Origin of the sequence: Streptomyces sp. NPDC048584, from assembly GCF_043199595.1 — a bacterium.
Lineage (GTDB): Bacteria > Actinomycetota > Actinomycetes > Streptomycetales > Streptomycetaceae > Streptomyces > Streptomyces edwardsiae.
In genome coordinates this window covers 55,355-109,349 of sequence record NZ_JBICWF010000002.1, presented here as the reverse complement: position 1 = coordinate 109,349, position 53,995 = coordinate 55,355, and the positions used below count along the sequence as shown (strand labels likewise).

Annotated in this window: 67 protein-coding genes (2 of these 67 cut by a window edge); 11 read left to right on the top strand and 56 right to left on the bottom strand. The window is 69.9% G+C overall.

The genetic code is table 11. The annotated features are described in order from the left end of the window. Positions 1-573: the final stretch of a methyltransferase domain-containing protein gene (locus ACGFR9_RS04775; RefSeq protein WP_393202943.1), read on the top strand. 615 nt of this gene lie to the left of the window's left edge; the window shows 573 of its 1,188 coding nt (coding positions 616-1,188); the start codon falls outside the window, past its left edge; its stop codon occupies positions 571-573. Between the two features lie 15 nt (positions 574-588). On the opposite strand, the gene ACGFR9_RS04770 is transcribed toward ACGFR9_RS04775, so the two are convergent. From ACGFR9_RS04770 to tsaB, 7 genes are all read right to left on the bottom strand, one after another. Beyond that, complete coding sequence (locus ACGFR9_RS04770) at positions 589-1,221, bottom strand: Uma2 family endonuclease (RefSeq protein WP_393202941.1); 633 nt, start codon at positions 1,219-1,221, stop codon at positions 589-591. 127 nt (positions 1,222-1,348) lie between these two features. Next, a complete protein-coding gene (locus tag ACGFR9_RS04765) occupies positions 1,349-2,437 on the bottom strand; it encodes an LCP family protein (RefSeq protein ID WP_393202939.1) in 1,089 nt (362 codons plus the stop codon). A gap of 98 nt (positions 2,438-2,535) precedes the next feature. Next, on the bottom strand, positions 2,536-3,588 hold the full coding sequence (locus ACGFR9_RS04760; protein ID WP_030221113.1) for a LacI family DNA-binding transcriptional regulator: 1,053 nt from the start codon (positions 3,586-3,588) through the stop codon (positions 2,536-2,538). Positions 3,589-3,836: 248 nt separating this feature from the next. Then, positions 3,837-4,100, bottom strand: coding sequence for a hypothetical protein (locus ACGFR9_RS04755; protein ID WP_393202937.1), 264 nt, complete (start codon positions 4,098-4,100; stop codon positions 3,837-3,839). Continuing rightward, positions 4,097-5,182, bottom strand: a complete 1,086-nt coding sequence (gene tsaD / locus ACGFR9_RS04750; protein ID WP_393202935.1) for a tRNA (adenosine(37)-N6)-threonylcarbamoyltransferase complex transferase subunit TsaD — start codon at positions 5,180-5,182, stop codon at positions 4,097-4,099. The genes ACGFR9_RS04755 and tsaD overlap by 4 nt, the downstream gene beginning before the upstream one ends. Continuing rightward, entirely contained in the window at positions 5,175-5,747 is a 573-nt protein-coding gene (gene rimI / locus ACGFR9_RS04745; RefSeq protein ID WP_393202933.1) for a ribosomal protein S18-alanine N-acetyltransferase, read from the bottom strand. The genes tsaD and rimI overlap by 8 nt, the downstream gene beginning before the upstream one ends. Then, positions 5,744-6,397: a tRNA (adenosine(37)-N6)-threonylcarbamoyltransferase complex dimerization subunit type 1 TsaB gene (tsaB, locus tag ACGFR9_RS04740; protein WP_393202931.1), complete on the bottom strand. Its 654-nt coding sequence runs from the start codon at positions 6,395-6,397 to the stop codon at positions 5,744-5,746. The genes rimI and tsaB overlap by 4 nt, the downstream gene beginning before the upstream one ends. A gap of 119 nt (positions 6,398-6,516) precedes the next feature. Here tsaB and ACGFR9_RS04735 point away from each other — a divergent pair, with 119 nt between their 5' ends. Continuing rightward, complete coding sequence (locus ACGFR9_RS04735; protein ID WP_393202929.1) at positions 6,517-7,059, top strand: hypothetical protein; 543 nt, start codon at positions 6,517-6,519, stop codon at positions 7,057-7,059. Between the two features lie 186 nt (positions 7,060-7,245). Further along, positions 7,246-7,428: a hypothetical protein gene (locus ACGFR9_RS04730; protein WP_030221094.1), complete on the top strand. Its 183-nt coding sequence runs from the start codon at positions 7,246-7,248 to the stop codon at positions 7,426-7,428. 16 nt (positions 7,429-7,444) lie between these two features. Here ACGFR9_RS04730 and tsaE read toward each other — a convergent pair whose 3' ends face one another. From tsaE to ACGFR9_RS04710, 4 genes are all read right to left on the bottom strand, one after another. Beyond that, positions 7,445-7,969, bottom strand: a complete 525-nt coding sequence (gene tsaE, locus ACGFR9_RS04725) for a tRNA (adenosine(37)-N6)-threonylcarbamoyltransferase complex ATPase subunit type 1 TsaE (RefSeq protein ID WP_393202927.1) — start codon at positions 7,967-7,969, stop codon at positions 7,445-7,447. Next, positions 7,938-9,125, bottom strand: coding sequence for an alpha/beta fold hydrolase (locus ACGFR9_RS04720; RefSeq protein WP_393202925.1), 1,188 nt, complete (start codon positions 9,123-9,125; stop codon positions 7,938-7,940). The genes tsaE and ACGFR9_RS04720 overlap by 32 nt, the downstream gene beginning before the upstream one ends. After that, a complete protein-coding gene (gene alr / locus ACGFR9_RS04715; RefSeq protein WP_393202923.1) occupies positions 9,122-10,303 on the bottom strand; it encodes an alanine racemase in 1,182 nt (393 codons plus the stop codon). The genes ACGFR9_RS04720 and alr overlap by 4 nt, the downstream gene beginning before the upstream one ends. Positions 10,304-10,521: 218 nt before the next feature. After that, positions 10,522-11,955: an NAD(P)H-hydrate dehydratase gene (locus ACGFR9_RS04710; protein WP_393202921.1), complete on the bottom strand. Its 1,434-nt coding sequence runs from the start codon at positions 11,953-11,955 to the stop codon at positions 10,522-10,524. 145 nt (positions 11,956-12,100) lie between these two features. On the opposite strand from ACGFR9_RS04710, the gene ACGFR9_RS04705 reads away from it, so the two are divergent. Further along, positions 12,101-13,264, top strand: coding sequence for a hypothetical protein (locus ACGFR9_RS04705; protein WP_393202919.1), 1,164 nt, complete (start codon positions 12,101-12,103; stop codon positions 13,262-13,264). A 66-nt stretch (positions 13,265-13,330) separates the two neighbouring features. Here ACGFR9_RS04705 and ACGFR9_RS04700 read toward each other — a convergent pair whose 3' ends face one another. The 4 genes from ACGFR9_RS04700 to ACGFR9_RS04685 all read right to left on the bottom strand — a co-directional run bounded on the left by ACGFR9_RS04700 (position 13,331) and on the right by ACGFR9_RS04685 (position 15,308). Next, entirely contained in the window at positions 13,331-14,167 is an 837-nt protein-coding gene (locus tag ACGFR9_RS04700) for an RNA polymerase sigma factor SigF (protein ID WP_393203978.1), read from the bottom strand. Positions 14,168-14,265: 98 nt separating this feature from the next. Then, complete coding sequence (locus ACGFR9_RS04695) at positions 14,266-14,397, bottom strand: hypothetical protein (protein WP_393202917.1); 132 nt, start codon at positions 14,395-14,397, stop codon at positions 14,266-14,268. Then, the gene (locus ACGFR9_RS04690; RefSeq protein ID WP_393202915.1) at positions 14,394-14,765 is read right to left on the bottom strand and encodes a holo-ACP synthase; all 372 of its coding nucleotides are present in this window, start codon (positions 14,763-14,765) and stop codon (positions 14,394-14,396) included. Before ACGFR9_RS04690 ends, ACGFR9_RS04695 begins: the two co-directional genes overlap by 4 nt. Positions 14,766-14,906: 141 nt before the next feature. Then, complete coding sequence (locus ACGFR9_RS04685) at positions 14,907-15,308, bottom strand: RidA family protein (RefSeq protein ID WP_393203976.1); 402 nt, start codon at positions 15,306-15,308, stop codon at positions 14,907-14,909. A gap of 106 nt (positions 15,309-15,414) precedes the next feature. Between ACGFR9_RS04685 and ACGFR9_RS04680 the strand changes: the two genes are divergently transcribed. Continuing rightward, entirely contained in the window at positions 15,415-15,798 is a 384-nt protein-coding gene (locus tag ACGFR9_RS04680; RefSeq protein WP_393202913.1) for a winged helix-turn-helix transcriptional regulator, read from the top strand. Between the two features lie 4 nt (positions 15,799-15,802). Here the strand turns inward: ACGFR9_RS04680 and glmS are convergent, their stop codons facing one another. Together glmS and ACGFR9_RS04670 are read right to left on the bottom strand one after the other, a co-directional pair. Continuing rightward, positions 15,803-17,650 (bottom strand): glutamine--fructose-6-phosphate transaminase (isomerizing), encoded by a 1,848-nt coding sequence (glmS, locus tag ACGFR9_RS04675; RefSeq protein WP_393202911.1) that lies wholly within the window; start codon positions 17,648-17,650, stop codon positions 15,803-15,805. 127 nt (positions 17,651-17,777) lie between these two features. After that, positions 17,778-18,566, bottom strand: a complete 789-nt coding sequence (locus ACGFR9_RS04670; protein ID WP_393202909.1) for a hypothetical protein — start codon at positions 18,564-18,566, stop codon at positions 17,778-17,780. 220 nt (positions 18,567-18,786) lie between these two features. On the opposite strand from ACGFR9_RS04670, the gene coaA reads away from it, so the two are divergent. The 4 genes from coaA to ACGFR9_RS04650 all read left to right on the top strand — a co-directional run bounded on the left by coaA (position 18,787) and on the right by ACGFR9_RS04650 (position 27,428). Next, positions 18,787-19,776 carry a type I pantothenate kinase gene (coaA, locus tag ACGFR9_RS04665; RefSeq protein ID WP_393202907.1) on the top strand — a complete coding sequence of 330 codons (990 nt, stop codon included), beginning with the start codon at positions 18,787-18,789 and terminating at the stop codon, positions 19,774-19,776. 15 nt (positions 19,777-19,791) lie between these two features. Next, entirely contained in the window at positions 19,792-20,739 is a 948-nt protein-coding gene (locus ACGFR9_RS04660; RefSeq protein WP_393202905.1) for a DUF389 domain-containing protein, read from the top strand. Positions 20,740-21,199: 460 nt separating this feature from the next. Further along, positions 21,200-26,101, top strand: a complete 4,902-nt coding sequence (locus ACGFR9_RS04655; protein WP_393202903.1) for a ricin-type beta-trefoil lectin domain protein — start codon at positions 21,200-21,202, stop codon at positions 26,099-26,101. A 22-nt stretch (positions 26,102-26,123) separates the two neighbouring features. After that, positions 26,124-27,428: a hypothetical protein gene (locus ACGFR9_RS04650; protein WP_393202901.1), complete on the top strand. Its 1,305-nt coding sequence runs from the start codon at positions 26,124-26,126 to the stop codon at positions 27,426-27,428. Between the two features lie 127 nt (positions 27,429-27,555). Here the strand turns inward: ACGFR9_RS04650 and glmM are convergent, their stop codons facing one another. The 4 genes from glmM to ACGFR9_RS04630 form a co-directional block, all read right to left on the bottom strand. After that, positions 27,556-28,914 (bottom strand): phosphoglucosamine mutase, encoded by a 1,359-nt coding sequence (gene glmM, locus ACGFR9_RS04645; protein ID WP_393202899.1) that lies wholly within the window; start codon positions 28,912-28,914, stop codon positions 27,556-27,558. Between the two features lie 278 nt (positions 28,915-29,192). Continuing rightward, positions 29,193-29,705: a 30S ribosomal protein S9 gene (gene rpsI, locus ACGFR9_RS04640; protein WP_393202897.1), complete on the bottom strand. Its 513-nt coding sequence runs from the start codon at positions 29,703-29,705 to the stop codon at positions 29,193-29,195. 42 nt (positions 29,706-29,747) lie between these two features. Next, positions 29,748-30,191 (bottom strand): 50S ribosomal protein L13, encoded by a 444-nt coding sequence (rplM, locus tag ACGFR9_RS04635; protein WP_393202895.1) that lies wholly within the window; start codon positions 30,189-30,191, stop codon positions 29,748-29,750. Positions 30,192-30,424: 233 nt separating this feature from the next. Then, on the bottom strand, positions 30,425-31,621 hold the full coding sequence (locus ACGFR9_RS04630) for a glycosyltransferase family 87 protein (RefSeq protein ID WP_393202893.1): 1,197 nt from the start codon (positions 31,619-31,621) through the stop codon (positions 30,425-30,427). 74 nt (positions 31,622-31,695) lie between these two features. Here ACGFR9_RS04630 and ACGFR9_RS04625 point away from each other — a divergent pair, with 74 nt between their 5' ends. Beyond that, complete coding sequence (locus ACGFR9_RS04625) at positions 31,696-32,577, top strand: hypothetical protein (RefSeq protein ID WP_393202891.1); 882 nt, start codon at positions 31,696-31,698, stop codon at positions 32,575-32,577. Between the two features lie 10 nt (positions 32,578-32,587). On the opposite strand, the gene truA is transcribed toward ACGFR9_RS04625, so the two are convergent. The 34 genes from truA to ACGFR9_RS04455 form a co-directional block, all read right to left on the bottom strand. After that, the gene (truA, locus tag ACGFR9_RS04620) at positions 32,588-33,445 is read right to left on the bottom strand and encodes a tRNA pseudouridine(38-40) synthase TruA (RefSeq protein WP_393202889.1); all 858 of its coding nucleotides are present in this window, start codon (positions 33,443-33,445) and stop codon (positions 32,588-32,590) included. Between the two features lie 171 nt (positions 33,446-33,616). Next, positions 33,617-34,120 carry a 50S ribosomal protein L17 gene (gene rplQ, locus ACGFR9_RS04615; RefSeq protein ID WP_393202887.1) on the bottom strand — a complete coding sequence of 168 codons (504 nt, stop codon included), beginning with the start codon at positions 34,118-34,120 and terminating at the stop codon, positions 33,617-33,619. Between the two features lie 198 nt (positions 34,121-34,318). After that, complete coding sequence (locus tag ACGFR9_RS04610; protein ID WP_003966937.1) at positions 34,319-35,341, bottom strand: DNA-directed RNA polymerase subunit alpha; 1,023 nt, start codon at positions 35,339-35,341, stop codon at positions 34,319-34,321. 145 nt (positions 35,342-35,486) lie between these two features. Next, positions 35,487-35,891, bottom strand: coding sequence for a 30S ribosomal protein S11 (gene rpsK, locus ACGFR9_RS04605; protein ID WP_003956432.1), 405 nt, complete (start codon positions 35,889-35,891; stop codon positions 35,487-35,489). Between the two features lie 67 nt (positions 35,892-35,958). Further along, positions 35,959-36,339, bottom strand: a complete 381-nt coding sequence (rpsM, locus tag ACGFR9_RS04600) for a 30S ribosomal protein S13 (protein WP_030221030.1) — start codon at positions 36,337-36,339, stop codon at positions 35,959-35,961. Positions 36,340-36,550: 211 nt separating this feature from the next. Further along, positions 36,551-36,664, bottom strand: a complete 114-nt coding sequence (gene rpmJ, locus ACGFR9_RS04595) for a 50S ribosomal protein L36 (protein WP_003998809.1) — start codon at positions 36,662-36,664, stop codon at positions 36,551-36,553. 59 nt (positions 36,665-36,723) lie between these two features. Then, entirely contained in the window at positions 36,724-36,945 is a 222-nt protein-coding gene (infA, locus tag ACGFR9_RS04590; RefSeq protein ID WP_003948620.1) for a translation initiation factor IF-1, read from the bottom strand. Positions 36,946-37,305: 360 nt separating this feature from the next. Beyond that, entirely contained in the window at positions 37,306-38,142 is an 837-nt protein-coding gene (gene map / locus ACGFR9_RS04585) for a type I methionyl aminopeptidase (RefSeq protein WP_393202884.1), read from the bottom strand. 465 nt (positions 38,143-38,607) lie between these two features. Continuing rightward, the gene (locus ACGFR9_RS04580) at positions 38,608-39,258 is read right to left on the bottom strand and encodes an adenylate kinase (RefSeq protein WP_030221025.1); all 651 of its coding nucleotides are present in this window, start codon (positions 39,256-39,258) and stop codon (positions 38,608-38,610) included. Further along, complete coding sequence (gene secY / locus ACGFR9_RS04575) at positions 39,258-40,571, bottom strand: preprotein translocase subunit SecY (RefSeq protein WP_393202882.1); 1,314 nt, start codon at positions 40,569-40,571, stop codon at positions 39,258-39,260. Before secY ends, ACGFR9_RS04580 begins: the two co-directional genes overlap by 1 nt. Before the next feature lie 243 nt (positions 40,572-40,814). After that, positions 40,815-41,270 (bottom strand): 50S ribosomal protein L15, encoded by a 456-nt coding sequence (gene rplO, locus ACGFR9_RS04570; protein WP_393202880.1) that lies wholly within the window; start codon positions 41,268-41,270, stop codon positions 40,815-40,817. A 2-nt stretch (positions 41,271-41,272) separates the two neighbouring features. Then, entirely contained in the window at positions 41,273-41,455 is a 183-nt protein-coding gene (gene rpmD, locus ACGFR9_RS04565) for a 50S ribosomal protein L30 (protein ID WP_003974250.1), read from the bottom strand. A gap of 2 nt (positions 41,456-41,457) precedes the next feature. After that, complete coding sequence (rpsE, locus tag ACGFR9_RS04560) at positions 41,458-42,063, bottom strand: 30S ribosomal protein S5 (RefSeq protein ID WP_189558415.1); 606 nt, start codon at positions 42,061-42,063, stop codon at positions 41,458-41,460. A 41-nt stretch (positions 42,064-42,104) separates the two neighbouring features. Continuing rightward, the gene (gene rplR / locus ACGFR9_RS04555) at positions 42,105-42,488 is read right to left on the bottom strand and encodes a 50S ribosomal protein L18 (RefSeq protein ID WP_311642544.1); all 384 of its coding nucleotides are present in this window, start codon (positions 42,486-42,488) and stop codon (positions 42,105-42,107) included. A 3-nt stretch (positions 42,489-42,491) separates the two neighbouring features. After that, positions 42,492-43,031: a 50S ribosomal protein L6 gene (gene rplF / locus ACGFR9_RS04550; protein WP_030221012.1), complete on the bottom strand. Its 540-nt coding sequence runs from the start codon at positions 43,029-43,031 to the stop codon at positions 42,492-42,494. A 24-nt stretch (positions 43,032-43,055) separates the two neighbouring features. Continuing rightward, positions 43,056-43,454 (bottom strand): 30S ribosomal protein S8, encoded by a 399-nt coding sequence (gene rpsH / locus ACGFR9_RS04545; protein WP_030221010.1) that lies wholly within the window; start codon positions 43,452-43,454, stop codon positions 43,056-43,058. Positions 43,455-43,665: 211 nt separating this feature from the next. Then, complete coding sequence (locus tag ACGFR9_RS04540; RefSeq protein WP_003948630.1) at positions 43,666-43,851, bottom strand: type Z 30S ribosomal protein S14; 186 nt, start codon at positions 43,849-43,851, stop codon at positions 43,666-43,668. 5 nt (positions 43,852-43,856) lie between these two features. Then, entirely contained in the window at positions 43,857-44,414 is a 558-nt protein-coding gene (gene rplE / locus ACGFR9_RS04535) for a 50S ribosomal protein L5 (RefSeq protein ID WP_006130773.1), read from the bottom strand. Next, positions 44,414-44,737 carry a 50S ribosomal protein L24 gene (gene rplX, locus ACGFR9_RS04530; protein WP_030221007.1) on the bottom strand — a complete coding sequence of 108 codons (324 nt, stop codon included), beginning with the start codon at positions 44,735-44,737 and terminating at the stop codon, positions 44,414-44,416. Before rplX ends, rplE begins: the two co-directional genes overlap by 1 nt. A gap of 2 nt (positions 44,738-44,739) precedes the next feature. Beyond that, complete coding sequence (gene rplN, locus ACGFR9_RS04525; RefSeq protein WP_003992364.1) at positions 44,740-45,108, bottom strand: 50S ribosomal protein L14; 369 nt, start codon at positions 45,106-45,108, stop codon at positions 44,740-44,742. A 128-nt stretch (positions 45,109-45,236) separates the two neighbouring features. Next, positions 45,237-45,524 carry a 30S ribosomal protein S17 gene (gene rpsQ / locus ACGFR9_RS04520; RefSeq protein ID WP_030221003.1) on the bottom strand — a complete coding sequence of 96 codons (288 nt, stop codon included), beginning with the start codon at positions 45,522-45,524 and terminating at the stop codon, positions 45,237-45,239. Further along, on the bottom strand, positions 45,524-45,748 hold the full coding sequence (gene rpmC / locus ACGFR9_RS04515; protein ID WP_030221001.1) for a 50S ribosomal protein L29: 225 nt from the start codon (positions 45,746-45,748) through the stop codon (positions 45,524-45,526). Before rpmC ends, rpsQ begins: the two co-directional genes overlap by 1 nt. After that, positions 45,748-46,167 carry a 50S ribosomal protein L16 gene (gene rplP / locus ACGFR9_RS04510; protein ID WP_004927269.1) on the bottom strand — a complete coding sequence of 140 codons (420 nt, stop codon included), beginning with the start codon at positions 46,165-46,167 and terminating at the stop codon, positions 45,748-45,750. The genes rpmC and rplP overlap by 1 nt, the downstream gene beginning before the upstream one ends. Before the next feature lie 5 nt (positions 46,168-46,172). Then, positions 46,173-47,000: a 30S ribosomal protein S3 gene (gene rpsC / locus ACGFR9_RS04505; RefSeq protein WP_393202875.1), complete on the bottom strand. Its 828-nt coding sequence runs from the start codon at positions 46,998-47,000 to the stop codon at positions 46,173-46,175. After that, positions 47,000-47,347, bottom strand: a complete 348-nt coding sequence (rplV, locus tag ACGFR9_RS04500) for a 50S ribosomal protein L22 (RefSeq protein ID WP_003974262.1) — start codon at positions 47,345-47,347, stop codon at positions 47,000-47,002. Before rplV ends, rpsC begins: the two co-directional genes overlap by 1 nt. 44 nt (positions 47,348-47,391) lie before the next feature. Then, a complete protein-coding gene (rpsS, locus tag ACGFR9_RS04495; RefSeq protein WP_030220994.1) occupies positions 47,392-47,673 on the bottom strand; it encodes a 30S ribosomal protein S19 in 282 nt (93 codons plus the stop codon). Positions 47,674-47,685: 12 nt separating this feature from the next. Continuing rightward, positions 47,686-48,522, bottom strand: a complete 837-nt coding sequence (rplB, locus tag ACGFR9_RS04490; protein WP_030220992.1) for a 50S ribosomal protein L2 — start codon at positions 48,520-48,522, stop codon at positions 47,686-47,688. Positions 48,523-48,560: 38 nt separating this feature from the next. Beyond that, positions 48,561-48,980 (bottom strand): 50S ribosomal protein L23, encoded by a 420-nt coding sequence (gene rplW, locus ACGFR9_RS04485; RefSeq protein ID WP_311642538.1) that lies wholly within the window; start codon positions 48,978-48,980, stop codon positions 48,561-48,563. Further along, positions 48,980-49,639: a 50S ribosomal protein L4 gene (gene rplD, locus ACGFR9_RS04480; RefSeq protein WP_393202872.1), complete on the bottom strand. Its 660-nt coding sequence runs from the start codon at positions 49,637-49,639 to the stop codon at positions 48,980-48,982. The genes rplW and rplD overlap by 1 nt, the downstream gene beginning before the upstream one ends. An 8-nt stretch (positions 49,640-49,647) precedes the next feature. Beyond that, complete coding sequence (gene rplC, locus ACGFR9_RS04475; RefSeq protein ID WP_030220985.1) at positions 49,648-50,292, bottom strand: 50S ribosomal protein L3; 645 nt, start codon at positions 50,290-50,292, stop codon at positions 49,648-49,650. A gap of 17 nt (positions 50,293-50,309) precedes the next feature. Beyond that, positions 50,310-50,618: a 30S ribosomal protein S10 gene (gene rpsJ, locus ACGFR9_RS04470; RefSeq protein ID WP_003948644.1), complete on the bottom strand. Its 309-nt coding sequence runs from the start codon at positions 50,616-50,618 to the stop codon at positions 50,310-50,312. Positions 50,619-51,046: 428 nt separating this feature from the next. Further along, entirely contained in the window at positions 51,047-51,379 is a 333-nt protein-coding gene (locus tag ACGFR9_RS04465; RefSeq protein ID WP_393202870.1) for a cupin domain-containing protein, read from the bottom strand. Between the two features lie 170 nt (positions 51,380-51,549). Beyond that, positions 51,550-51,759 carry a 4-oxalocrotonate tautomerase family protein gene (locus ACGFR9_RS04460; protein WP_393202868.1) on the bottom strand — a complete coding sequence of 70 codons (210 nt, stop codon included), beginning with the start codon at positions 51,757-51,759 and terminating at the stop codon, positions 51,550-51,552. A 42-nt stretch (positions 51,760-51,801) separates the two neighbouring features. After that, positions 51,802-52,554 carry an SDR family oxidoreductase gene (locus ACGFR9_RS04455; protein WP_393202866.1) on the bottom strand — a complete coding sequence of 251 codons (753 nt, stop codon included), beginning with the start codon at positions 52,552-52,554 and terminating at the stop codon, positions 51,802-51,804. 86 nt (positions 52,555-52,640) lie between these two features. Between ACGFR9_RS04455 and ACGFR9_RS04450 the strand changes: the two genes are divergently transcribed. Further along, a complete protein-coding gene (locus tag ACGFR9_RS04450; protein WP_393202864.1) occupies positions 52,641-53,495 on the top strand; it encodes a helix-turn-helix transcriptional regulator in 855 nt (284 codons plus the stop codon). Positions 53,496-53,522: 27 nt separating this feature from the next. On the opposite strand, the gene gdhA is transcribed toward ACGFR9_RS04450, so the two are convergent. Continuing rightward, positions 53,523-53,995, bottom strand: the end of a protein-coding gene (gene gdhA / locus ACGFR9_RS04445; protein WP_393202862.1) for an NADP-specific glutamate dehydrogenase. Its footprint extends 886 nt past the window's final position; only the last 473 of its 1,359 coding nucleotides appear in the window; the start codon falls outside the window, past its right edge; it ends in the stop codon at positions 53,523-53,525.

Genomic DNA, 53,995 nt, shown 5'->3' with positions numbered 1-53,995 from the left:
GCGCCCGGCATTCCGCACGAGACGATCCCCGAGGCCGCGACCGCCGAGTGGGTCTCGGACGGCGGGGACGTGAAGGAGGCCATGCTGTGGTTCGGCCGGGACGTGACACCGGGGGCACGGCGGGCGACGCTGCTGCCCGCCCGAGCCGGCATTGCCGTGACCCCCGACTCCGCGCTCCCCGATCCCGAAGTACGCCCGGTCGGACGGTATGTGTACGAGCCCGACGGCGCCGTCATCCGCGCCCACCTGGTCGCCGAGGTGGCCGCGGAACTGGAGGGCGGCCTGATCGACCCGACCATCGCCTACATCACCGCCGACGAGGCCCGCACCACCCCGTACGCCACCGCCTACGAGATCACCGACCGGCTCCCCTTCAACGTCAAGAAGCTGAAGGCCCTCCTGCGCGAGCGCGAGGTGGGCGTGCTGACCGTCAAGAAACGCGGCTCGGCGGTGGAACCGGAGGAACTGCGCCGCAAAACCCTCCCCAAACCCCACGGCACCGCATCGCTCACGGTCTTCCTGACCCGGGTCGCGGGCGCCCCGACGATGCTGCTGGGCCATCCGGTGCGCTGAGGCACCGGGGCCGACTCAGGACGCGACGATCTCCTTGCCGATCGCGAAACCCTTGGCCGGCCCCTCGGGGATCACCGCATCGGTGCCGTAGGGGACCCGGTGCTCGTCCGCGTACTTGGCCTTCCCCGGGTCGGGCGACGTCAGGACGAACACGGCCCCGTCGTCGTCGAAGTCGTCGACGATCACGTACACCGGGATCCCGGCCCGCGCGTACTCGCGGCGTTTGCGGACGCGGTCGCGCTGGAGGTTGCGATGGCCGGGCGAGGCGACCTCGACGACCATCTTGACTCCGGCGGCGTCGACGCCGAGACCGTCCTCGTCCGGGATCTCGTCGAGGTCGAGTGTGGCCACGAAAAGATCGGGGATCCAGGCCTTCTGACGGTGAATGACATTGACGTCCTGGTGAGCCACGTAACCGCTGCGCCCCAGATGGGAATCCAGAGCGCGACGAAGACGGTTGACAAGCACACCATGACGACGGCGACCGGTAGGCGACACCTCGATGGCCCCTTCGATGATCTCGGCCCGGTAGCCCTCGGGGAGATCCATGGCCTTCCACGCCTGCCACAGGACCTCGTCCAGGTCGGAACCCTGCTCGGAAACGGGCTTGTCCACCACCGGGGCCACCTCTTCTGCGAGAGCGGTCATCGAGAAGCACCTCCTCCTTCAAGTGTGGGCGCGGGCACCACTGCGGCACAAGCGACACGGTGACGTTACGAGTTCGGGGTACGCAGTGCCCCAGGATCGACACCGATCAGCCGAACGAGTGATCACCTCACCTCAGCGACGCCCACAGCTCCCCCGCCTCCGGCTCGTCCGCCACCACTCGGTTGGGGTCCCCCGGGGCCGGGACGACCGGCAGGGTGAGGGTGGTGACCTGCTGTGAGGGAAGGTCACGCAGGCTCTGGGCGAGGCGGGTCAGTTCGGGAAGGGAGTCCAGGCCGGTGTCGGTGGTGAGGCTTCCGGTGACGGTGTCGGCGACCTCGTACAGGCGGGTGGGGCTGGTCAACAGGTTCTGCCGCGCGACCTGTTCCAGCAGGGCCTTCACCAGCAGGTGCTGGAGCGGGATGCGGCCGAGGTCGCTGCCGTCGCCGATGCCGTACCGGGTGCGGGCCAGGGCGAGGGCGTTCTCGCCGTCGAGGTGGTGGGTGCCGGCGTCGAGGGTGAGGTGGCTGCGGTCGTCGTCGATGTCCTCCCCGGTGGTGACGGTGACCCCGCCGAGCGCGTCGACGAGGCGGGCGAAACCGGCGAAGTCGATCTCGATGTAGTGGTCCATGCGGACGTCCGTGAGCGTCTCCACGGTCTTCACGGCGCACACCGGCCCGCCCACCTCGTACGCGGTGTTGAACATGACCCCGGAGGCCGCACGCGTCGACTCCCCGCCCTCCAGCGGGCAGGAGGGCCGGTCGACGAGCGTGTCGCGGGGGATGCTGACCACCGTCGCACCCCTGCGGCCGGCGTCGAGGTGCACGACCATCGCGGTGTCGGAGCGGGCGCCGCCGCTGTCGCCGCCGCCGAGCGCCTGGTTCTCCTCGCCGCTGCGCGAGTCCGAGCCGAGGACGAGGATGTTCAGGGGTTCCGTCGGCAGGGGCGCGGCCGTGGCGGACGGGGAAGGGGCGGGTACGGCCTTCGCCGGGCGGTCGTCGCCCAGCGCGCTGTTGATGTCGACGCTCTTGATGTTGTCGTTGAGCTGCCAGTAGACCCAGCCCGCCGCTCCCGCGCCCAGGACCAGCAGCCCCGCCAGCGCCAGCCCCGTGATCCTCAGTACCCGCGCCCGCCGACGGGGCCGTATGCCCCCGTCCTCCCCGTCGTCCCCGGTCCCGTCACTCTTCTCATGTCCCTGTCCCCTCACGGGCAGGAACATAAGTCCGAATTATGGCGAGCAGCGCCCCGCGGGCAGTTTTCTTGGGAAATTCTCAGACTTCCGGTACGACATCCACCGCTCCGAAACTTTCGACCGGCTCACGCCCCCGAGGGCGCCGCCGTACTGCTCCGCACCACCAGACTCGTCGCCAGCTCCACCCGGGTCGCCGCCGCCGGGTCCTCGTCCTTGCCCAGGCTGAGGACCAGCTTGGCCGCCGCCTCCGCCATCTCCGTCAGCGGCTGCCGTACGGTCGTCAGCGGCGGGCCCACCCAGCGGGCCACCGGCAGATCGTCGAACCCGACCACGCTCAGGTCCTCCGGGATCCGCAGCCCCAGCTCGCGCGCGGCCTCGTACAGGCCGAGGGCCTGGAGGTCGTTGCCGGCGAACACCGCGGTGGGCCGGTCCTCGCGGCGCAGCAGGGCGAGACCCTGCCGGTAGCCGGCCTCGTGGTGGAAGTCGCCGGTCATGATCAGCTGGGGGTCGACCGGCAGCCCGGCGGTCTCCAGGGCGGCCCGGTAGCCGTCGACGCGGGCGCGGCTGCACATCATCCGCGTGGGTCCGCTGATCGCGCCGATCCGGGTGTGGCCCAGTTCGACGAGGTGCCGGGTGGCGGCGAGCCCGCCCTGCCAGTTGGTCGCGCCGATGGACGGCACGTCGGTGCCCGGGTCGCCGGCCGGGTCCATCACCACGAACGGGATGGAACGGCTGGTCAGCAGGGCACGCCCCGACTCGTCGAGGCCGGACAGTACGAGGATCACCCCGTGCGGGCGGCGCGCGGCGACCTGGTCGGCCCAGGTGCGGCCGGGTGTGAGGCGGCCCGCGCTCTCGGAGAGGACGACGCTCAGACCCGCATCCCGGGCCACGTTCTCCACGCCCCGGATGACCTCCATCGCCCAGGCGCTCTCCAGTTCGTGGAAGACGAGGTCGATCAGGGGCGAGCGGGTGGCCTCGGCGCGCCGGCGCCGGTAGCCGTGGGCGCGCAGCAGTCCCTCGACCCGGCTCCGGGTGGCGGGGGCGACATCGGCACGACCGTTGAGGACCTTCGAAACAGTCGGCGCGGAGACACCCGCCTCACGGGCGATCTCGGCGAGGGTCGCCGTTTGGGTACGGCGCCCTTGCGTCCGGGTTTCTGCGGGCTGCGGGGAAGTCATGGCGGCGATCGTAACCCCGCGGGCCCCCTAGCCGAAGACCTCCGGAGGTCGCGGACTTCCGGAACATTCGCCTATGCCATCGCAACATTCGTCGACCCGGCTGTGCCAGTCGGCGAGCGGTCACCCGCCCGCCACACTCCCGACGGCGCGTCGACGGTGCGATGCGCCCAAGCCCCCGGGGACTCCGAGGTGCGTGCGCGTGCGCTGGGAGTCGCTGGGGAGTGGGGGAGGCCGGCCGCCCCGTGCGGTCAGACGCCCCCCAGCGACTCGAACCGCCACCGGTGCACCGGACGGGCGATCAGGTCGCTGCCCGGTTCCGGGAGTTCGGGGAGGTCGGCGTCGTACGGGGCGTCCCACCACGTGATGACCAGGACGCGGTCCTCGGGGGCGCGGAAGGATTCGCGGCGCAGGGGGCGCCTCGGGAGTTCGCGGGCACGCTCCTCCGTCCAGGCGACGAGGTCCGGGGAGCGGCCGGGGAGGGCGCGGGCCTCCCACATCAGGGCGACGGTCACGAGTACAGGTTCTCCTTGCTGACCTCGTGGACGTGGTCGTGTCCGGGCACGTGCGGGTCCGTCACGGGGAGGGAGGAGTCGGCCGAGAGGTCCCAGTCGGAGGGGGCCCGGTCACGGGCGACCATCTCCGCGCCCAGCGCCGCGACCATCGCGCCGTTGTCCGTGCACAGCTTGGGGCGTGGCACGCGCAGCCGGATGCCGGCCGCCTCGCAGCGTTCCTGGGCGAGCGCCCGCAGGCGGGAGTTGGCGGCCACCCCGCCGCCGATCATCAGATGGTCGACGCCCTCGTCCTTGCAGGCCCGTACGGCCTTACGGGTGAGGACGTCGACGACCGCCTCCTGGAAGGACGCCGACACGTCACGCACCGGGACCTCCTCCCCCGCCGCCCGCTTCGCCTCGATCCACCGGGCCACGGCCGTCTTCAGCCCGGAGAAGGAGAAGTCGTACGCCGGGTCGCGCGGGCCGGTGAGCCCGCGCGGGAACGCGATCGCGTTCGGGTCGCCCTCGCGGGCGTAGCGGTCGATGACCGGTCCGCCGGGGAAGCCGAGGTTCAGCACGCGGGCGATCTTGTCGAAGGCCTCGCCGGCCGCGTCGTCGATGGTCGCGCCGAGCGGGCGGACGTCGGAGGTGATGTCCGTGGAGAGCAGGAGGGAGGAGTGGCCGCCGGAGACCAGCAGCGCCATCGTCGGCTCGGGCAGCGTGCCGTGCTCCAGCTGGTCGACGCAGATGTGCGAGGCCAGGTGGTTGACGCCGTACAGCGGCTTGCCCAGCGCGTACGCGTACGCCTTCGCCGCCGAGACGCCGACCAGCAGCGCGCCCGCGAGTCCGGGGCCCGCGGTGACGGCGATGCCGTCGAGGTCGCGGGCGCTGACGCCCGCCTCCTTCAGCGCCCGCCCGATGGTGGGGACCATCGCCTCCAGGTGGGCGCGGCTCGCCACCTCCGGGACGACGCCGCCGAAGCGGGCGTGCTCGTCGACGCTGGAGGCGACGGCGTCCGCCAGCAGGGTGGTCCCGCGGACGATGCCGACGCCGGTCTCGTCGCAGGAGGTCTCGATCCCCAGGACCAGGGGTTCGTCAGCCATGGGTCTCAGTTCCTTGTACGCCGTTCCCGTCGGCGGAGGCCGCCGGGTTCACAGAGGTGGAGGGGTCGGTCAGCCGCATCACCAGGGCGTCCACGTTCCCCGGCTGGTAATAGCCGCGCCGTACGCCGATGGTCTCGAAGCCGAAGCGCTCGTAGAGCTTCTGGGCGCGGACGTTGTCGACCCGGCACTCCAGCAGCACCTCGGCGCATTCGAAGGCCGTCGCCGCCCGCAGCAGCTCGGTCAGCAGCCGCGAGCCGAGGCCGGTGCCCCAGTGGTCGCGGCTGACGGCGATGGTCTGCACATCGGCCGCCGCGACACTGCCGCCGTCCTCGCCCTCGCCCTCCGCACCGGAGGTGGTGAGGCCGGCGTAGCCGACGAGCCGCCCGTCCTCCTCGGCGACGACATAGCGCCGGGTGGCGCCGGGCCCGCGCGCATGGGCCAGCTCGGACCAGAACATCCCGCGCGACCAGGCGTCCTCGGGGAACAGGTCCCGCTCGAGGTCCAGTACGGCGTCGATGTCCCACCAGCGCATCTCGCGCAGCACGGCAGTCTCGGTTCCCGTCACTTGGGGGTGACCACCTTGTAGTTCTTGGGGACCTGGGCATCGGGGCGGCGCAGATACATCGGCCGGGGCTCGGGCAGTTCCTCGCCGGCCGCGAGCCGCTCGGCGGCGAGCCGAGCCAGGGCGGCGGCGGACACATGCTCCGGCTCGTGGGCCCTGGGGAAGGTGTCCGGGTAGAGCAGCGCGCCGGCCCCGACCGCGGGCAGGCCCGCGACCCGCTCCGCGATGTCGGCGGGCCGGTCCACCGCGGGCTCGGTGAGCCGGGTGCGGGAGTCGGCGTAGCGCGCCCAGTAGACCTCCTTGCGGCGGGCGTCGGTCGCCACGACGAAGGGGCCCTCCAGGTCGGCCGCGTAGGCGAGGCCGTCCAGTGTGCACACGCCGTGCACGGGGACGCCCAGCGCGAGCCCGAAGGTGTCCGCGGTCATCAGGCCGACGCGCAGCCCGGTGTACGGGCCGGGGCCGACGCCGACGACGATCCCGGTGACGGCGTCGAGCCGCAGCCCCGCCCCGGTGAGCACCCGGTCGACCGCCGGGAGCAGCAGCTCACCGTGGCGGCGGGCGTCCACCTGACTGGACGAGGCGATGACGTCGCGGCCGTCGTGCAGCGCGACGGTGACGGCTGGGGTGGCGGTATCCAGAGCGAGCAAGAGCACGCAAACAGCCTACGGCTCCCACGCCCCGCCCACGGCCGCACAGGTCGGCCGGTCACCTCCTGCTACGGTCGCGACAGCGTACGTACATAACAGGGCAGAGCCGGACAGGGGTGACGACGGTGGCAGCGAGCAGTGCGGCGATCGTGGCGGGGCTGACCGCGGCGGCCCTCCTGACGGTCGGCTACCTCGGCCGCCAGGCGGCGGTGAGCGTCCCGGCCGATCTGCGCCACCCGTCCGCCGGCACCCCGGCGGTCGTCCGCAAGGACCTCCGCGACGGCCCGGCCGCCCTCCCCGCGCGGTCGGGGACGGGCGAACGGATCGTGTACGCACTGGACAAGGACCGGGTGTGGCTCGTCGGGGAGGACGGCAGGGTGCGGCGCACCTTCGGGGTCAGCCCCAGCACGGTGGACCCGGAACCGGGCGCCTACCGCGTCACGTCCCGGTCCGGGGCGGTCACCGGATCGGACGGGGTCCCGATCGAGCACGTCGTGCGTTTCGCCTCCTTCGAGGGCACGGCGATCGGGTTCAGCGCGGCGGTCGACGGCTCGGCGCCGCAGCTCGACCCCGAGGAGCGGACGGGCGGGATCCGCGAGACCCGGGCGGACGGCAGGGCGATGTGGAAGTTCGCGACGATCGGGCGGACGGTCGTCGTCGTCCCTTGAGCCCCTCGCGTCCCCTCCCCGCGTTCCGGTGTGTACGTCCGGGATTGGCGGCGTGGACGCGTTCCGTACGTTCCGACAAGACGTCGGCAAAATGTTGCGTTCGGCCTCCCGGGCGTGGTCACATGGTATCCAGCCCGTGGTTAGGTCTACCTAACTACATCCGCCCCCGTCCTTCAGGAGGCGTCCATGCCGGCCCACCAGAGCGCCCGCCGCACCCCGGCGGATTCGCGGCCCCAGCCGGTCTCCGGGATTTCCATGCGTGACCTGCTGGCGTCCTGTGCCGCGGCCGCCGCGGTCTCCACCCCGCCCCGCGCACCGGATCCCCTGCCCGCCGCCGAACCGGCGAAGGATCACCGCGAGGCGGCGTAGCGCCCGTCGCGCGTGTCTAGGCCGACAGCACGGTCAGGTCCGTCGCCGCCCAGCGCCCGCCCAGTCCGGTCACGGTCACCTCGCGCACCTCGTCCGTGGTGTCGCCGACCGCCCGGTGGATGACGAGCTGAAGCCGGTCGTCGGCCAGCTCCTCGACCTTGCCCTCGCCCCACTCCACGACGATCACCGACTCCGGCAGCGAGACGTCGAGATCGAGGTCCTCCATCTCGTCCAGACCGCCCGACAGCCGGTACGCGTCCACGTGCACCAGCGGCGGACCGTCGCCCAGCGACGGATGCACCCGGGCGATCACGAACGTCGGCGACGTGACCGCGCCCCGCACCCCGAGCCCCTCGCCGAGGCCCCGGGTCAGCGTCGTCTTGCCCGCGCCCAGCTCGCCCGAGAGCAGCACCAGATCACCGGCGCGCAGCAGCTTGGCCAGCCTGCGCCCCAGTTCGCGCATCTGCTCGGGGGAGGTGACGGTCAGTCCGGTGGAGTTCGCGGCCGGCTCAGCCGGGCCGTGCGGTGCTGCTGCTTCCATAGCCCTTAACCGTAGCCCCTGAGGGCACCGCGCCCGCGCGGGTGAGCAGGTCGGCGAGGCGGTCGGTGACGGCCTCCGGGTGCTCCAGCATCACCAGGTGTCCGGCGTCCGGGACCAGCACCAGTTCGGCCTCGGGGAGCAGACCGGCGATCTCCTCGCTGTGCTCGCTGGGCGTGACGAGGTCGTCCACCCCGGCCAGCACCAGCACCGGCAGGCCGGCGAAGCGGGCGAGGGCCTCGGTCTTGTCATGGGCGTCGAACGCAGGGTAGTACTCGGCGACCACGTCGATCGGCGTGCCCTCGATCATCCGCTCGGCGAACCGGGCGACGGCCGGGTCCACGTCCCGGGACGCGAACGAGTACCGCTTGATGATCCCCGCGAACAGATCCGCGGTGGCCCGGCGCCCCTTCTCCACCAGTTCGGCCCGCTGCCCCAGCGCCTTCAGCACCCCCGGCAGCACCCGCCGCACCGCGTTGACCCCGGCCACCGGCAGCCCGAAGTTGACCTCGCCGAGCCGCCCCGGCGACGTACCGACCAGGGCGACGCCCACCACCCGCTCCGCTATCAGCTCCGGGTACTGGTCGGCGAGGGCCATCACCGTCATCCCGCCCATGGAGTGGCCGACCAGCACCAGCGGTCCCTCGGGCGCCGCCGCGTCGATGACGGCCTTCAGGTCCCGCCCCAGCTGCTCGATGGTGACCGGCTCGCCCCGCTCCAGCTGCGCCGCGCCGCGCGCCGACCGGCCGTGGCTGCGCTGGTCCCAGTACACGGTCCGTACGACACCCCGCAGCGCGGCCCGCTGGAAGTGCCAGCAGTCCTGGTTGAGGCAGTAGCCGTGGCTGAAGACGACGGTGACCGGGGCGGGCGCCCGGCGCCCGAACAGCCGGCGCCGACGGTCCGGGGCCGGGGCCGGGTCGAGGTCGTCGGCCTCGTAGTACAGCTCGGTGCCGTCATCGGCGTACGCCTTGCCGGGTGTGCCGCGCAGCGCGCCGTACGGTCCCGCCGAGTCGAGGGCGAGCCGGGCCTTCTTGCGCATGCCCCGGCCGACCGTCATCCGCTCTATCGCCACGCCCGCGGCGGCCCCGGTGGCGAGCACGCCCAGCGCGACGCCCGCGACCCCCGTGGCCCGGCGCCAGCCCCCGCCGGCCTCGCTCACGTCCCGCTCCCCTCGTCGACGTAGACACGCGGGACGCGGCTTCCGATCCGGGTGACGATCTCGTACCCGATGGTCCCGGCCGCCTGCGCCCAGTCCTCGGCGGTGGGCTCACCGCGGTCACCGGGCCCGAACAGGACCGCCTCGGCGCCCGGCCCCGGATCGTCCCCGCCCAGGTCGACGACGAACTGGTCCATCGCCACCCGCCCGGCGACCGTACGCCACTTGCCCTCGACCAGCACCGGGCCGGCGGAGGAGGCGTGACGCGGGATGCCGTCCGCGTAGCCGAGCGGGACGAGGCCGAGGGTGGTGGCGCCCGGGGTGACGTAGTGGTGGCCGTAGCTGACGCCGTGCCCGCCGGGGACGTGCTTCACCAGGGCCAGCGAGGCGGACAGCGTCATCGCCGGCCGCAGGCCCAGGTCGGCGGGGGTGCCGATCCCGGGGCTGGGCGAGACGCCGTACATCGCGATGCCGGGGCGCACGAGGTCGAAGTGGCTCTCGGGGAGGGTGAGCGTGGCGGGCGAGTTGGCGATGTGCCGCACCTCGGGGTCGACGCCACGCCCCTGCGCGTACGCGATCATCTCCCGGAACCGGGTGAGCTGGGGGGCGATGGAGGGATGGCCCGGCTCGTCGGCGCAGGCGAGGTGCGACCACAGGCCGGTGACGCGCACCAGCCCCTCGGCCTCGGCGCGCAGCGCCCCCTCGACCAGTTCCGTCCAGTCGTCGCCGGGCTGGCAGCCGCCGCGCCCGAGCCCGGTGTCGGCCTTGAGCTGCACCCTCGCCGGCCGCCCGGCGAGACGGGCGGCCTCGGTGACCTCGTCCAGCGCCCACATTCCGCTCAGGGACACGTCGAGACCGGCCTCGACCGCTTCCCGCCAGGGCCCGCCGGGCGTCCACAGCCAGCACATGATCCGTACGTCGTCCGGCAGCCCGGCCCCGGGCGCGCGCAGCGCGAGCGCCTCCTGCGGGGTGGCGGTGCCCAGCCAGGTCGCCCCGGCCTCGACAGCGGCCCGCGCACAGGGGGCGGCACCGTGCCCGTACCCGTCGGCCTTGACGACGGCCATGAAGGCAGCGCCGGGTGCCTGCGCGCGCAGGACCTCTACATTGGCGCGTACGGCCGCAAGGTCGATCTCAGCGCGGGCCCGCAACGCCGCACCCCCCGGGGCAACTGTCTCGTTCATCGGCCCCAGTCTCTCAGAGCCCCGTCCTCGAGGGCTGCGCCCCCGGAGGGGCGAAGTTTTCAGCCCCTCCGGCGCTTGACGAGCGGGGATCCGGAGGCAGCGCCCCCCGGGGGGCGAAGTTTCAGCCCCTCCGGCGCTTGACGAGCGGGGATCCGGAGGCAGCGCCCCCCGGGGGTCGGGAACGGGAAGGGGCGGCGGGGGCGAGAACCCCACCCCCCTCACCCCCGCACGACACTCCGCCAGGCCCCCGCGATCCCCTCCGCCACATCGTGCGCCCCCACCGGCGCCCCGTCCGCCGCGAACCTCCCCGCCAGCCCATGCAGATACGCCCCCGCACTCCCCGCGTCCACCGCCGACAACCCCGCCGCCAGCAACGACCCCGCCAGCCCGGACAGCACATCCCCGCTCCCCGCCGTGGCGAGCCACGACGTCCCCGTCGGATTGACCCGGACGACCCCACCCCCACCCCCGGAGATCAGGGTCGTAGACCCCTTCAGGAGCACGGTCGCCCCATACCGCCCCGCCAACTCCCGTACGGCCCCCAGCCGCCCCGCCTCGACCTCCCCCCGCTCCACCCCCAGCAGCGCCGCCGCCTCCCCCGCATGCGGCGTCATCAACGTCGGCGCCCCCCGCCCCCGTACCGCCGCGGCCTCCGCCAGCCGCAACCCGTCCGCGTCGATCAGCACCGGCACATCCGACGCCAGCACCTCGGCGACCGTCGCCGCGTCGTCCCCCGCCCCCGGCCCGACCACCCACGCCTGCACCCGCCCCGCCCGCTTCGGCCCCCCGTCCGACACCAGCGTCTCCGGGAAGCGGGCGATCACCGCGTTCCCGGCGGGCCCGACGTACCGCACAGCCCCCGCCCCGCCCCGCAGCGCCCCCGCCACCGCGAGCACCGCCGCGCCGGGATACCGCGCGGACCCGGCCGCGATCCCCACGACCCCCCGCCGGTACTTGTCGCTCTCCGCCCCCGGCACCGGCAGCAGCCGAGCCACGTCCGCATGCTGCAACGCCTCCAGCCCGGCCTCGTCCGGCAGCGACAGCCCGATGTCGACCAGCCGCACCGACCCCGCGTACTCCCGCGCCGGATCGATCAGCAGCCCCGGCTTGTGCGTCCCGAACGTCACCGTCAGATCGGCCCGCACGGCCGCGCCCCGTACCTCCCCCGTGTCGGCGTCGACCCCGCTCGGCAGATCGACGGCGACCACGGCGGCCCGCGCCCGCCGGGCCGCGTCGGCGAGCGGCACCGCGTCGGGCCGCAGCCCACCCCTGCCCCCGATCCCGACGATCCCGTCCAGCACGAGATCGGCCCGCCCGATCAGCCCTTCCGCACCATCCGCCCCCGCCACGCGCCCACCCGCGCGGCGCAGTGCCGCAAGCCCCCCGGCATGCGCACGCTCCGGCGCGAGCAGCACCGCGTGCACGCCCGCGCCGCGCCGGGCGAGCCTGGCCCCGGCGTACAGGGCGTCACCGCCGTTGTCCCCGCTGCCGACGAGCAGGACGACCCTGCTGCCGTAGACCCGCCCCAGCACATCCGCGCAGGCCGCGGCGAGCCCGGCGGCGGCGCGCTGCATCAGCGCCCCCTCCGGCAGCCGTGCCATCAGTTCCCGCTCCGCCGCCCTGACCGTCTCCACGCTGTACGCAGTCCGCATACGTCCGAGTCTCCCGCAGACGGCCCGTCGACTCCCGTAACGGCGACCCGGACCGCTTGACTCGTTGCCATGCCCTTGCCAAACTCTGCGCCCCCCACAGGATGAATCGATTCAGTCGAATCGTTTCGACGACGGAAGAGGACCCATGGGACGCAGAGCCGCACTTCTCGCAGCAGCCGGCGCCACCGCACTCCTCACCGCAGCCGGCCTCATGACGGCCCCCGCCACGGCCGCCACCCCCGCCCCCGCCCGCGCCGCGGCCTGCGGCGACGGCTCCTACCAGGCCGAAGCCGTACTGAGCGGCAGCACCTGGACCGCCCGGCGCGGCAGCGGCACGGTCTACACCGGCGGCGACATGCGCGCGGCCGTACAGGCGGCGATCAGCAGCCTGTCCTCCGGCCGCACCAGCAAGGAACGGGTCGTGGTGCGCGGCTCGGGCTCGATCTCCGCCGGTTCCCGCATCTCCCTGCCGAGCTATACGACCCTCGACGTCTGCGGCACCATCGACGTCACCGGCAGCGGTTCCGGCGACCAGGCCCCCGTCTACTCCCGCGGCACCCGCGACATCGAGGTGCAGCACCTCAACGTCACCGGCGCCCCGCTGTACGGCATCTTCATGCGCAACGTGCAGAACGTCGTCCTCGGCCAGATCGACATGCGCCTCTCACGCGGCCTCGGCGTCCGTATCGACAACCGCGGCGACACCAGCCAGTGGACGCGCAACGTCCGCATCGACAACGTGTACGTCTCCGGCGCGTCCAGCCACGCGGTGGAGACGTACGGCGTCGACGGCATCACCATCGGCACGGTGACCGCCCGCAACGTGGGCGAGTCGGGCCTGCTGCTGAACGAGACCGTCAACGCCACCGTCTCCAAGGTGGACGCGGAGAACGCGGGCACCGGCACCGGGTACGCCGCCTTCCGCATGGCCAACCGCAACGGCCGTATCGGCAGCTCCTACGCCACCAACATCCGCGTCGGCGAGGTCGTCGCGCGCGGCGGCGGACGGGGGGTGTTCTGCGTGTCGGAGAGCGGCGGCGCGACGATCGACCGGATCACGCTCTCGAACACGGGCAACAACGCGATCCTCATCGAGAACTGTTACAACGTGAACCTCGCCGCCCAGAGCGGCACCGTCACGGGCGGCGGCGAGGTCCGCCTGGCGGCACGCACGGAGTTCGCGAACAACCGCGACATCACCGTCCAGAACCTGACGGTGACGAACTCCTCGATCCGCGAGAGCCCCTGCGGCGAGAACACGACGTTCCGCAACAACCGCCTGGTGAACAGCAGCCAGTCGATCTGCTGACGCACACGTGCGGGGTGCGGCTCGGTGAGCCGCACCCCGTTCGTACGCGTACGCCGGTCAGGTTCCTCAGCTCGTGGTGAGCATCCCCGCCCGCAGCCGCTTCAGCGTGCGGGACAACAGCCGCGACACATGCATCTGGGAGCAGCCGAGCCGCTCGCCGATCTCCGCCTGGGTCAGCTCCTCCACGAACCGCCAGTGCACGATCTTGCGCTCACGCTCGTCGAGGTCGGCGATCATCGGGGCGAGCGCGTGGAAGTCCTCGACGAGTTCCAGCGCCGCGTCCTCGGAGCCGATGAAGTCCGCGAGCACGCTCTCACCGTCCGGCTCGCTGCCGATGGCGGCGTCCAGGGAGGCGGAGTTGTAGCCGTTGGAGGCGATCCGGGCCTCGTTGACCTCGTCCTCGGTCAGGCTCATCAGCTGCGCGAGTTCGGCGGTCGTGGGCGTACGGCCGAGCCGGCTGCGCAGTTCCTCGGTGGCGCGGGCGAGCTGCACCCGGGCCTCCTGGAGGCGGCGCGGCACATGCACGGACCACGAGGTGTCCCGGAAGAACCGCTTGATCTCGCCGACGATGTAGGGGATCGCGAAGGAGGTGAACTCCACCTCGCGGGACAGCTCGAACCGGTCGATCGCCTTGATCAGGCCGATCATGCCGACCTGGACGATGTCCTCCATCTCCTCCGGGCCGCGGCTGCGGAACCGGCCGGCCGCGAAGCGGACGAGGGACATGTTCATCTCGATGAGGGTGTTGCGCGCGTACTGGTACTCGTGCGTGCCCTCCTCCAGCTCCGTCAGCCGGCGGAAGAACTGCTTGGACAGTTCACGGGCGTCCCTGGGCGCGACCTGGCCGGGTTGGGCGACCTCCGGCAGCTCGGTCATTGTCTGCGCTCGGTCGGTCCGCGCCATCGTCGACGTCACTGTTCCGCCCTCCCTGTTAGTTCGGCTCCCGCTCCGGGCACCGGCTACCAGCGTCTACCCCGGTCCAGCCGAAGCACGCATCCGGGTCAACGACGGCGGTCGCGCAGCAGCCGTACGAGAGCGAAAACGACGGTGAGTACGGCGGCGGCGACCAGGAACGCGTCACCCCAGACGGGCAGGTCGACGCCGACCCCGGGGAAGGCGAGCACGGTGCTCACCCCTCCGCGATCACGACCGCCGAGGCGACCCCGGCGTCATGGCTGAGCGAGACATGCCAGGACCGCACACCGAGTTCGGCGGCGCGCGCGGCCACCGTCCCCGTCACCCGCAGCCGGGGCTGCCCGCTGTCCTCGCACCACACCTCGGCATCGGTCCAGTACAGCCCCGCGGGAGCGCCGAGCGCCTTGGCGATCGCCTCCTTCGCCGCGAACCGCGCGGCCAGCGAGGCGACCCCGCGCCGCTCCCCACTGGGCAACAGCAACTCGCTCCGCAGGAACAGCCGCTGAGCCAACGCGGGCGTACGCTCCAACGACTCCGCGAACCTCTCGATCTCGGCCACGTCGATCCCGACTCCGATGATGCTCATACGGGCACTTTATTGCGGTGGGGCGGGGGTGGATGCCCTGAGCGCCCGCCTTCAGGTGGCTCCCGTCACTCCCCTGCCGGGCCACCCGCCACCCGCCGGGTGGCGGGTGGCGGGATTGGCCGATCCTGGCCGTCGGCCTGCTCAGGCGGGCAGCTTCGTGTCGATGATGAAGCTGATCTCGACGGCCTGGCCGGGGAACGTCAGTTCCGCGACGCCGACGACCGTGCTGGCCGGGCGGTGATCGCCGAAGTACGCCAGGTTGCCCTCCATCGTCGGCGTGGCGTTCCGCTGCAGGTTCACCAGGTACAGGACCTGCGAGACGACCTGGTTCCGGGTGGCCCCGTAGTGCGCCAGGACCTTGTCCATGTTGACGTGGGTCTGCTCGAGCTCGGCGGCGAAGTCGTCCGCGTGCACGAACTCGCCCTTCTCGTCGAACGAGACCTGCCCGGAGACATGGATGAGATCGCCGGACCTGATCGCCTGCGCATAGCCGAAGGCGCTCTCGGCCGGAACGTTGTGGTTGAAGACGTCGATGGTGGCCATGGTGCTCGCCCTCTCGGTTCGGTTCACTCTCTTGTGGTTACTCGGAAACCGTAGGAGAGTGAGCGCTGACCTGGAAGAACGCACTTTTCGGTGACTAAGGAACCTGATGGTGACCAAGCAGCTGCTCAAGGGTCTGCCCGAGGACGCCGACCTGAGGAGGGCGGACTCACTGGCGCGGGAGATCTTCTCCGACGTCGCCAACAAGTGGGCGCTCCTGATCATCGAGGCGCTGGGCGAGCGCACCCTGCGCTTCAGCGAGCTGCGGAACGAGGTCGAGGGCGTCAGCCACAAGATGCTCACCCAGAACCTGCGCATGCTCGAGCGCAACGGCCTGGTCGACCGGAAGGTGTACCCCACCGTGCCGCCACGGGTCGAGTACACCCTCACCGAGCCGGGTCGTGGCCTGCGCGCCACGGTCGACGCCATGTGCGGCTGGACCCACCAGCACCTCGGCCACATCGAGACCGCGCGCCGCCACTTCGACGCCTGACCGTCTACTCCACCGTCACCGACTTCGCCAGGTTCCGCGGCTGATCCACCTCGTTGCCCCGCGCCGTCGCCAGCTCGCAGGCGAAGACCTGCAGCGGCACCGTCGCCACCAGCGGCTGGAGCAGGGTCGGGGTGGCCGGGACGCGGATCAGGTGGTCGGCGTATGCCGCGACCGCCTCGTCGCCCTCCTCCGCGATGACGATCGTGCGCGCACCCCGCGCCCGGATCTCCTGGATGTTGGAGACGATCTTGTCGTGGAGGACGGAGCGGCCGCGCGGGGACGGGACGACCACGACCACCGGCAGGTCGTCCTCGATCAGCGCGATCGGCCCGTGCTTCAGCTCGCCCGCCGCGAAGCCCTCCGCGTGCATGTACGCGAGTTCCTTCAGCTTGAGCGCGCCCTCCAGGGCGACCGGGTAGCCCACGTGCCGGCCCAGGAACAGCACCGTGTTCTTCCCGGCCAGCGACCGGGCCAGCTCCCGTACCGGTTCCATCGTCTCCAGCACCCGGTCCACCGCACCGGCGATGGACGACAGGTCCCGTACCACCGCCCGGATCTCGTCCGCCCATTTGGTGCCCCGCACCTGGCCGAGGTACAGCGCGACCAGGTAGCAGGCGACGAGCTGGGTCAGGAATGCCTTGGTCGAGGCGACCGCGACCTCGGGGCCCGCGTGCGTGTACAGCACGGCGTCCGACTCGCGCGGGATCGTCGAGCCGTTGGTGTTGCAGATCGCCAGCACGTGGGCGCCCTGTTCACGGGCGTGGCGCAGGGCCATCAGCGTGTCCATGGTCTCGCCGGACTGGGAGATGGCGATGACGAGGGTCTGCTGGTCGAGGATCGGGTCCCGATAGCGGAACTCGCTGGCGAGTTCCACCTCGCAGGGCAGCCGGGTCCAGTGCTCGATGGCGTACTTGGCGATCAGCCCGGCGTGGAAGGCCGTACCGCAGGCGATGACGACGACCTTGTCGATCTCGCGCAGGACACCCGCCGGGATGCGGACCTCGTCCAGGGTCAGTGAACCCGACCCGTCGATGCGGCCCAGCAGCGTGTCGGCGACCGCCTTCGGCTGCTCGGCGATCTCCTTGAGCATGAAGTAGTCGTAGCCGCCCTTCTCGGCGGCGGAGGCGTCCCAGTCGACGTGGTACTCGCGGACGTCGGCCGCGCCTCCGTCGAAGTCGGTGACCGTCACCGCGTCGCGGCGCAGCTCGACCACCTGGTCCTGCCCCAGTTCGATGGCGTCCCGCGTGTGCGCGATGAACGCGGCGACGTCGGAGGCGAGGAACGCCTCGCCCTCCCCCACGCCCACCACCAGCGGGGAGTTGCGGCGCGCGCCGACGACCACGTCCGGTTCGTCCGCATGGACGGCGACCAGGGTGAACGCGCCCTCCAGGCGGCGGCAGACGAGCCGCATCGCCTCCGCGAGGTCGGCGCACGCGGAGAACTCCTCGGCGAGGAGGTGGGCGACGACCTCGGTGTCCGTCTCGGAGGTGAGGTCGTGGCCGCGTTCGGCCAGCTCGGCGCGGAGGGCGGCGAAGTTCTCGATGATGCCGTTGTGGACGACGGCGACCCGGCCGGCGTTGTCGAGGTGCGGGTGGGCGTTGGCGTCCGTCGGGCCGCCGTGGGTGGCCCAGCGGGTGTGTCCGATGCCGGTGGTGCCGTTCGGCAGCGGCCGCTCGGCCAGCTCCTTCTCCAGGTTGACGAGTTTCCCGGCCCGCTTGGCGGTGGCCAGGCCTCCGTCCGCCAGTACGGCGACGCCCGCCGAGTCGTACCCCCGGTACTCCAGCCGTTTCAGTCCGGCCGTCACGACGTTCAGCGCCGACTGCGGCCCCACGTATCCCACGATTCCGCACATGCCCGGCAGCCTACGGTCCGTCAGCGGCCGCAAATGGCTTCCGCGTGCCCGGAATCGGAAATTCCCACCGGTGCACGAACGTGTCCGTGCACCGGTGGGAACGGGATCCGAGGAATGTGAGACCGGCTCAGCCGAGCTTGCCGACCTGGGCCTCGACGACGTCCGCCGGGATGTCGAAGTCCTCACCGGTGGCCATGGCGGCCAGGTTGACGGCACTGAAGGTGACCAGCGTGGCGCCCTTGCGCACCACGATGATCTTGTTGGGTGCCTGGATGTCCTCGTCCGCGGCGACGGTCAGGGTGACGGCGGAGCTCTCGTCACCGCCCTCCGCGGCGGCCGTGGTGACCTTGACGACCTTCATGGCCTCGCCGGACACGGTGGCGGTGTAGCCGCCCGCGCACTTCCCGGCGGCGTCGGTCAGGCCCTTCATCGCCTGCGCGGCACCGTCACCCTCGTAGGAGGCGAGAGTGATGAGCATCTTGTCGACGTCGAGAGCGGCCAGCAGGGTGTCCTCGGGGCTGGTGCCCTCGGACGGCTTCACGGGCTCGCCCGTCCAGGACCGCTTCACGGTCGCCGACGGCTCGCTCTGGGGCACCCCGGCCTGGGCGTGGGCCAGCGGCAGACAGGCCGCGTCCTCCGTCTTCACCTGGTCCTTGGCGATGTCGTCCGTCGCCACGACCTTGGTGGCCACCTTGCCGCTCTTGACGTCCGCCTGCGCCAGCCCCGCCTTCTCCAGCTCGGCGGCGGACAGCGCCTTCGCCGCGGGCTCGGCGGACGCGGAGGCGCTCGAGTCGCCCTTGCCCTTGCTGTCGCCGGCCTTGTCCTCGTCGCCGGAGCCACCGCAGGCGGTGACCAGGAGGGCGAGCGCGGCGGCGGAGGCGGCGAGAGCGGTACGGCGGACGGCGGTGGTTCTCACGTGGGAACTCTTTCTCGAAGGCGCGGAGGAATCCGCGACACATGCGCGCACCTTAAACGGATTCCTTACACAGCGGCCGCACAGACGATCACCGGATGATCACCCGGTATGCGACCGTGACGACCGCGTGACCTGGGGCGACCACCGACGACCAAGGGCCCGGCGGGCGGCGTGACACAGCCCACCTGTCGCCTCGTTCCAACTCCGTTAACAATGGACTGTGATCTCTCCGGTCTCCTCGATACCCGGGAGCGCCCACCGGCAGCGGCCGGAGGCGACTCCCTACATGGACCTCACCCGTGCCGAGTGGAGCGCGCTGCGCGACAAGACTCCGCTGCCCCTGTCGGCGGCGGAGGTCGAACAGCTGCGCGGTCTCGGTGACGTCATCGACCTCGACGAGGTGCGGGACATCTACCTCCCGCTGTCCCGGCTGCTCAATCTCTACGTCGGCGCCACCGACGGACTGCGCGGCGCCCTGAACACGTTCCTCGGTGAGAAGGGCTCCCAGTCGGGCACGCCGTTCGTCATAGGGGTCGCCGGTTCGGTGGCGGTCGGCAAGTCCACGGTCTCCCGTCTGCTGCGGGCCCTGCTGTCCCGCTGGCCCGAGCACCCGCGCGTGGAGCTGGTGACGACGGACGGTTTCCTGCTGCCGACGAAAGAGCTGCAGGAACGGGGCCTGATGTCGCGGAAGGGTTTCCCCGAGTCGTACGACCGCCGCGCGCTGACCCGTTTCGTCGCCGACATCAAAGCGGGCAAGGGGGAGGTCACCGCCCCCGTCTACTCCCACCTGATCTACGACATCGTCCCGGGCGAGAAGCTCACCGTGCGCCGCCCGGACATCCTGATCGTCGAGGGACTCAACGTCCTCCAGCCGGCCCTGCCCGGCCAGGACGGCCGTACGCGCGTGGGCCTCGCCGACTACTTCGACTTCAGCGTGTACGTGGATGCCCGCACGGAGGACGTCGAGCGCTGGTACCTCAACCGCTTCAAGCGGCTGCGGGAGACCGCGTTCCAGGACCCGTCGTCGTACTTCCGCACGTACACCCAGGTCTCCGAGGAGGAGGCCCTCGACTACGCCCGCACGATGTGGCGCACCATCAACAAGCCCAACCTGGTGGAGAACATCGTCCCGACCCGGGGCCGGGCCACGCTGGTGCTGCGCAAGGGCCCCGACCACAAGGTCCAGCGCCTCAGCCTGCGCAAACTCTGACGTTACGCTGCCGCCATGCTGCACCTGCGACTGATCACACCGGCCGGGAAGACCGAAGACGTGGTCCGGCTGATCGAGGGGACGGTCGGCACCGCGCATCTGTGTGTGCTGCCGGGCGCGGCCCGTGACCCCGCGGGGGACCTGGTGCTGTGCGACGTGGCGCGGGAGGCGGGCGACGACCTGCTGAGCGAGCTGCAGCGGCTGGGGCTGGAGACGGACGGCTCCATCGCGGCGGACGACATCGGCCTGTCACTGTCGAAGCGGGCCGAGCAGGCGGAGAAGGACGCGCCGGGCGAGGGCGCGGACGCGGTGCTGTGGGAGCACCTGACGGAGGCCACGCACGAGGAGTCGACGCTCTCGGTCACCTATCTCGCGTTCCTCACGCTGGCCACGATGATCGCGGCCTGCGGTGTGGTGCTGGACAACGCGGTCCTGATCGTGGGCGCGATGGCGGTGGGCCCGGAGTTCGGGCCGCTGGCCGGTATCTGCACGGCGGCGGTGCAGCGCCGGCCGCGCCTCGCGCTGCGGTCGGTGATCGCCCTGCTGGTGGGTTTCGTGGTGGCGATGGCGGTGACGGTGGGGTTCAGCGTCTTCATGGACGCGGTGGGGCTGTTCACCGAGGAGCGGTTGGAGGGCGAACGGCCGCAGACCGGTTTCGTGTACGCCCCGGACTGGTTCTCCTTCGTGGTGGCGCTGCTGGCGGGCGCGGCGGGCACGCTCTCCCTGACGTCCGCGAAGTCCGGCGCGCTGGTCGGTGTCGCCATCTCGGTGACGACGGTCCCGGCGGCCGCGAACGCGGCGGTGGCGCTGAGTTACGGCGACACGGTCCAGACCTGGGGTTCCACCGAGCAGCTGCTGCTCAACCTGCTCGGAATCACGCTGTCGGGCACCGCGACACTGCTGGCGCAGAAGTACTTCTGGTCGGGTCAGCACGAGCGGCTGCGCAAGCGGGCTCGTAGCTGACAGCAGCTCAGCGACTATTGCGCATTACCGGCCAACTTCGATCGACATACGACCACTTCGGTCATCACTCGATCACCGGAACTTCACAGGCGCCCCATGAGGCGTGCGAAAACGGAGAACGAGGACCTCTACCGACCGGTAGTCAGAATCACGCCAACCTCCTCCGGAGACGGAACCGGTCACTCTTCCCCGTACCCGGGCAACTGCCTAGTGTTACGCCCGCGCAGCCGGGCCCGACCAGCCCGTGCCGCGCACATCCATCAGCGACCGGGGGAACAGCGCCGCAACGGGGAGGGGCGCGTCGCATGCCATACCGTCTGCCATCCGTGCATCCCCTACCGGACGACCGTCACGGTTCCTGACTCCACGAGAGTCGAGGCGCCCTCACGGGCGCCCTCCCGGCCGTCTCCTGCCACTCGAAGGGGATGCGCCCTTGCGCTCCAGATCACCTGTCCTCCCGATGGTGACATCGGCGAGACACCGGGCACTCGCCCGTATCGTCCTCCTGCTGACCGCCGTCGCCGTGCTGGCCTCACTCGTCGTACGGCCCGAACCCATGGGTACTCCCGTCGGTGCCCAGTCGAGCGACCGGCCCGACGACTGGTACGAGACCACCGCCGACGAGCAACTGCGGTTCGACCAGTGCCTGATGAACGACGCGCTGCGGCTGGGCGGGCCGGGCATGTACGGCTTCGCGCAGAACGCCCTCGACCAGACCCCGGAGAAGCTGCGCGAACTGGCCGATCTGGACGGAGCCTCCGACGGTCCGCTGCGCGAGGCGTACGAGAAGGACAAGGACGACTGGGCCGCCACCTGGGACCGTCTCTACTCGCGCCGGGACGCGTGGGAGAGGCCCCTCGACGGCCTTGAGGTCCCCGCCGGATTCACCGTCACCGGGTTCCAGTGGGTGCCGGGCGTCCACGAGGGCGACGACTTCTACGACCAGACCGGGCTCGGCAAATGGGCCGGCGGCCCCGACTGGAACGCCGAGTTCAGCTTCTACGACCCGACCCCGGCGGCGGACGAGAAGGTCGTCAAGGCCGTCACCGACCTCGGGGCCCCGCTCTACGGCGAGGAGTCCAGCGATCCGGACCCGCGGTACTACGAGACCCGGGCGTTCGAGGAGCTGACGGACGGGTTCGACCCGATGAGCGCGGACGACGCCCGGCTGTTCCTGGCCTCCGGCGGCTTCCCCCGCACCGCTCCCGAGCCGGGCACGCCGGAGTACCGGATCGCCGTCGAGGACCTGAAGACACGGTTCGCGTCCTGCGCCTGGCAGGACCCGATCGACCCGAACCAGGTCCTGCGCGGGATGGAGGACGTCGCCGCGCAGGAGTGGCAGCAGGAGATCGGCGCCCAGGCCGTCCAGCGCAACCAGATCCTCGACGCCAACCGCGAGGCCACCACCGCCCTGACGAAGGGCTCCGAGGCCATGGCCGACATGCTCGGCCAGTCCTGGATCGCGGACCACCTCGTCCGCTGGCAGGACTACTGGTCCGCCGGCGGTGTGGGCTGGATCGGCGACAGCACCGTGACGGTCGAGGTGCCGGGCGCGAAGGGCAGCTGCCTGGACGTCGCCGGCGGCGGCAAGACCAACGGCACGCCCGTCCAGATCTACACGTGCAACGGCGGCGCGGCGCAGCAGTGGACGCTCGAGGGCAGTGAGGACGACCTCCACCTGCGCAACGTCGGCTCGCAGAAGTGCCTGGACGTCGCCGGGAACGCCTCGGCGAACGGCACGAAGATCCAGATCTCGGACTGCTACAAGTCCAAGGGGCAGTCCTGGCAGGGCGATGCCCGCGCCACCGCTCCCCTGAAGAGCGTGACCACCGGCAAGTGCCTGGACCTGAGCGCGTTCACCAAGAGCACGGACGCGCGGCTGTGGGACTGCAAGAACGCGTCCTCGCAGAAGTTCCTGATCAAGCCGTCCGGCCACAAGGGCACCGACAGCCTGTCGTACCCGGACACGGCCCAGTTCACCAAGGCGAAGAAGGGTGTCACCGACGCCCAGACGCAGGCCAAGAAGCAGCTCGCCGCTGTCAAGGCCCAGTTCGAGGTGGCGAAGAAGGCCGGCACCTCGTCGGACACCGCCACTCAGGCCGCCTACGCCGTAGCCGACGCCAAGGGTGCGCCGCGCGGCCGCGGTCTGCTGTCGGGTCAGCAGAAGGCACAGGTCACCAAGGGTGCGGTGGCCGCGCTGGAAGCACTGGTGAAGGCCGCGGAGACGGCCGAGGCCGCCACCCGGGCGTCCGCCGGTGACGGCGAGACCATCGCCCAGCGGGCGCTCGCCCAGGCCGCCCAGTCCAAGGCCGAGTTCCGCCGTGAGGCCGCCCACACCGCCGAACTGCAGGCGAAGGCGGCCGCCGACGCGGCCAAGGTGCACCGGGACAACGCGAAGAAGGACAAGGAGACCGCGGAGGCCAAGCTCGCCGAGGCGCTGAAGGCCGAGGGCGAGGCCAAGACGGCCGCCGCCGACGCGCACGCCAAGCGCCTGGCCGCCGAGGCCGAGGAGAAGACGGCCGAGGCGGAGAAGAAGACGGCCGCCGCCAAGCAGGCGGAGGCCGCCGAGCACCGTAGGACGGCCGAGAGCGAGGCGACGAAGGCCAAGAACTCCCGGGACAAGGCGGAGGCGGCCGAGGGCACGGCGTCCGACAAGAGGGACGCCGCGGTCAAGGCCAAGGACAAGGCCCGCGATCTGCGCGACGACGCCTGGGACGCGGAGCAGAAGGCCGACGCCGCGCGCGCGAAGGCGGACGCGAAGGAGGCGTACGCCCAGGCGCACGAGGCCGACAGCAACGCCCAGGAGTCCAGGGCGGCGGCCGACGCGGCCGCCGGGCACGCCGACGACGCCGAGGCGGCCGCGACGAGGGCCCGTTCCGCGGCCGACGCCGCGACGACGGCGGCCGCGGAGGCGGACGCCGCCGCGACCCGTGCCGAGGCCGCCGCCAAGCGGGCCCGTGCGGCGTCGGACGGCGCCCAGGCGGCGAAGCTGAAGGCCGACGCCGCGGTGAAGACCGCGACGAGTGCCGCGGCGGACGCCATCCAGGCGTCGAAGCACGCCGCCGCCGAGGCGAAGACGGCCGTCGAACTGGCCGACGAGGCGGAAGCACAGGCCAAAACCGCCAAGTCGCACGCGAACGAGGCGAGCAAGGAGGCCGGCAAGGCCGTCGTCGCGTCGGCGAAGGCGGCGGGCTTCGCCCACGTCACCGCGCAGGCCGCGGTGGACGCGGGGAACTCCGCCCAGCAGGTCGCGGCGCCCGCGAACGACGCGATCCAGCTCGGCTCCCCCTACGTCACCACGGACTCCGCCGCGAGCCTGGTGGTGCTGACGGGGCAGGCGTCGAAGTCGATCGCCGAGCAGCAGAAGGCCGTGGCCGACGCACACGCCAAGAACGCGCAGTCGGAGGCCTCGGCCGCGCAGAACCTGGCCGATCAGGCACAGGGCGACGCGAAGCAGGCCTATGTCCACGCGGCGAACGCCGCCGGGTACGCCTCGGACGCCCGCGGCTACGCCAAGGAGGCCCTCGGCTACTCCGCCGACGCCGCTCTCGCCGCGTCCAAGGCCGTCGCTTCGCTGGCCCGCACGGTGGAGTACGACCGTCAGGCCACCGAGGACGCGGAGGCCGCCGACAAGGCGGCGGGCCGGGCCGAAGGCCACGCCAAGGCCGCCCGTGACTCCGCCGACGAGGCGGCCCTGGACGCGGCGGCAGCCCGTAGCGCCGCCACAGAGGCCGAGGAGGCCGCGAAGGAGGCCCGCGCGGCGGCCACCCGCGCGGACGCCGCCGCCACCGAGGCGGAGGAAGCCGCCAAGGACGCCCTGAAATACGCGGAGGAGGCCCAGGAAGCGGCGGAGGCCGCCGAGCGCAACCAGGCGAACCAGCAGGTCTCGTCGGGCGCCGGCACGGGCATCGGCGGCACGTTCTACGTGGTCGACGAGGACACGTTCGAGATCACCGACGCCCAGCAGAAGAACGACTGCGTCATAGAGATCGGGTTCGAGGGCTGTACCGTCACCTTCGCGGTGACCTTCAGCGTCACGGTGGACTACTACCTGTGCGTCAACCCGGACGTCCCCGCGACATCCTCCGGTTGTCCCTCCGAGGACACCCTGTTCCTGGAGCGGAAGCCCTTCACCGGCTTGAAGAAGGACGTCACCCAGCACTTCAGCAAGCTGGACCTCATCCAGCAGACCGTCGTCTACCGCATATTGAAGGCGGTCCTGGTCCAGGACTTCGTCGACTGCTGGCACGGCAGCGTCAGCGGCTGTGCCTGGGCGGCGAGCAACTTCATCCCCGGCAAGGCGTTCGAAAAGATCGCCGAGGGAATCCGCGCCCTGGACGCCGCGATGAAGACCGGGATCGGAGTCGCCGATGCGTTCAGGGCTCTGAGGACTCTGGATCTGGACCCGGCGACACTGGCCAAGATCGAGGCGGGCGTGAACGCCTACGAGGACGTCATCACCGCATGCAGGGTCAACAGCTTCCCCGGTGACACTTTGGTGCTGATGGCCGACGGTACCCGCAGAATGATCCGTGACGTGCGGGAGGGCGACCAGGTCTTGGCCGCTGCCCCCGGCGGCGGAAAGCCCCGCGCCGAGACGGTGACCGACACGTTCCGGCATGACACCGAACGGCTGGTGACCATCGCGTTGGCCGGCGGCAGCAGCCTGGACACCACGGCGGGACACAAGATCCGCACCAGTGGACGCGGCTGGGTCCTCGCCTCCGAACTGCGCCCGGGTGACCGGCTGGTCAGCCCCGACGGAACGCTCCGTGCCGTGACCGGCGTACACGACCGACCGGGGCTCGCCCCACGTCGGGTCTACGACCTCACCGTCGACCGCCTGCACACCTTCTACGTGCGCACCGAGGGAGCCGGGGCGGCGGACGTGATGGTCCACAACTGCCTGAACCTGGGCGACGAGGATCTTGCGGCCCTGCGGCACTATGAGATCCACACGCTGAAGGAACACGTGCGGCCGGATGCTGCCGAAGCGTTCCGGCTCGCTGCCCGAAAGGGCCAGCCCAACACCGTCTGGAAGAGCCAGGAAATCGCTCAGCAGGCCGTGGACCGAGTGGTCGGCGACTACTTCAGCAAGCGGACCGCAAGCGGCCAGAAGGTCTTCGACCACGACAAGTGGAAGAAGTTCCAGGACTGGGCTGCGAAGGCCAGAGAGGGTGAGCAGTACCGGACGATCACGGGGACATGGGATGCGTATCCCTCCCTGGGCAAGCGGTACCACCCGGACGGGAGAACCATCGAGGATGCCGGTAACGAGGTCGTGGTCATCTTGATGAAGGTCAAGGGCCACACCGGACAGGGCCGGTACGGGTTCGTCGTCAAGACGGCCTACCCGAAGTAACACCCGCCGAAGAGGACGATGCATGCCACAGGACCGTTCAACGTACGTCGAGCTGGGTTACTCCGGTGACTTCGGCCTCACCGCCCTGGCGGAGCTCTTGTGCTCCCCGGACGGCCCCGCCGTCGACCTCGCTGCCGCGCTCGCGGCCGCTGCCGGGTCGGCGAACGGGTCCGACGGCGAGGAGGCCGTGGAACTGGGGGAGGATGCCCGGCGTCTGTTGGACGGTTCCTTGCCGGAGGAGGTTCTCCACACGGTGTGGCTGGCCGCGGTCGGCCGGAGTTTCGATCCGGCCGACCATGGCGTGGACACCCGCACATGGCTGCGGTCCCTCTCGGATCTGTCCGTGAATCGCCTCCGGCAGAACAGACGCTCCTACGTCCCGGCTCCGGTCCGGCCGGTCCGGGACGAAGGTCTGTGCCGCGATGTGGTGACGGAGATCCATGGACTGGCAGCAGACCTGACCAGCGACCGCACATCACCGGATCTCGTTTCGGCGCTGGAGCGGGTGGTCACGCTGGCCGACGCCGATATCGGCTTCCGGCTCTTCCTGAGAGCGCTCAAGGCCTGCCGCGTTCGCGTCTCGAAGGACCGGTACGACAGGTTCCTCGGGATCGGCGAGCAGCTCGGGTACCCGGTCGCGGTCGTCCGCGACGGCCTCGACGTCGACTGGCCGCCCATCGACACGGCCCGCCGTGACACCCCGTGGGACTTCGGTCTTTCCCGGCTCGCCGGGAACGCCCACCAGGACTGGCATGCCGGAGTCGCCCGCAGAGAGATCCGTTCGGTGGCCGACGGAGACGAGCCCGGGCAGTCCCCGGGCACGGCGGCGGCTCTCCTGCGGGAAGACGCGGTGCGTCTGCTGCGCTCTCCCCTGTCCGACGACTTGATCACCACCCTCTGGGTCGCCGTCTCGGACGCGGCATTGCGCGTCGACGGACGGGACTGGCTACGGCTGGTCGCGGACGTGTGCGAGGAGCGTCTGAGGGAGGTCGCCCCCGCGTACACCCCTGTGGTTCCGCCCCCGCGAACGGCATGGGCGGACGTGGTGTTGTCGGAAGTCCGGGAGACGGCGCTCAAGGCGACGGACAGGGCCATCAGTCCGCACTGGCAGCCGCTCCCTGCGGAAAAGGTCATCACCGCTCTGGAGCAGGTGGCTGCGCGGGTCGATCCCGATCTGGGCTTCCGGCTGCTCCTGAGAGTGCTGCGACCCCTGGCCGTACCGATCACTCGGGCGCAGTACGAAAGGTACGAGGCGATCGGCAGACGGTTCGGGTACGGGGAGCACCACGTCGACGAGATCGAGCAACTCGTTCAGGGAGCGACGTGAACCTGCGCCCTTGAAGCATCCTCGCCCACACCACGGCGCGGGACGGCGGTGCCGGACGGATGCGGCCCGCGTCCTCCCCTCTCGGGAGGACGCGGGCCGCGTCGTGTCGAGATCCGCCGGGCAGGTCCTAGCCCAGCGCCGACTTCACCGCGTCCGCCAGGCGGCTCGCGACCGAGCGGGCCTGGTCGATGTCCGCCGCTTCGACCATGACGCGGACCAGCGGTTCCGTGCCGGAGGAGCGCAGGAGTACACGGCCCGTCTCGCCGAGTTCGTGTTCGGCCTCGGTGACGGCGGTGGCGAGTTCCGCGGAGGTCTTCACCCGGGACTTGTCGACGTCGGGGACGTTGATCAGGACCTGCGGGAGGCGTTCCATCACCGAGGCGAGGTCGCGGAGCGTACGGCCGGTCTGGGCGACCCGGGCCGCGAGCAGCAGTCCGGTGAGGGTGCCGTCGCCGGTCGTGGCGTGGTCGAGGATGATGACGTGGCCGGACTGCTCGCCACCGAGGGCGTAGTCCTTGGACTTCATCTCCTCCAGGACGTAGCGGTCGCCGACCGCGGTCTGCACGAAGCGGATGCCCTCGCGTTCCATGGCGAGCTTGAAGCCGAGGTTCGACATCACGGTCGCGACGACGGTGTCGGAGCGCAGTGCGGAACGTTCCCGCATCGCGAGCGCCAGTACGGCGAGGATCTGGTCGCCGTCGACCTCCTCACCGGTGTGGTCCACGGCGAGGCACCGGTCGGCGTCGCCGTCGTGCGCGATGCCCAGCGCGGCGCCGTGCTCGACGACGGCGGCCTTCAGCCGGTCGAGATGGGTCGAGCCGCAGCCGTCGTTGATGTTCAGCCCGTCCGGCTCCGCGCCGATGGTGACGACCTCGGCGCCCGCCCGGGTGAACGCCTCCGGGGAGACGGAGAAGGCGGCGCCGTGCGCCTCGTCGAGGACGATCTTCAGCCCGTCGAGCCGGTTCGGGAGGACACCGACGAGATGGGCGACGTACCTGTCCAGCCCCTCCCCGTAGTCCCGCACGCGACCGACCCCCGCGCCGGTCGGACGGTCCCAGGGAGCGCCGGTGCGGTGCTCCTCGTACACGGACTCGATGCGGTCCTCCAGCTCGTCGGCGAGCTTGTGACCGCCGCGGGCGAAGAACTTGACGCCGTTGTCCGGCATGGCGTTGTGGCTGGCGGAGAGCATCACGCCGAGGTCCGCGCCGAGCGCGCCGGTGAGGTGTGCCACGGCCGGCGTCGGCAGCACCCCGACCCGCAGGACGTCCACGCCCGCGCTGGCGAGGCCCGCGACGACGGCGGCCTCCAGGAACTCCCCGGACGCGCGCGGATCACGGCCGACCACGGCGGTGGGCCGGTGTCCTTCGAACGTGCCCGCCTCGGCCAGTACGTGCGCGGCGGCGACGGACAGGCCGAGCGCCATCTCCGCCGTCAGGTCCGCGTTGGCGACACCGCGCACGCCGTCCGTGCCGAAGAGTCGTCCCACTTGTCCTCCTGAGGAAGCGTCAGTATCGAGAGCCGTCGCCGGGGCTGTGCCGGGGCGCTGGACCCGTCCGCGCGGTCGCCGTTCGTACCGCTGGCGGAGCTTGTGATGTGTTCGACGGTCGCGAGGTGAATGCGGCTCCCCATAACGCCGACCATCCGATCACATTAGCCTTTGAGCACCTTGTGCCGTTATACGCCCACGGCAGTGAATAAACGAACGCCCCGGCAGCACTGTGGCGTGCCGCCGGGGCGTTCGGAGTACGCGCGAGCGCCTGGGATTTAGCGCTTGCTGTACTGCGGGGCCTTACGGGCCTTCTTCAGACCGGCCTTCTTGCGCTCGACCGCACGGTCGTCACGCGTGAGGAAGCCGGCCTTCTTCAGCGCGCCGCGGTTGTTGTCCACGTCCGCCTCGTTCAGCGCGCGGGCGACACCGAGACGGAGCGCACCGGCCTGACCGGAGACACCGCCACCCGCGATGCGGGCGATGACGTCGTAACGGTCGTCGAGCTCGAGCACCTTGAAGGGCTCGTTGACTTCCTGCTGGTGCACCTTGTTCGGGAAGTAGTCCTCGAGGGTGCGACCGTTGATCTTCCACTTGCCGGTGCCCGGGACGATCCGGACGCGGGCGATGGCGTTCTTGCGGCGGCCCAGGCCGGCGGCCGGCTGGGGCTCGCCGAAGCGGGAGGCCATGGACTCCGAGGTGTACTCGCCCTCGACGGGCACCTCGGACTCGGTGGTGTAGCTGTCGATGTCAAGCTCTTCGAGCGGCTGCTCGGCAGTGGTCTCGGCCACGATGCTCCTCAGATTCTGTTCAGTCTTAGGGGGTGGCCGGACTTACTGCGCGACCTGGGTGATCTCGAACGGCACCGGCTGCTGGGCAGCGTGCGGGTGCTGGTCGCCCGAGTAGACCTTCAGCTTCGAGAGCATCTGACGGCCCAGGGTGTTCTTGGGGAGCATGCCCTTGACGGCCTTCTCGACGGCCTTCTCGGGGTTCTTGTCGAGCAGCTCGTCGTAGCGGACGGAGCGCAGACCACCCGGGTAGCCCGAGTGGCGGTACGCCATCTTCTGGGTCCGCTTGTTGCCGGAGAGGTGCACCTTGTCGGCGTTGATGATGATGACGAAGTCACCGGTGTCGACGTGAGGGGCGTAGATCGGCTTGTGCTTGCCGCGCAGGATGGAGGCCGCAGTGGTGGCCAGACGACCCAGGACGACGTCCTGAGCGTCGATGACGTGCCACTGGCGCGTCACATCGCCGGGCTTGGGGCTGTACGTACGCACGGTTCGTAGCCTTCGCTTCTTCAGTGAATGGTCCTGACAAGGTCACCGAAGACGATCACGACAGCCCAGACCGCTCCGCGGTGACGCAAACCGCGCGCTGGTCGCTGGTCATCGGTCCCGGTGGACCGGTGTAAGGGCCCCTCACGTGAGAATGAGCAAGCCACTACACACAACGAACATGCAGGATACCCACCGTCGGCCGGACGGGTCAAAACGAGCCCGTCCGTGGTGGGCTACACCGATTCTACGGCCGGTCGCCGCTTCCCCGCGGGCCCGCCCCGGCGGGCCCCCTCCCGCGTCCCCCGTACGCAGTGGTGGGCGACCGTCGCGGCCAGCAGAACCAGCGTGAGGGCGTCCCGGAAGGCCCGGCGGCTGGGCGGCTCCAGCCACGGCCAGGTCACGCCCGGCAGCTGCGGCACCAGGGCGAGCCAGAACCAGGGCCGCCGCGCCACCGCCCCGGCGTACGGCAGACCGGCGAGCAGCAGCGGCAGGACGACCAGGAGGTAGTGGTTGTAGGAGGGGCGGGAGACCAGGAACGCGGAGAGCATCAGCGCCGCCGACGTCTCCGCCAGCCGCAGGGGCGTCGGTCCCGGCCCGCGCCAGCGCAGGTACGCGCACACCACCCCGGCGGCGGCCGCGAGCAGGCCCAGCAGCACCGCGGGGGCCTCCGGTACGCCGAGCCGGGGCAGCACGGCCGCCGGCGAGGCCTCGTAGAGCCGTACGAAGGCGTCGTCGCCGCGCAGCAGGAACGGCAGGGTGCGGGTGAGGAAGCCGGTGGGGTCGGGCAGGAACAGCGCCGCCGTCACCGAGGCGGCCGCGGGCACCAGCACCAGCACGGCCAGGGCCCGCCACCGGCGCGCGAAGAGGAACAGCAGCGCCATCGGCGCGAGCAGCGGCTTCAGCGCCACCGCCACCCCGATGACGGCGCCCGCCGCCACCCACCGGCCCCGGCTCGCCAGCAGCAGGCACAGCGGCAGCGCCAGTACGGCCGTCACCGTCCAGTTACCCAGCCGCACCAGCTGCCCGAACGGCGCGAACCCGGCCGCGAGGCCCAGCAGCCCGAGGGCGGCGAGCCTGCTGCGCAACGGCACCCGGTGCAGCCGCAGGGCACAGGCCCAGCCCAGCGCGAGCGCGGCGACGACCGCCACCGGCACGGCCACGTCGAGCACGGGGCGCGGCAGCAGCGCCTGCGGGGCGGCGGCCACGACCGCGCTCGGGAAATAGAGGAAGTGCCGGTCGTCATACGGCGAACCACCGGCCAGCCAGGTCCGCGCGGCGTCCACGACGATCGCGTTGTCCATGCCTCCGTCCGAGGTCACCAGCACCGTATGCACCGTCAGCGCCCCCAGCACCGCCGCGAGTCCGGCCCACAGACAGCCGTGCGCGGGTCGTACCAACCACCCGGAGATGTCGCTTTTGCCCGTCGCCATGCGCGCAACGCTAGGCCCTGCCGCACCCGTTGACGCGGACCAGCACACCCCTCGGCCCGTCTAAGATGCGCCCCATGAGCTATGGGCAGGGGGGACCTCCGCAGCAGTGGGATCCCTGGAAACCGAATTCCCAGCAGCCCTGGGACGGCGGCGGCTCCGGCCGGTCACCCGACTGGGCGGCGCTCGCCGACGCCTCCGAGGCCCGCGCCAAGCGCCGCAGGCTGCTGTTCATAGGCGGCGGCGCCCTCGCGACCGTCGCGATAGGCACGGCCGTGGCGGTCGCCGTGGTCTCGGCGAACGGCGGCAACGAGGCCTCGCCGGGCACGTCCTCCCAGCTGCCCGGGACCTCGGATCTGCCGAGCCCGACGGGCACGGTCCCGTCGTTCGCTCCGACGAGCGCCCCGCCGCCGCTGGACCCGAAGGACTTCGTCGCCAGCGCGAAGAAGGACAAGGCCCCGCTGAGCCCCGACATCCTGTTCCCCGGCACCCAGTTGACGATGGGTGAGACGGTGTACAAGAAGGGCCCGACGGCGGACACCAAGAACTGCGCCTCGGCCGCCAAGGCCACGCTGCCGAAGGTCCTGAACGACAACGACTGCACGCGGCTGATCCGGGTCACCTACACCAAGGACGACATGGCGGTGACGGTCGGTGTGGCCGTCTTCGACACCGAGGCCCAGGCGACGAAGGCCAAGCAGCAGGCGGACAAGAAGAGCGTCGTCAAGTCGCTGTCGGGCGGCGGCGTCAAGGACTTCTGCTCCGGCGCGGTCTGCCGCACCACCACCAACGCCTACGGCCGCTACGCCTACTTCACCGTCGCCGGCTTCACCGCCGGCAAGAACGTGACGGAGAAGGACACCCCGGTCTTCACCACCGGCGACGATCTCCAGGAGTTCACGTTCCGCCAGATCCGCCGCAGAGGCGAGGCTCAGGCCTCCGCGGCGGCGAACGAGTAGCGGGACCTCCTCAGCAGCAGCCGGCCGCCGGCAGGGAGCGCTTGTTGCGCGCCTCCTTGCTGCGGGCCGCGAGCAGGTCGTCGGCCGGGTAGCCGACCTCCTCGAGGGTCAGGCCGTGCGGGCGTACGACATGGACCGCCGAGTCCCGTACGCCCGCCGCCAGCACCTTGCCCGGCCAGTCCGGCGGGCGGTGGCCGTCGCCGACGAACAGCAGCGCGCCGATGAGTGAGCGCACCATGTTGTGGCAGAAGGCGTCGGCGCGGACGGTGGCGGTGATGATCCCGTCACCGCCGCGCTCCAGGCTCAGTTCCTGGAGGGTCCGGATGGTGGTGGCGCCCTCCCGCTTCTTGCAGTACGCGGCGAAGTCGTGCTCCCCCAGCAGCCGGCGGGCGGCCTCGTTCATGGCGTCGACGTCCAGCGGCCAGTCGTGCCACAGGACGTGCCCGCGCAGCAGCGGGTCCACCCCGCCCGGGTTGTCGGTGACGCGGTAGGCGTAGCGCCGCCAGATCGCGGAGAACCGTGCGTTGAACCCGCCGGGCGCCTCCCGCAGCGCCCACACCCGTACGTCCCTCGGCAGCCGTCCCGCGAGCCGCTTCAGCAGCTTGGTGTGGTGCTCGGCCCACACCTCCCGGGGCAGATCCACATGCGCGACCTGGCCGCGCGCGTGCACCCCGGCGTCGGTCCGCCCCGCCACGGTCAGCTCGTACGTCGTCCCCCCGGAGCGCGTCACGGTCCGCAGGGCGTCCTCGATCTCCCCCTGCACGGTCCGCCGCCCCCCGGCCTGCTTGGCCCACCCGGAGAACTCGGCCCCGTCATAGGACAGATCAAGCCGCACACGCACGAACCCGGCCTCAACTTCGTCACTCACCCGAAGATCCTCTCACCCACACGAAAGCGGGCCCGCTCCTGAAAGGAAACGGGCCCGCGAACGTGCCCCCGCAGGGGCGCGGGGCTGTATCGACATGCGGCTCCGCCGCGTACGCGCGACCAGCCACGACATAGCCGCAGCCGCGAACCACACACATCCCCGCCGGACGGCTTACGCGTCCTTCGACTCCTCGGCCGGCGCGGCCTCGACAGCCTCGTCGGACTTGGCCTCGACGGCCTCGTCCTTCTTGAGGGCGTCTTCCTTGACCGCACGCTTCGTCGCGGCCTCGGCCTCGCCGGTCGCCTCCTGGGCCACCGTCAGCGCCTCGACCAGCTCGATGACGGCCATGGGCGCGTTGTCGCCACGGCGGTTACCGATCTTGGTGATGCGGGTGTAGCCACCGGGACGGTTCTCGTAGCGCGGGCCGATCTCGGTGAAGAGCGTGTGGACGATGCCCTTGTCCGTGATCACCTGGAGCACCTGACGGCGGTTGTGAAGGTCGCCCTTCTTCGCCTTGGTGACCAGACGCTCGGCGTACGGACGCAGCTTGCGCGCCTTCGCCTCGGTGGTGGTGATGCGACCGTGCTCGAACAGCGCCTTCGCGAGGTTCGCGAGGAGGAGCTTCTCGTGCGCGGCGCTGCCGCCCATACGGGCACCCTTGGTGGGCCTCGGCATGGTGTTTCTCCTAGGTGTCTGCCCCGGCCGTATCAGGTACCGGGGTCAGTATCCGAGCAGGCGGTCGCCTGTCGGAGATCCAGGCCCCCGAAGGGGCCTGGAAGGGGCGCGGGGAGGTGTCGATATGCGACTCCGTCGCGTGGGCGCGACCAGCCACAGCCGACCCGCACCCGAAAAACGGGCCGCCCCGCGGAGCGCCTAGTACTGCTCGGTCTCCACGAAGCCCGCGTCCGCGTCGTCGTCCGCGCCGAACGCGTCCGCAGCAGCGGTGGGGTCGAATCCGGGCGGGCTGTCCTTGAGCGCGAGGCCCATACCGGCCAGCTTCGCCTTGACCTCGTCGATCGACTTCGCACCGAAGTTGCGGATGTCGAGGAGATCGGCCTCGGAGCGGGCGACCAGCTCACCCACGGAGTGGATGCCCTCACGCTTGAGGCAGTTGTACGACCGAACGGTGAGCTCGAGCTCCTCGATCGGCAGCGCCAGATCGGCGGCGAGGGCGGCGTCCGTGGGGGACGGGCCCATGTCGATGCCCTCGGCGTCGATGTTCAGCTCGCGGGCGAGACCGAACAGCTCGACCAGGGTCTTACCGGCGGAGGCCATGGCGTCACGCGGACGCATCGCCTGCTTGGTCTCGACGTCGACGATCAGCTTGTCGAAGTCGGTGCGCTGCTCGACACGGGTCGCCTCGACCTTGTAGGTGACCTTGAGAACCGGCGAGTAGATCGAGTCGACCGGGATACGGCCGATCTCCTGGCCCACCTGCTTGTTCTGCACGGCGGAGACATAGCCGCGACCGCGCTCGACGGTCAGCTCCATCTCCAGCTTGCCCTTGCCGTTGAGCGTGGCGAGGACGAGGTCGGGGTTGTGCACCTCGACACCGGCCGGGGGCGCGATGTCGGCGGCGGTGACCAGACCCGGGCCCTGCTTGCGCAGGTACATCACGACGGGCTCGTCGTGCTCCGAGGAGACGACCAGCTGCTTGATGTTGAGGATCAGGTCGGTGACGTCCTCCTTGACGCCCGGCACGGTGGTGAACTCGTGCAGGACGCCGTCGATGCGGATGCTGGTGACAGCGGCACCGGGGATCGACGACAGGAGCGTACGGCGCAGGGAGTTGCCGAGGGTGTAGCCGAAGCCCGGCTCCAGCGGCTCGATCACGAACCGGGAGCGGAATTCGTCGACGACCTCTTCGGTCAACGAGGGACGCTGAGCGATCAGCATGTGGTGATCAGATCCTTTTTTCGTGGACGCCCGCTATTTGACGTCCGACGGAGACCGCACCCGGTGAAAAGTGCGGCTACTGCAAGGGTACGGGCGATACGGCCCTTACGAGCCGTACCGCCCGGAACCTCAGGAAGCCTGTGCCTCAGACGCGGCGGCGCTTCGGCGGGCGGCAGCCGTTGTGCGGGGTCGGGGTGACGTCCTGGATGGAGCCGACCTCGAGGCCCGTGGCCTGCAGGGAGCGGATCGCGGTCTCACGACCGGAGCCCGGGCCCTTGACGAACACGTCGACCTTGCGCATGCCGTGCTCCTGGGCGCGGCGGGCAGCCGACTCGGCGGCCATCTGCGCGGCGAACGGCGTGGACTTCCGGGAGCCCTTGAAGCCGACGTGGCCGGCGGAGGCCCAGGAGATCACGTTGCCGGACGGGTCCGTGATCGACACGATGGTGTTGTTGAACGTGCTCTTGATGTGCGCGTGGCCGTGAGCGACGTTCTTCTTTTCCTTGCGGCGCACCTTCTTGGCAGCGCCCTGACGACCCTTGGGGGGCATCTGTTACTCCTACGGGAGGTGGTCGGTCCTACAGCGAAGACCGCTGGACGGCGAAGTCCGCTGTGGACTACTTCTTGCCCGGCTTCTTCTTGCCGGCGATGGCGCGACGCGGGCCCTTGCGGGTACGCGCGTTGGTGCTGGTGCGCTGACCGCGGACGGGCAGACCGCGACGGTGACGGAGACCCTGGTAGGTGCCGATCTCGACCTTGCGGCGGATGTCGGCCTGGATCTCGCGACGGAGGTCACCCTCGGTCTTGATGTTGCTGTCCACGAACTCACGGATCGCGACGAGCTGCTCCTCGGAGAGGTCGCGAACGCGGGTGTTCGGGTCGATGCCGGTGGCGGCCAGCGTCTGCTGCGAAAGGGTCCGGCCGATGCCGAACACGTAGGTGAGGGCGATCTCCACGCGCTTTTCGCGCGGAATGTCAACACCGGAAACGCGTGCCATTCAATGGCTCCAGTTGATTGTCGGAGGTCTTCCACAGGACCGGATCCCAGTCCGCCGGCCTCTTCTGTTTCAAAGATTAGGTACGGACAGGGTCCCCAGCCTCCGAGCCGGGGGTGTCGAGCCGATTCGGCTCGGGACCTGCGTATGAACGTGTGTTACTCGCGTCGCGCGAAGTTCTGCGGAAAGTCGCAGAGGGTCGATCGTGCTGCGGTCAGCCCTGGCGCTGCTTGTGGCGCGGGTTCTCGCAGATGACCATGACCCGGCCGTGACGGCGGATCACCCTGCACTTGTCGCAGATCTTCTTGACGCTCGGCTTGACCTTCATGGGTGTGAGGTTCTCCGGGTCAGTGCCATCGCCCCGGCGAGCCGGGGTGGGGGCAAGATCTACTTGTACCGGTAGACGATCCGGCCACGCGTCAGGTCGTACGGAGACAGCTCCACCACGACCCGGTCGTCAGGGAGGATGCGGATGTAGTGCATACGCATCTTGCCGCTGATGTGTGCCAGGACCTGGTGGCCGTTCTGGAGCTCGACCTTGAACATGGCGTTCGGAAGAGACTCGACGACAGTGCCCTCGATCTCGATGGCACCTTGCTTCTTGGCCACGCTTCGCCCTTCGAATCGACTACCTTGATCGACTCTGGCGTGCACCGTGTGTCATACATGCAGACATGCGGGTGCACGAGAGCCGACGAGTCAGTCTACGTCAGGGCTCCCGGAAACACGAATCGAGAAATCCTGCCCCACCCTCGAGATCCTTAACCAACCGGATCCAAGGCGCCGGCCGGTCGACGAACCTCACCCGGCCCCGCCCGTCAGCCCAGCGGATCGATCCGGAGCCGCCGGGATCCTCGGCTCCGCGAGCTTCGCCTTGCCGCCGGACGCCCGCTCTCGTGGGCCCGGCGCCCGTGGCGCCTCACAGCCTTCGAGCCGCCGCGCCGGCCCTCCGGCCGACGGGCCCGCCCGTCAGCCCAGCGGATCCGGGGCCGCCGTGATGCCCAGCTCCGCGAGCTTCGCCCTGCCGCCGTCGGGGGCGGTGAGGACCAGGGGGCCCTCGGCAGTGAGGGCGACGGAGTGTTCCCAGTGGGAGGACCAGGTGCCGTCGGTGGTGATGACGGTCCAGTCATCGGAGAGGACCTCGGTCTTCGGGGTGCCCAGGGAGACCATCGGCTCGATGGCCAGGCAGAAGCCCGGGACCAGCTTGGGGCCCTTGCCGCGCTTGCGGTCGACGTAGTTCAGCAGGTGCGGGTCCATGTGCATCTCGGTACCGATGCCGTGACCGCCGTAGTCCTCGACGATCCCGTACTTGCCGCCGCCCGGCTTCGGCTGGCGGCGGATGTACGTCTCGACGGCGCGGGAGATGTCGACGAGCCGGTTGCCCAGCTTCATGGCCGCGATGCCGGCCCACATCGACTCCTCGGTCACCCGGGACAGCTCGACCAGCTCGGGAGAGTGCCCGGAGCCCACGAACGCGGTGTACGCGGCGTCGCCGTGCCAGCCGTCGATGATCGCGCCGCAGTCGATGGAGATGATGTCGCCGTCCTTGAGGACGACGTCGTCGGAGGGGATGCCGTGGACGACGACCTCGTTCACCGAGGTGCAGATCGTCGCGGGGAAACCGCCGTAGCCGAGGAAGTTCGGCTTGGCGTCGTGCTCCGCGAGCACCTTGCGGGCGACCTGGTCCAGATCCTTCGTGGTGGCCCCGGGCACGGCGGCCTCACGGGTGGCCGCGTGAATGGCGGCAACGACCAACCCTGCCTCACGCATCTTGGCGATCTGCTCAGGGCTCTTGATCTGCACCATGGGGACGACGGCCTTCCTGGACCAGGGAGTAACGAACGCCTACCACAATAACTGCGCCAGGTCGGCGCGGCGGGCCCCGCCCTCCAAGGACGATCCTGCCGCACGGCGACCCTCGCCCCCTCCGCGGGCAACCGCGCCACCGGGACGCCACGACGGCCGCCCCTCACCCTCCGCAGGCAACCGCGCCACCGGGACGCCACGACGGCCGACCGCTCACCCTCCGCGGGCAGTCGTGCCGCTGGGGCGGCACGGGTGGGCGCGACGGCACCCCGCAAACGCCGGGCCACGCAACCCACCCCCGCCCAACCCCCAGCACCGGGCGACTGCCCAACCCCGCCGCACGGGTGGGCGCGACGGCACCCCGCAAACGCCGGGCCACGCAACCCACCCCCGCCCAACCCCGCCACAAGCAACAGCCGCGGCCCCTTGCAAAAGGAACCGCGGCCGTCACCGACGTACACAGAACTACTTACCGCTCAACGCCTCCAGCGCCCGCGCGGTGACCTCATCGACCGGACCCATCGCCGAGATGGTGACAACCAGCCCCTGCGCCCGGTAGTAGTCGATGATCGGCTCGGTCTGCGTGTGGTAGACCTCCAGCCGCGTCCGCACCGTCGACTCCGAGTCGTCGTCCCGCTGGTACAGCTCACCACCACAGACGTCGCAAACACCCTCCTGCTTCGGCGGGCTGTACGTCACATGGAACACATGCGCGGAGTCCTTGCGGCAGACCCGCCGCCCGGCGATCCGCTTGACCACCTCGTCCTCGGGCGCTTCCAGATCGAGCACCGCGTCCAGCTTGATGCCCTCGGTCTGCAGCAGCTCGTCCAGCGCGCCGGCCTGCGACACGTTGCGCGGGAAGCCGTCCAGCAGGAAACCGCCCTCGGCGTCGGACTGCTCCATGCGGTCCTTGGCCATGGCGATCGTGACCTCGTCGGGGACGAGATTGCCCGCGTCCATGTAGGACTTCGCGAGCTTCCCCAGCTCGGTCTGCCGGCTGATGTTGGCGCGGAACAGGTCACCCGTGGAGATGTGCGGGATGCGCAGTTTCTCGGCAAGGCGGGTCGCCTGCGTACCTTTACCGGCACCCGGCGGCCCGACGAGGACGATTCGCATCAGCGGAGGAACCCTTCGTAATTGCGCTGCTGGAGCTGGCTCTCGATCTGCCTCACCGTCTCGAGACCGACACCCACGATGATCAGGATGCTGGTCCCGCCGAACGGGAAGTTCTGGTTTGCCCCGAAACCAGCCAACGCCATTGTCGGCACGAGAGAGATCAGACCCAAGTACAGCGAGCCCGGCCAGGTGATCCGGTTGAGTACGTAGCTGAGGTACTCAGCGGTCGGTCGGCCAGCCCGGATGCCCGGGATGAAGCCACCATACTTCTTCATGTTGTCGGCGACTTCTTCGGGGTTGAAGGTGATCGCCACATAGAAGAACGCGAAGAACACGATGAGGAAGAAGTACAGGATGATGTGCGGGGTCGCGCCCGTGTCGGCGAGGTTCTTCTGGATCCAGGTGGCCCAACCGGCCGTCGAACTGGAGAACTGGACGATCAGCGCCGGAATGTAAAGCAGCGACGAGGCGAAGATGACGGGGATGACACCCGCCTGGTTCACCTTGAGCGGGATGTAGGTGGACGTACCGCCGTAGGAACGGCGGCCGATCATGCGCTTCGCGTACTGCACCGGAATCCGGCGCTGGGCCTGCTCGACGAAGACCACCAGGCCGACCATGACGAACCCGACGATCATGACGGTGCCGAACTCGATCCAGCCGTCCGCCAGGGTGCCCTGCTCCTTGATCGCCCACAGGGCGGAGGGGAAGGTCGCGGCGATCGAGATGAACATCAGGATCGACATGCCGTTGCCGATGCCGCGGTCGGTGATGAGCTCACCGAGCCACATGACGACGGCCGTACCGGCGGTCATGGTGACGACCATGGTGATGGTCACGAACATCGACCGGTCCGGGACGATCTGGCCACCCACCGAGCAGCCCTGGAAGAGCGAGCCGCTGCGGGCGGTGGCCACCAGGCCGGTGCCCTGCAGAATGGCCAGTGCCACCGTCAGATAACGGGTGTACTGCGTGATCTTCGCCGTACCGGCCTGGCCCTCCTTCTTCAGGGCTTCCAGGCGCGGGATCACGACGGTCAGCAGCTGCAGGATGATGCTCGCCGTGATGTACGGCATGATGCCCAGCGCGAAGATCGTGATCTGGAGCAGCGCGCCGCCGCTGAACATGTTCACCAGACCGAACAGGCCCTGGTTCGCCTCGGCCTGGTCGAGGCAGATTTGGACGTTCCGGTAGTCGACGCCCGGGATCGGGATGTGCGTACCGACCCGGTACACCACGATGATGCCGAGCGTGAAGAGCAGCTTCTTGCGCAGGTCGGGCGTCTTGAACGCCCGGGCGAACGCGGTGAGCACGGTGCCTCCTGCGACCCCCCGCGCGACTGCGTCAAGGGTGACGGTTTTGAGATTCCGACTAAGGACGAATGCGTAACGGTCAACTGCCGCCCAGAGTGCCCCCTATGAGGCACCCGTGGTACATGGGCAGCCAGGCCACCTTACCGGCGACACTGCCACCCTAGGAACGACCAACCGGGGATACCCCTTTTGTGGGGTATCCCCGGTCGGGATCGCTCTACGTCATCAAGACACCTGAAGGAGTCAGACGAGCTCGGTGACGGTACCGCCGGCGGCGGTGATCTTCTCCTTGGCGGAGCCGGAGACGGCGTCGACCGTCACCTGCAGCGCCACGGAGATCTCGCCCTGGCCCAGGACCTTGACGAGGCTGTTCTTGCGCACGGCACCCTTGGCGACCAGGTCCTCGACCGTGACCTCCCCGCCCTCGGGGTAGAGGGAGGCGAGCTTGTCCAGGTTCACGACCTGGAACTCGATCTTGAACGGGTTCTTGAAGCCCTTGAGCTTCGGGAGACGCATGTGGAGGGGCATCTGGCCACCCTCGAAGCGCTCCGGAACCTGGTAACGGGCCTTGGTGCCCTTCGTACCACGACCGGCCGTCTTACCCTTCGACGCCTCACCACGACCGACACGGGTCTTCGCGGTCTTGGCGCCGGGGGCGGGACGGAGGTTGTGGATCTTGAGCGGGTTGTTCTCCGCCATGATCAGTCGACCTCCTCGACCGTCACGAGGTGGCGGACGGTGTGCACCATTCCGCGGAACTCGGGGCGGTCCTCCTTGACGACCTGCGTGTTGATGCCCTTGAGACCAAGGGAACGCAGGGTGTCACGGTGGTTCTGCTTGCTGCCGATGTAGGACTTGACCTGCGTAATCTTGAGCTGCGCCATGATTACGCACCCGCCCCGGCACGTGCACGGAGAAGAGCCGCGGGGGCGACGTCCTCGAGCGGCAGACCACGGCGGGCCGCGATCTCCTCGGGACGCTGCAGGCCCTTGAGGGCCGCCACGGTCGCGTGCACGATGTTGATCTGGTTGTCGGAGCCGAGCGACTTCGACAGCACATCGTGGATACCGGCGCACTCGAGCACGGCGCGCACCGGACCACCGGCGATCACACCGGTACCGGGCGACGCGGGCTTGAGCAGCACGACGCCGGCAGCCTTCTCACCCTGGATGGGGTGCGGGATGGTGCCCTGGATACGGGGGACCTTGAAGAAGTGCTTCTTGGCCTCCTCAACGCCCTTGGCGATGGCGGCCGGCACCTCCTTGGCCTTGCCGTATCCGACACCCACGGTGCCGTCACCGTCGCCCACCACGACCAGCGCGGTGAAGCTGAAGCGACGACCACCCTTCACAACCTTGGCGACGCGGTTGATCGCGACAACGCGCTCAACGTACGCGGTCTTCTCGGCGGCAGCTGCGCCGCCGTCACGGCCCTTCCGGTCCCGCCGCTCGCCGCCACCGGCACCGCCACCGCGGCGCTGGGGTCCAGCCATTGGAATTACCTCTCTCTGTTTCCGCTAGCTACGGAACCGGCTCAGAACTTCAGTCCGGCTTCGCGGGCGGCGTCCGCCAGGGCGGCGATGCGCCCCGCGTACTGGTTGCCACCGCGGTCGAATACGACAGCCTCGACACCGGCGGCCTTGGCGCGTTCCGCGACCAGGGCACCGACCTGCTTGGCCTGCGAGGACTTGTCGCCCTCGCCACCACGGACCGACGCGTCCAGAGTGGAGGCCGACGCCAGGGTGTGACCCTTCAGGTCGTCGATCACCTGCGCCACGATGTGGCGGTTGGAACGGGTCACGACCAGGCGGGGACGCTCGGCGGTACCAGAGACATTCTTGCGGATCCGGATGTGACGACGCTTGATAGCAGCACGCTTGTAGGCGTCGCCCTTGAGGATCTTCTGCCCGTATGCCATGGCTTACTTACCCGCCTTTCCGACCTTGCGCCGGATGACTTCGCCCTCGTACTTGACACCCTTGGCCTTGTACGGGTCGGGCTTGCGCAGCTTGCGGATGTTCGCCGCAACCTCGCCGACCTTCTGCTTGTCGATGCCCTCGACCGAGAAGTGCGTCGGGTTCTCGACCTTGAAGGTGATGCCCTCGGGGGCCTCGACCGTGATCGAGTGGCTGTAACCGAGGGAGAACTCCAGGTTCGAACCCTTGGCGAGCACGCGGTAACCGACACCGCTGATCTCGAGCTTCTTCACGTAACCCTGGGTCACGCCGGTGATCATGTTCGCCACCAGCGTGCGGGACAGGCCGTGCAGGGCCTTGTTCTGACGCTCGTCGTTGGGGCGGGTGACGCTCAGCACGCCGTCCTCACCCTTGGCGATCTCGATCGGCGCCACGACGGTGTGGGTCAGCGAGCCCTTGGGGCCCTTGACCGAAACCGTACGGCCGTCGATGGTGACGTCCACGCCGGCGGGAACCGCGATGGGGAGCTTGCCGATGCGCGACATAGCTGTTTCCTCCGTTCCCTTCCGCTACCAGACGTAGGCGAGGACTTCCCCACCCACGCCCTTCTTGCCGGCCTGCTGTCCAGTGAGGAGCCCGTGCGACGTGGAGATGATCGCCACGCCGAGGCCGCCCAGCACCTTCGGCAGGTTGGTGGACTTCGCGTACACCCGGAGACCGGGCTTGGAGATCCGCTTGATGCCCGCGATGGAGCGCTCACGGTTCGGGCCGAACTTCAGCTCGAGGACGAGGTTCTTGCCGACCTCGGCGTCCTCGGTCTTCCAGCCCGTGATGAAGCCCTCCTGCTGGAGGATCTCCGCGATGTGCGACTTGATCTTCGAGTGCGGCATCGCCACGGTGTCGTGGTACGCCGAGTTCGCGTTCCGCAGACGCGTGAGCATGTCTGCGATCGGATCAGTCATGGTCATGAATTGGCCTTCGGCCTCTCTCGCCGTGGTTTCCTGGTGCGCCATCCCTCTCCCCGATCCGAGACGGGACGGGTGCGGCGCGGTGGACCTACGGCGTAGTAAGTCGTCTAGGCACGGCAGGTGCCCAACCCCGCAAGCCTAAGCCATACGGAGCGGGCCTCCTGCCGTCCCCATTGCTTACCGAGAGCCCTGGGAGTCCGGAATTACCGGATTACCAGGAGCTCTTGGTCACGCCCGGCAGCTCGCCACGGTGAGCCATCTCACGAAGGCACACGCGGCACAGGCCGAACTTGCGGTACACGGAGTGCGGACGACCGCAGCGCTGGCAGCGGGTGTAGCCGCGCACTCCGAACTTGGGCTTGCGAGCAGCCTTCGCGATGAGAGCCTTCTTCGCCATCTCGCTCACGCCTCCTTGAACGGGAAGCCGAGGTGACGGAGAAGGGCACGGCCCTCTTCGTCGTTGGTCGCCGTGGTGACCACGGTGATGTCCATACCCCGGACACGGTCGATCTTGTCCTGGTCGATCTCGTGGAACATGACCTGCTCCGTGAGACCGAAGGTGTAGTTGCCACGGCCGTCGAACTGCTTGGGGGACAGACCGCGGAAGTCGCGGATGCGCGGCAGCGCGAGCGACAGGGTGCGGTCCAGGAACTCCCACATGCGGTCGCCGCGGAGCGTGACGTGCGCACCGATCGGCTGGCCCTCACGCAGCTTGAACTGCGCGATGGACTTGCGGGCCTTGGTGACGGCCGGCTTCTGACCGGTGATCGTGGTGAGGTCGCGGATGGCGCCCTCGATCAGCTTGGAGTCGCGGGCGGCGTCGCCCACACCCATGTTGACCACGATCTTGACGAGGCCGGGAACCTGCATGACGTTCTCGTAGGAGAACTGCTCACGCAGCTTGCCCGCGATCTCCTCGCGGTACTTCGTCTTCAGACGCGGAGTGGTGGTGGTCGTCATCAGATGTCCTCACCCGTCCGCTTGGCAACGCGGATCTTGTTGCCCTCGTCGTCGAAGCGGTAACCGACGCGCGTGACGACCTTCTTGCCGTCCTTCTCCACGACCAGCTGGACGTTGGAGACGTGGACCGGGGCCTCGGTGGTCACGATGCCACCGGCCTGCGAACCGCCGGCGGTCGGGCCGGCCTTGGTGTGCTTCTTGACCCGGTTGACACCCTCGACCAGGACGCGGTCCTCACGGGGGAAGGCCGCGATGACCTTGCCCTGCTTACCCTTGTCCTTGCCGGTGACGACCTGGACCAGGTCACCCTTCTTGATCTTCATGCTCACAGCACCTCCGGCGCGAGGGAGATGATCTTCATGAACTTCTTCTCGCGCAGCTCACGGCCCACGGGGCCGAAGATACGGGTGCCGCGAGGGTCGCCGTCGTTCTTCAGAATGACGGCGGCGTTCTCGTCGAAGCGGATGTACGAGCCGTCCGGACGGCGGCGCTCCTTGACGGTGCGAACGATGACCGCCTTGATGACGTCACCCTTCTTCACGTTGCCACCGGGGATCGCGTCCTTGACGGTGGCGACGATGACGTCACCGATGCCCGCGTAGCGGCGACCGGAGCCACCGAGCACACGGATGCAAAGGATTTCCTTCGCACCTGTGTTGTCGGCGACGCGCAGTCGCGACTCCTGCTGGATCACGTCTATCTCCTGTTTGTCTGCCGGTTCCCCGGGGGCCGATCAGGATCGGCCCCCGGAGCCTGGCGGAACTGTCCTGCGGGGAATGCCCCGCGGGAACGTACTTGTGGGAACTCCCTTGCGGGAATTGCCTACTTGGCCTTCTCGAGGATCTCGACGATGCGCCAGTGCTTCGTCGCGGACAGCGGCCGGGTCTCCATCAGGAGGACGCGGTCGCCGATGCCGGCGGCGTTCTGCTCGTCGTGGGCCTTGAGCTTGCTCGTGCTGCGGATGACCTTGCCGTACAGCGCGTGCTTCTTGCGGTCCTCGACGGCGACGACGACGGTCTTGTCCATCTTGTCGCTGACGACGATGCCCTCGCGGGTCTTACGGTCACCCCGGACCTCGGGGTTGGTCTCAGTCACGTTGTTCTCGCTCATCAGGCGTTCTCCACCGTTTCGATGCCCAGCTCACGCTCGCGCATCAGGGTGTAGATCCGCGCGATGTCCTTGCGGACCGCCTTCAGACGGCCATGGTTCTCAAGCTGTCCGGTCGCCGCCTGGAAGCGGAGGTTGAACAGCTCTTCCTTGGCTTCGCGGAGCTTCCCCAGAAGCTCCTCGTCACCCAGCTCGCGCAGCTCGGACGCCTTGGTACCGGCCGACATCACGCTTCACCTGCCTCGCGCTTGACGATCCGGCACTTCATCGGCAGCTTGTGCGCTGCGCGAGTGAGGGCCTCACGGGCGATCTTCTCGTTGGGGTAGGACAGCTCGAACATGACCCGGCCCGGGTGCACGTTCGCGATCCACCACTCGGGCGAACCCTTACCGGAACCCATGCGGGTCTCGGCCGGCTTCTTCGTGAGCGGGCGGTCCGGGTAGATGTTGATCCAGACCTTGCCGCCACGCTTGATGTGGCGGGTCATCGCGATACGGGCCGCCTCGATCTGGCGGTTGGTCACGTACGCCGGCGTGAGGGCCTGGATGCCGTACTCGCCGAACGCGACCGTCGTACCGCCCTTGGCCTGACCGCGGCGCTTCGGGTGGTGCTGCTTGCGGTGCTTGACCCTACGGGGGATCAGCATGTCGGTCAGGCCTCCGTTCCGGTGCTCTCAGCCGGAGCGGCAGCCGGAGCCTCGGCCTTGGTGGCCTCGGCAGCGGGAGCCTGCTGCGGCTTGCGGCCGCGACCGCCACGCTCGCCACCGCGGCCACCACGGGCCGGGCGGTCGGCACCGCCGCGGGCCGGGCGGTTGCCGGCGCGGGCAGCAGCGTTCTCGGCGCGGACCTCGGCGATGTTCTTGACGTCGCCCTTGTAGATCCAGACCTTCACACCGATGCGGCCGAAGGTCGTCTTGGCCTCGAAGAAGCCGTAGTCCACGTTCGCGCGGAGCGTGTGCAGGGGCACACGGCCCTCGCGGTAGAACTCCGAGCGGGACATCTCGGCACCGCCGAGGCGGCCACCGCACTGGATCTTGATGCCCTTGGCGCCGGCCTTCATCGTGCCCTGCATGCTCTTGCGCATGGCACGACGGAAGGAGACGCGGGAGGACAGCTGCTCGGCGACGGCCTGGGCCACCAGCTGAGCGTCCGTCTCCGGGCTCTTGACCTCGAGGATGTTGAGCTGGACCTGCTTGCCCGTGAGCTTCTCGAGGTCACCGCGGATGCGGTCGGCCTCGGCGCCACGGCGGCCGATCACGATGCCCGGACGCGCGGTGTGGATGTCCACACGGACACGGTCACGGGTGCGCTCGATCTCCACCTTCGAGATGCCGGCGCGCTCCATGCCGGACGTCATCATCCGACGGATGGCGACGTCTTCCTTGACGTAGTCCTTGTACAGCTTGTCGGCGTACCAGCGCGACTTGAAGTCGGTGGTGATGCCGAGCCGGAACCCATGCGGGTTAACCTTCTGGCCCATTACCGGGTTCCTTCCTTGCTGCTGACGACCACGGTGATGTGGCTGGTCCGCTTGCGGATCCGGTAGGCGCGGCCCTGGGCACGCGGCCGGAACCGCTTCAGGGTCGGGCCCTCGTCGACGTACGCCTCGGAAATGAAGAGGCTGTCGGCGTCGGTGTGGTCGTAGTTGTGCGCGGCGTTGGCAATGGCGCTGTCCAGCACCTTGCCCACCGGCACGCTCGCGGCCTGCGGGGCGAAACGCAGGACCGCCTGAGCCTCCGTGGCATCCATGCCACGGATGAGGTCCACCACGCGGCGGGCCTTCATGGGCGTGACGCGGATGTACCGCGCCTGGGCCCTGGCTTCCATGGTTGTCCCTTCAGTGTCTGTCATGGTCGATTGCACCCCGCCGACTAGCGGCGCTTCGACTTCCGGTCGTCCTTGACGTGGCCCCGGAAGGTGCGGGTCGGCGAGAACTCGCCGAGCTTGTGGCCGACCATCGACTCGGTGACAAACACCGGGATGTGGATCTTGCCATTGTGCACCGCGATCGTGTGGCCCAGCATCGCCGGGACGATCATCGAGCGACGGGACCAGGTCTTGATGACGTTCTTGGTACCGGCTTCGTTCTGGACGTCCACCTTCTTGATCAGGTGGTCGTCGACGAAGGGTCCCTTCTTCAAGCTACGAGGCATCTCAACCCGTCCTTAGCGCTTCTTGTTCGTCTTGCGGCGGCGGACGATGTACTTGTTCGACGCCTTCTTGGGCGAACGAGTACGGCCTTCCTTCTTGCCCCACGGGGACACGGGGTGACGACCACCGGAGGTCCGGCCCTCACCACCACCGTGCGGGTGGTCCACCGGGTTCATGACCACACCACGGACGGTCGGGCGAACGCCCAGCCACCGCTTGCGGCCCGCCTTGCCCCAGTTGATGTTGCTCTGCTCGGCGTTGCCGACCTCGCCGACCGTGGCGCGGCAGCGCTGGTCGACCAGGCGGATCTCTCCGGACGGCATGCGGAGGTGGGCCATGGTGCCCTCCTTCGCGAGCAGCTGCACGGAGGCACCGGCGGAGCGGGCGAACTTGGCACCGCCACCGGGACGGAGCTCGATCGCGTGGATCGTGGTACCGACCGGGATGTTGCGGAGGGCCAGGTTGTTGCCCGGCTTGATGTCGGCCCCGGGACCGTTCTCCACGCGGTCGCCCTGCTGCAGGTTGCGCGGGGCGAGGATGTAGCGCTTCTCGCCGTCGGCGTAGTGCAGCAGCGCGATGCGCGCGGTGCGGTTGGGGTCGTACTCGATGTGCGCGACCTTCGCCGGCACGCCGTCCTTGTCGTGACGACGGAAGTCGATCACGCGGTAGGCGCGCTTGTGTCCGCCACCCTGGTGGCGAACGGTCACACGACCGGAATTGTTACGGCCGCCCTTGCTGTGCAGGGGACGGACCAGCGACTTCTCCGGCGTGGACCGCGTGACCTCGACGAAGTCGGCGACGCTGGAGCCACGACGGCCCGGAGTCGTCGGCTTGTACTTGCGGATACCCATTTCTCAGTCCTCGTCCGATATCGAACGATCCTGACCGCTTACGCGGTCGGACCGCCGAAGATGTCGATACGGTCGCCCTCAGCGAGGGTCACGATCGCGCGCTTCGTCGCCGCGCGCTGGCCGAAGCCGGTGCGGGTGCGCTTGCGCTTGCCGACGCGGTTGATCGTGTTGACCCCGGTGACCTTGACCTCGAAGACCGCCTGGACGGCCTCCTTGATCTGGGTCTTGTTGGAGCCCGGCGCGACGATGAACGTGTACTTGTTCTCGTCGATGAGCGCGTAGCTCTTCTCGGACACGACCGGCTTCAGCAGGACGTCACGGGGGTCCGTGAACGACTTGCTCGCCGGGGTGACGACGGTGTTCTTGCCTTCGGCCTCGTGGCGGCGCGCCTTGGCGACGCGAGCGGCCTTGGCCGCCTTGGCGGCCTTCGAGGCGATCGAGGGGTGACGGGCAGCCATCAGACCTCGCTCCCTTCGTTGTCGTTGGCCTTGTTCGGGCCGGCGACGAAGGACTCGAAAGCGGCCTGGGTGAAGACCACGTCGTCCGAGACGAGAACGTCGTACGTGTTCAGCTGGCCCGGCTCCAGGATGTGGACCTGGGGCAGGTTGCGGGCGGACAGCCACGCGGCCTCGTCGGCGCGGTCGATGACCAGGAGCAGGTTCTTGCGCTCCGAGATCTTGCCGAACAGCGACCTGGCGGCCTTCGTGGAGGGGGTCTCGCCCGCGATCACGCCGGAGACGACGTGAATGCGGTTGTGGCGCGCCCGGTCGGTGAGGGCGTGCCGCAGAGCGGCGGCCTTCATCTTCTTGGGGGTGCGCTGGGAGTAGTCGCGCGGCACGGGACCGTGCACGACGCCACCACCGGCGAACTGCGGCGCGCGGGTCGAGCCCTGACGGGCGCGGCCGGTGCCCTTCTGGCGGTAAGGCTTCTTGCCACCACCACGGACCTCGCCACGACGCTTGGTCTTGTGCGTGCCCTGACGGGCAGCGGCGTTCTGCGCGACGACGACCTGGTGGATCAGCGGGATGCTGATCTTCTCCACGCCGAAGATCTCCGCGGGGAGCTCGACGCTTCCGGTCTTCTCGCCCGCAGGCGACAGGATGTCAACAGTGCTCATCGGTTACCTCAGGCCCCCTTGGCCGCGGTGCGGACCAGGACGAGGCCGCCGTTCGGACCGGGAACCGCGCCCTTGATGAGCAGCAGACCCTTCTCCGCGTCAACGGCGTGGACGGTCAGGTTCTGGGTGGTGACCCGCTCGTTGCCCATACGACCCGCCATACGGAGGCCCTTGAACACGCGGCCCGGGGTGGCGCAGCCACCGATGGAACCGGGCGAGCGGTGCTTGCGCTGGGTGCCGTGACCGGCGCCGAGGCCCTTGAAGTTGTGACGCTTCATGACACCGGCGAAGCCCTTGCCCTTGCTCTTGCCGGTGACGTCGACCTTCACGCCGGACTCGAACACCTCGGCGGTGACTTCCTGGCCCAGCGTGTACTCGGAGGCGTCCGCGGTGCGGATCTCGACGAGGTGACGACGCGGGGTGACGTCGGCCTTGGCGAAGTGACCCTTGAGGGGCTTGTTCACCTTGCGCGGGTCGATCTCGCCGAAGGCGATCTGGACCGACTCGTAGCCGTCGACATCGTTCGTACGGACCTGGGTGACGACGTTGGGGCCGGCCTTGACGACGGTGACCGGAACAACACGGTTGTTCTCGTCCCACACCTGCGTCATGCCGAGCTTCTCGCCCAGGATGCCCTTGATCTGCTTGGTCATCTTCAGATCACCGGCCTTCAGAGCTTGATCTCGATGTCGACACCGGCCGGGAGGTCGAGTCGCATCAGAGAGTCAACGGTCTTGGGGGTCGGGTCGAGGATGTCGATCAGGCGCTTGTGCGTGCGCATCTCGAAGTGCTCGCGCGAGTCCTTGTACTTGTGCGGCGACTTGATGACGCAGTACACGTTCTTCTCAGTGGGCAGCGGCACCGGGCCCGCGACCGACGCACCAGTGCGAGTCACCGTCTCGACGATCTTCTTCGCCGAAGAGTCGATGACCTCGTGGTCGTAGGCCTTGAGCCGGATGCGGATCTTCTGTCCCGCCATGGCTACTCCGTAGTCCTGTCTCTCTTTACGCTCCGGAGCCCGGTGTTCCAGGTCTCGTCCTCCGACCCACGCGGTCGGGCGTGTCGCACTCTCGCTGACATGGATGTCCCTTGTCGGAACATCCCCGCGGGATTGACACGGCCTTACCAGAACCGTGGACCGGGGGCGAAAGGCCCACCGGGCGCCTGGCCGGCGCCGCGCTCCGCTTCCCGAAAGATTCCCGTACGTCCGCCCCTCATCAGGGACGACGAGTACTGTGGGACTCGCTTCCGGTCCTCCCGACGGGAGGCGCGCAGCATCAACACTCGACCGAGCAACTCCGACAGTTTGCCACAGAGGGCGGCGCCCTGGCCAATCGGGCGGAAGAGATTACCCCGAGGGTGACGTGAATCAAACGCCGGTCGGATCGTCCGCGGGGGCGGGAGCCGTCAGTTCGCCTTGGCGACCGTGAGGAGGCCCGCCGCGTCCTCCAGTGCTTCGAGGGCGTGTCGGGCGGGAGGGATGACGAGGAGGTCGCCGGTGCGGCCCTCCCACTCCGTGTCGCCGCTGGTGAGGCGGACGCGGCCGCGCAGGACCAGCAGGGTGGCCTCGCCGGGGCTGTCGTGTTCGGCGAGGGACGTGCCGGCGGTCAGCGCGAGGAGGGTCTGGCGCAGGGTGTGTTCATGACCGCCGTACACGGTGGTGGCGCTGCGGCCGCTGGACGTGGCGGCGGCACGTTCGAGGTGTTCGCGGGTGAGGGCGTCCAGGGAGAGCTTCTGCATGACATCGAGCCTTCCCGCCGGGACCCGCGGTCACCAGGGCCATGTGGGGTACATCGCGCTGCACGGCCGCGCCGTACCTGTACCGGTCCCCTCCGGCAAGCCGGGGAGCCGGTGAGCGTCCTGTACTCACCGGGCGTCCCCGCCCGCTTCGGGCGACCCGCCGGCACCCCTCAGGCGGTGCCGTTCAGCATCGCCGCCGTGAGGACGCCGCCGGCGACGCCCCAGCCGCCGTCGGGGACCTCGTCGACGAGGACGACGGTGGTGGGACGGGCCCGTTCGCCGTAGATCTCGGCGTAGAGGTCGGTGGTGCGTTCGATGATCTTCTGCTTGTCCTCGGCCGTGAGGGTGCCGGCCGGGACCTTGAACTGGGCGAATGGCATGGGTGTCTCCTTGGATTGGGGATTGGGGTGGTCGTGCCGGGGTCAGACCATGCCGCCGTTGGCGCGCAGCACCTGGCCGTTCACCCAGTGCCCGGCGGGGCTCGCGAGGAAGGCGACCACGGCGGCGATGTCGTCCGGCGTGCCCAGCCGTTCCAGGGGCGGGGTCTTGGCGAGCCGGTCGATCTGCTCGGGGGTCTTGCCCGTGAGGAACATGTCCGTGGCCGTCGGTCCGGGCGCCACGGCGTTCACGGTGACGTCCCGTCCGCGCAGCTCGCGCGCGAGGATCAGCGTCATCGCCTCCACGGCGCCCTTGCTCGCCGCGTACGCCGCGTACGTGGGGAACTGGGTACCGACCACGGAGGTCGAGAACACCACCAACGAGCCGCCCGCGCGCAGCCGCCGGGCCGCCTGCTGCGCGATCACGAAGGTGCCGCGGATGTTGGTGCGGTGCATGGCGTCGAGCGCCGCCAGGTCCAGGTCGGCGACGGTGGACAGGGTCATCCGCCCGGCCGCGTTCACGACCACGTCGACACCGCCGAACTCCGTCTCCGCCCGGTCGAACAGCGCGGCGGCCTCCTTCTCCTCCGCCACGTCCGCCGGTACGGCGACGGCCCTGCCGCCCGCCCCGGTGATGGCCGCCACCGTCTCCTCGGCGGCGGCCGCGTCACGGGCGTAGTTCACGACGACGGCCAGACCGTCCTCGGCGAGCCTGCGGGCGGCCGCCCGGCCGATGCCGCGCGATCCGCCGGTGACGACGGCGACCCTCTGCTGGTGCTGCTGCTGGTTCGTGGTCATGACTCCACGGTGCGCCGTGGCGGACTGCTCAGCCAGGGGATGTCATCCCCTGGGTCACCGGCCCGGCCGGGCGGACAATGGACGGCATGAGCGCCGCGAAGTACGCCGAACTGGGGACGTTCCTGAGGTCGCGGAGGGAGCGCGTCCGCCCGGCCGACGTGGGCCTTGTGGCCGGTCCCCGGCGCCGGGTGCCGGGGCTGCGCCGCGAGGAGGTGGCCCATCTCGCCGGGGCGTCGGTGGACTACTACAACGAGCTGGAGCGCGGCGCCGGCTCCCAGCCGTCCGAGCAGATGCTCGCCGCGCTGGCGAGGGCGCTGCGGCTGAGCGCCGACGAGCGCGACTATCTGTACCGGCTCGCGGAGCGCCCCGTGCCCGCGCAGGGCGGTGCCGCCTCGCACATCCACCCCGGCATGCTGGACCTGCTCGGCCGGATGACCTCGACACCGGCGCAGGTGATCACGGACCTGCACGTCACCCTCGTACAGAATCCGCTGGCGGTGGCGCTGCTCGGGGACCAGTCCGGGTTCCGGGGGCCGCGGGCGAGCTTCGTGCACCGGTGGTTCACCGAGCCGGAGGCGCGGAGGCTGTACCCCGCGGCCGATCACGACCGGCTGTCCCGTTCCTTCGTCGCGGATCTGCGGGCCGCCGCCGCGCGGCGGGACGCGAAGGACCCCGAGGCGCGGTCGATGATCCGTACGCTGCTCGGGGTGTCACCGGAGTTCGCCGCCCTGTGGGCCGACCACGACGTGGCCTTCCGGCGGGACGACCGCAAGCGCCTCGACCACGCCGTGCTGGGCCTGATCGAGGTGAACTGCCTGCATCTGTTCAGCGAGGACGGCCGTCAGCGGCTGCTCTGGTTCACTCCCGCCGTGGGGACGGACAGCGCGGGGCTGCTGGAGCTGCTGGCGGTGGTCGGTACGCAGGAGGTCGTCGCGCCGTGACGCCGGCGACCTCCCGCGTCCCGTGCGTCAGATGACGCCCTGGGCGATCATCGCGTCCGCCACCCGCTCGAAACCGGCGATGTTCGCGCCGGTCACGTAGTCGCCGGGGGAGCCGTAGCGCTCGGCGGTCTCCGCGCAGGTGGTGTGGATGTCCGTCATGATGCGGGCCAGCTCGTCCTCGACCTGGTCCGCCTTCCACGACGTACGGGCCGCGTTCTGCGTCATCTCCAGCGCGCTGACGGCGACACCGCCGGCGTTGGCCGCCTTGCCGGGGCCGAAGGCGACACCGGCCTGCTGGAGCAGGTCGACGGCCTCGGGCGTCGTCGGCATGTTCGCGCCCTCGGAGACCGCCTTCACGCCGTTGCGGACGAGGGTGGCGGCGTCCGCGGCGTTCAGCTCGTTCTGGGTGGCCGAGGGCAGGGCGACGTCGCCCGGCACGTCCCAGACCCGCCCGCCGGGCACGAACCGCGCGGAGGCGCCCCGGCGCTCGGCGTAGTCGC

Coding starts and splice junctions, on each gene's coding strand:
- ACGFR9_RS04770 (WP_393202941.1), bottom strand. CDS start 1,221: ATGACCGCTCTCGCAGAAGAGGTGGCCCCGGTGGTGGACAAGCCCGTT.
- ACGFR9_RS04765 (WP_393202939.1), bottom strand. CDS start 2,437: ATGTTCCTGCCCGTGAGGGGACAGGGACATGAGAAGAGTGACGGGACC.
- ACGFR9_RS04760 (WP_030221113.1), bottom strand. CDS start 3,588: ATGACTTCCCCGCAGCCCGCAGAAACCCGGACGCAAGGGCGCCGTACC.
- tsaD (WP_393202935.1), bottom strand. CDS start 5,182: ATGGCTGACGAACCCCTGGTCCTGGGGATCGAGACCTCCTGCGACGAG.
- ACGFR9_RS04730 (WP_030221094.1), top strand. CDS start 7,246: ATGCCGGCCCACCAGAGCGCCCGCCGCACCCCGGCGGATTCGCGGCCC.
- tsaE (WP_393202927.1), bottom strand. CDS start 7,969: ATGGAAGCAGCAGCACCGCACGGCCCGGCTGAGCCGGCCGCGAACTCC.
- alr (WP_393202923.1), bottom strand. CDS start 10,303: ATGAACGAGACAGTTGCCCCGGGGGGTGCGGCGTTGCGGGCCCGCGCT.
- ACGFR9_RS04710 (WP_393202921.1), bottom strand. CDS start 11,955: ATGCGGACTGCGTACAGCGTGGAGACGGTCAGGGCGGCGGAGCGGGAA.
- ACGFR9_RS04705 (WP_393202919.1), top strand. CDS start 12,101: ATGGGACGCAGAGCCGCACTTCTCGCAGCAGCCGGCGCCACCGCACTC.
- ACGFR9_RS04700 (WP_393203978.1), bottom strand. CDS start 14,167: ATGGCGCGGACCGACCGAGCGCAGACAATGACCGAGCTGCCGGAGGTC.
- ACGFR9_RS04690 (WP_393202915.1), bottom strand. CDS start 14,765: ATGAGCATCATCGGAGTCGGGATCGACGTGGCCGAGATCGAGAGGTTC.
- ACGFR9_RS04685 (WP_393203976.1), bottom strand. CDS start 15,308: ATGGCCACCATCGACGTCTTCAACCACAACGTTCCGGCCGAGAGCGCC.
- ACGFR9_RS04680 (WP_393202913.1), top strand. CDS start 15,415: ATGGTGACCAAGCAGCTGCTCAAGGGTCTGCCCGAGGACGCCGACCTG.
- glmS (WP_393202911.1), bottom strand. CDS start 17,650: ATGTGCGGAATCGTGGGATACGTGGGGCCGCAGTCGGCGCTGAACGTC.
- ACGFR9_RS04660 (WP_393202905.1), top strand. CDS start 19,792: ATGCTGCACCTGCGACTGATCACACCGGCCGGGAAGACCGAAGACGTG.
- ACGFR9_RS04655 (WP_393202903.1), top strand. CDS start 21,200: ATGGTGACATCGGCGAGACACCGGGCACTCGCCCGTATCGTCCTCCTG.
- ACGFR9_RS04650 (WP_393202901.1), top strand. CDS start 26,124: ATGCCACAGGACCGTTCAACGTACGTCGAGCTGGGTTACTCCGGTGAC.
- ACGFR9_RS04630 (WP_393202893.1), bottom strand. CDS start 31,621: ATGGCGACGGGCAAAAGCGACATCTCCGGGTGGTTGGTACGACCCGCG.
- ACGFR9_RS04625 (WP_393202891.1), top strand. CDS start 31,696: ATGAGCTATGGGCAGGGGGGACCTCCGCAGCAGTGGGATCCCTGGAAA.
- rplQ (WP_393202887.1), bottom strand. CDS start 34,120: ATGCCGAGGCCCACCAAGGGTGCCCGTATGGGCGGCAGCGCCGCGCAC.
- ACGFR9_RS04610 (WP_003966937.1), bottom strand. CDS start 35,341: ATGCTGATCGCTCAGCGTCCCTCGTTGACCGAAGAGGTCGTCGACGAA.
- rpsK (WP_003956432.1), bottom strand. CDS start 35,891: ATGCCCCCCAAGGGTCGTCAGGGCGCTGCCAAGAAGGTGCGCCGCAAG.
- rpsM (WP_030221030.1), bottom strand. CDS start 36,339: ATGGCACGCGTTTCCGGTGTTGACATTCCGCGCGAAAAGCGCGTGGAG.
- rpmJ (WP_003998809.1), bottom strand. CDS start 36,664: ATGAAGGTCAAGCCGAGCGTCAAGAAGATCTGCGACAAGTGCAGGGTG.
- map (WP_393202884.1), bottom strand. CDS start 38,142: ATGGTGCAGATCAAGAGCCCTGAGCAGATCGCCAAGATGCGTGAGGCA.
- ACGFR9_RS04580 (WP_030221025.1), bottom strand. CDS start 39,258: ATGCGAATCGTCCTCGTCGGGCCGCCGGGTGCCGGTAAAGGTACGCAG.
- rplO (WP_393202880.1), bottom strand. CDS start 41,270: ATGGCGGAGAACAACCCGCTCAAGATCCACAACCTCCGTCCCGCCCCC.
- rpmD (WP_003974250.1), bottom strand. CDS start 41,455: ATGGCGCAGCTCAAGATTACGCAGGTCAAGTCCTACATCGGCAGCAAG.
- rpsE (WP_189558415.1), bottom strand. CDS start 42,063: ATGGCTGGACCCCAGCGCCGCGGTGGCGGTGCCGGTGGCGGCGAGCGG.
- rplR (WP_311642544.1), bottom strand. CDS start 42,488: ATGGCATACGGGCAGAAGATCCTCAAGGGCGACGCCTACAAGCGTGCT.
- rplF (WP_030221012.1), bottom strand. CDS start 43,031: ATGTCGCGCATCGGCAAGCTCCCCATCGCGGTTCCCGCCGGCGTGGAC.
- rpsH (WP_030221010.1), bottom strand. CDS start 43,454: ATGACCATGACTGATCCGATCGCAGACATGCTCACGCGTCTGCGGAAC.
- ACGFR9_RS04540 (WP_003948630.1), bottom strand. CDS start 43,851: ATGGCGAAGAAGGCTCTCATCGCGAAGGCTGCTCGCAAGCCCAAGTTC.
- rplE (WP_006130773.1), bottom strand. CDS start 44,414: ATGACGACCACCACCACTCCGCGTCTGAAGACGAAGTACCGCGAGGAG.
- rplX (WP_030221007.1), bottom strand. CDS start 44,737: ATGAAGATCAAGAAGGGTGACCTGGTCCAGGTCGTCACCGGCAAGGAC.
- rpsQ (WP_030221003.1), bottom strand. CDS start 45,524: ATGAGCGAGAACAACGTGACTGAGACCAACCCCGAGGTCCGGGGTGAC.
- rpmC (WP_030221001.1), bottom strand. CDS start 45,748: ATGTCGGCCGGTACCAAGGCGTCCGAGCTGCGCGAGCTGGGTGACGAG.
- rplP (WP_004927269.1), bottom strand. CDS start 46,167: ATGCTGATCCCCCGTAGGGTCAAGCACCGCAAGCAGCACCACCCGAAG.
- rpsC (WP_393202875.1), bottom strand. CDS start 47,000: ATGGGCCAGAAGGTTAACCCGCATGGGTTCCGGCTCGGCATCACCACC.
- rplV (WP_003974262.1), bottom strand. CDS start 47,347: ATGGAAGCCAGGGCCCAGGCGCGGTACATCCGCGTCACGCCCATGAAG.
- rpsS (WP_030220994.1), bottom strand. CDS start 47,673: ATGCCTCGTAGCTTGAAGAAGGGACCCTTCGTCGACGACCACCTGATC.
- rplB (WP_030220992.1), bottom strand. CDS start 48,522: ATGGGTATCCGCAAGTACAAGCCGACGACTCCGGGCCGTCGTGGCTCC.
- rplW (WP_311642538.1), bottom strand. CDS start 48,980: ATGGCTGCCCGTCACCCCTCGATCGCCTCGAAGGCCGCCAAGGCGGCC.
- rplD (WP_393202872.1), bottom strand. CDS start 49,639: ATGAGCACTGTTGACATCCTGTCGCCTGCGGGCGAGAAGACCGGAAGC.
- rplC (WP_030220985.1), bottom strand. CDS start 50,292: ATGACCAAGCAGATCAAGGGCATCCTGGGCGAGAAGCTCGGCATGACG.
- rpsJ (WP_003948644.1), bottom strand. CDS start 50,618: ATGGCGGGACAGAAGATCCGCATCCGGCTCAAGGCCTACGACCACGAG.
- ACGFR9_RS04465 (WP_393202870.1), bottom strand. CDS start 51,379: ATGCAGAAGCTCTCCCTGGACGCCCTCACCCGCGAACACCTCGAACGT.
- ACGFR9_RS04460 (WP_393202868.1), bottom strand. CDS start 51,759: ATGCCATTCGCCCAGTTCAAGGTCCCGGCCGGCACCCTCACGGCCGAG.
- ACGFR9_RS04455 (WP_393202866.1), bottom strand. CDS start 52,554: ATGACCACGAACCAGCAGCAGCACCAGCAGAGGGTCGCCGTCGTCACC.
- ACGFR9_RS04450 (WP_393202864.1), top strand. CDS start 52,641: ATGAGCGCCGCGAAGTACGCCGAACTGGGGACGTTCCTGAGGTCGCGG.